Origin of the sequence: Streptomyces sp. NPDC020490, assembly GCF_044335305.1 — a bacterium.
Taxonomy (GTDB): Bacteria; Actinomycetota; Actinomycetes; order Streptomycetales; family Streptomycetaceae; genus Streptomyces.
In genome coordinates this window covers 1-52,325 of the sequence record NZ_JBIRUY010000051.1, presented here as the reverse complement: position 1 = coordinate 52,325, position 52,325 = coordinate 1, and the positions used below count along the sequence as shown (strand labels likewise).

General features: G+C 70.8%; 36 protein-coding genes and 1 pseudogene. 25 read left to right on the top strand and 12 right to left on the bottom strand.

What is annotated here, in order from left to right; genetic code table 11:
* The 9 genes and pseudogenes from ACH4ZX_RS36730 to ACH4ZX_RS36690 all read right to left on the bottom strand — a co-directional run.
* Positions 1-1,380: pseudogene (locus ACH4ZX_RS36730) on the bottom strand (hypothetical protein); the annotation flags it as partial.
* Positions 1,380-1,592 (bottom strand): hypothetical protein, encoded by a 213-nt coding sequence (locus ACH4ZX_RS36725; protein WP_398282658.1) that lies wholly within the window; start codon positions 1,590-1,592, stop codon positions 1,380-1,382. The gene ACH4ZX_RS36725 and the pseudogene ACH4ZX_RS36730, both read right to left, overlap by 1 nt.
* 828 nt (positions 1,593-2,420) lie before the next feature.
* Positions 2,421-3,338 carry a hypothetical protein gene (locus ACH4ZX_RS36720; protein WP_398282656.1) on the bottom strand — a complete coding sequence of 306 codons (918 nt, stop codon included), beginning with the start codon at positions 3,336-3,338 and terminating at the stop codon, positions 2,421-2,423.
* A 191-nt stretch (positions 3,339-3,529) separates the two neighbouring features.
* Entirely contained in the window at positions 3,530-4,033 is a 504-nt protein-coding gene (locus ACH4ZX_RS36715; protein WP_398282654.1) for an N-acetyltransferase, read from the bottom strand.
* Positions 4,034-4,197: 164 nt separating this feature from the next.
* Entirely contained in the window at positions 4,198-5,598 is a 1,401-nt protein-coding gene (gene dnaB / locus ACH4ZX_RS36710) for a replicative DNA helicase (RefSeq protein ID WP_398282652.1), read from the bottom strand.
* 85 nt (positions 5,599-5,683) lie between these two features.
* Positions 5,684-6,769 (bottom strand): hypothetical protein, encoded by a 1,086-nt coding sequence (locus ACH4ZX_RS36705; RefSeq protein ID WP_398282649.1) that lies wholly within the window; start codon positions 6,767-6,769, stop codon positions 5,684-5,686.
* A gap of 875 nt (positions 6,770-7,644) precedes the next feature.
* Positions 7,645-8,202: an AAA family ATPase gene (locus tag ACH4ZX_RS36700; protein ID WP_398282647.1), complete on the bottom strand. Its 558-nt coding sequence runs from the start codon at positions 8,200-8,202 to the stop codon at positions 7,645-7,647.
* Positions 8,199-9,476: a UTRA domain-containing protein gene (locus tag ACH4ZX_RS36695; RefSeq protein ID WP_398282645.1), complete on the bottom strand. Its 1,278-nt coding sequence runs from the start codon at positions 9,474-9,476 to the stop codon at positions 8,199-8,201. Before ACH4ZX_RS36695 ends, ACH4ZX_RS36700 begins: the two co-directional genes overlap by 4 nt.
* Before the next feature lie 61 nt (positions 9,477-9,537).
* Positions 9,538-10,455: a sigma-70 family RNA polymerase sigma factor gene (locus ACH4ZX_RS36690; protein ID WP_398282643.1), complete on the bottom strand. Its 918-nt coding sequence runs from the start codon at positions 10,453-10,455 to the stop codon at positions 9,538-9,540.
* 473 nt (positions 10,456-10,928) lie between these two features.
* Here ACH4ZX_RS36690 and ACH4ZX_RS36685 point away from each other — a divergent pair, with 473 nt between their 5' ends.
* The 14 genes from ACH4ZX_RS36685 to mobF all read left to right on the top strand — a co-directional run bounded on the left by ACH4ZX_RS36685 (position 10,929) and on the right by mobF (position 27,479).
* Positions 10,929-11,348, top strand: a complete 420-nt coding sequence (locus ACH4ZX_RS36685) for a hypothetical protein (RefSeq protein WP_398282641.1) — start codon at positions 10,929-10,931, stop codon at positions 11,346-11,348.
* Entirely contained in the window at positions 11,345-11,476 is a 132-nt protein-coding gene (locus ACH4ZX_RS36680) for a hypothetical protein (RefSeq protein ID WP_398282639.1), read from the top strand. The genes ACH4ZX_RS36685 and ACH4ZX_RS36680 overlap by 4 nt, the downstream gene beginning before the upstream one ends.
* Positions 11,473-11,796 (top strand): hypothetical protein, encoded by a 324-nt coding sequence (locus ACH4ZX_RS36675; protein ID WP_398282637.1) that lies wholly within the window; start codon positions 11,473-11,475, stop codon positions 11,794-11,796. The genes ACH4ZX_RS36680 and ACH4ZX_RS36675 overlap by 4 nt, the downstream gene beginning before the upstream one ends.
* Positions 11,793-12,212 carry a hypothetical protein gene (locus ACH4ZX_RS36670; RefSeq protein WP_398282635.1) on the top strand — a complete coding sequence of 140 codons (420 nt, stop codon included), beginning with the start codon at positions 11,793-11,795 and terminating at the stop codon, positions 12,210-12,212. Before ACH4ZX_RS36675 ends, ACH4ZX_RS36670 begins: the two co-directional genes overlap by 4 nt.
* A gap of 65 nt (positions 12,213-12,277) precedes the next feature.
* The gene (locus ACH4ZX_RS36665; RefSeq protein ID WP_398282633.1) at positions 12,278-14,041 is read left to right on the top strand and encodes a hypothetical protein; all 1,764 of its coding nucleotides are present in this window, start codon (positions 12,278-12,280) and stop codon (positions 14,039-14,041) included.
* Between the two features lie 86 nt (positions 14,042-14,127).
* Positions 14,128-14,673 (top strand): hypothetical protein, encoded by a 546-nt coding sequence (locus ACH4ZX_RS36660; protein ID WP_398282631.1) that lies wholly within the window; start codon positions 14,128-14,130, stop codon positions 14,671-14,673.
* A gap of 5 nt (positions 14,674-14,678) precedes the next feature.
* Positions 14,679-14,909 (top strand): hypothetical protein, encoded by a 231-nt coding sequence (locus tag ACH4ZX_RS36655; protein ID WP_355934530.1) that lies wholly within the window; start codon positions 14,679-14,681, stop codon positions 14,907-14,909.
* Between the two features lie 283 nt (positions 14,910-15,192).
* Positions 15,193-17,244, top strand: a complete 2,052-nt coding sequence (locus ACH4ZX_RS36650; RefSeq protein WP_398282629.1) for a hypothetical protein — start codon at positions 15,193-15,195, stop codon at positions 17,242-17,244.
* 2 nt (positions 17,245-17,246) lie between these two features.
* Complete coding sequence (locus ACH4ZX_RS36645; protein ID WP_398282627.1) at positions 17,247-17,660, top strand: conjugal transfer protein TraB; 414 nt, start codon at positions 17,247-17,249, stop codon at positions 17,658-17,660.
* Positions 17,661-17,799: 139 nt separating this feature from the next.
* Positions 17,800-20,100, top strand: a complete 2,301-nt coding sequence (locus ACH4ZX_RS36640) for a hypothetical protein (RefSeq protein ID WP_398282625.1) — start codon at positions 17,800-17,802, stop codon at positions 20,098-20,100.
* 80 nt (positions 20,101-20,180) lie between these two features.
* Positions 20,181-20,675, top strand: a complete 495-nt coding sequence (locus ACH4ZX_RS36635; protein ID WP_398282623.1) for a hypothetical protein — start codon at positions 20,181-20,183, stop codon at positions 20,673-20,675.
* A 215-nt stretch (positions 20,676-20,890) separates the two neighbouring features.
* Positions 20,891-22,054 carry a ParA family protein gene (locus ACH4ZX_RS36630; protein ID WP_398282621.1) on the top strand — a complete coding sequence of 388 codons (1,164 nt, stop codon included), beginning with the start codon at positions 20,891-20,893 and terminating at the stop codon, positions 22,052-22,054.
* The gene (locus tag ACH4ZX_RS36625) at positions 22,051-23,166 is read left to right on the top strand and encodes a ParB/RepB/Spo0J family partition protein (RefSeq protein WP_398282619.1); all 1,116 of its coding nucleotides are present in this window, start codon (positions 22,051-22,053) and stop codon (positions 23,164-23,166) included. The genes ACH4ZX_RS36630 and ACH4ZX_RS36625 overlap by 4 nt, the downstream gene beginning before the upstream one ends.
* A gap of 377 nt (positions 23,167-23,543) precedes the next feature.
* On the top strand, positions 23,544-27,479 hold the full coding sequence (gene mobF, locus ACH4ZX_RS36620; RefSeq protein ID WP_398282617.1) for a MobF family relaxase: 3,936 nt from the start codon (positions 23,544-23,546) through the stop codon (positions 27,477-27,479).
* 263 nt (positions 27,480-27,742) lie between these two features.
* Here the strand turns inward: mobF and ACH4ZX_RS36615 are convergent, their stop codons facing one another.
* The 3 genes from ACH4ZX_RS36615 to ACH4ZX_RS36605 form a co-directional block, all read right to left on the bottom strand.
* Positions 27,743-30,019, bottom strand: a complete 2,277-nt coding sequence (locus ACH4ZX_RS36615; RefSeq protein ID WP_398282615.1) for an NB-ARC domain-containing protein — start codon at positions 30,017-30,019, stop codon at positions 27,743-27,745.
* A gap of 187 nt (positions 30,020-30,206) precedes the next feature.
* On the bottom strand, positions 30,207-30,764 hold the full coding sequence (locus ACH4ZX_RS36610; protein WP_398282613.1) for a hypothetical protein: 558 nt from the start codon (positions 30,762-30,764) through the stop codon (positions 30,207-30,209).
* 29 nt (positions 30,765-30,793) lie between these two features.
* Positions 30,794-31,885 (bottom strand): NlpC/P60 family protein, encoded by a 1,092-nt coding sequence (locus ACH4ZX_RS36605; RefSeq protein ID WP_398282611.1) that lies wholly within the window; start codon positions 31,883-31,885, stop codon positions 30,794-30,796.
* 320 nt (positions 31,886-32,205) lie between these two features.
* Between ACH4ZX_RS36605 and ACH4ZX_RS36600 the strand changes: the two genes are divergently transcribed.
* The 11 genes from ACH4ZX_RS36600 (at position 32,206) to ACH4ZX_RS36550 (ending at position 52,157) form a co-directional block, all read left to right on the top strand.
* Positions 32,206-33,027: a hypothetical protein gene (locus ACH4ZX_RS36600; protein ID WP_398282609.1), complete on the top strand. Its 822-nt coding sequence runs from the start codon at positions 32,206-32,208 to the stop codon at positions 33,025-33,027.
* 13 nt (positions 33,028-33,040) lie between these two features.
* Positions 33,041-33,367, top strand: a complete 327-nt coding sequence (locus tag ACH4ZX_RS36595) for a hypothetical protein (protein WP_398282607.1) — start codon at positions 33,041-33,043, stop codon at positions 33,365-33,367.
* Positions 33,368-33,377: 10 nt separating this feature from the next.
* On the top strand, positions 33,378-34,142 hold the full coding sequence (locus ACH4ZX_RS36590) for a hypothetical protein (RefSeq protein WP_398282605.1): 765 nt from the start codon (positions 33,378-33,380) through the stop codon (positions 34,140-34,142).
* Positions 34,132-35,997, top strand: a complete 1,866-nt coding sequence (locus ACH4ZX_RS36585) for a hypothetical protein (RefSeq protein ID WP_398282603.1) — start codon at positions 34,132-34,134, stop codon at positions 35,995-35,997. Before ACH4ZX_RS36590 ends, ACH4ZX_RS36585 begins: the two co-directional genes overlap by 11 nt.
* A gap of 3 nt (positions 35,998-36,000) precedes the next feature.
* Positions 36,001-37,530, top strand: coding sequence for an SCO6880 family protein (locus tag ACH4ZX_RS36580; RefSeq protein WP_398282601.1), 1,530 nt, complete (start codon positions 36,001-36,003; stop codon positions 37,528-37,530).
* Positions 37,530-39,089 carry a type VI secretion protein gene (locus ACH4ZX_RS36575; RefSeq protein ID WP_398282599.1) on the top strand — a complete coding sequence of 520 codons (1,560 nt, stop codon included), beginning with the start codon at positions 37,530-37,532 and terminating at the stop codon, positions 39,087-39,089. Before ACH4ZX_RS36580 ends, ACH4ZX_RS36575 begins: the two co-directional genes overlap by 1 nt.
* Before the next feature lie 2 nt (positions 39,090-39,091).
* Positions 39,092-40,822: a type IV secretory system conjugative DNA transfer family protein gene (locus tag ACH4ZX_RS36570; protein WP_398282597.1), complete on the top strand. Its 1,731-nt coding sequence runs from the start codon at positions 39,092-39,094 to the stop codon at positions 40,820-40,822.
* Positions 40,815-41,333: a hypothetical protein gene (locus ACH4ZX_RS36565; RefSeq protein ID WP_398282595.1), complete on the top strand. Its 519-nt coding sequence runs from the start codon at positions 40,815-40,817 to the stop codon at positions 41,331-41,333. Before ACH4ZX_RS36570 ends, ACH4ZX_RS36565 begins: the two co-directional genes overlap by 8 nt.
* Before the next feature lie 105 nt (positions 41,334-41,438).
* Positions 41,439-41,729 carry a hypothetical protein gene (locus ACH4ZX_RS36560; protein WP_398282593.1) on the top strand — a complete coding sequence of 97 codons (291 nt, stop codon included), beginning with the start codon at positions 41,439-41,441 and terminating at the stop codon, positions 41,727-41,729.
* A 92-nt stretch (positions 41,730-41,821) separates the two neighbouring features.
* Positions 41,822-51,592: an SNF2-related protein gene (locus ACH4ZX_RS36555; RefSeq protein ID WP_398282591.1), complete on the top strand. Its 9,771-nt coding sequence runs from the start codon at positions 41,822-41,824 to the stop codon at positions 51,590-51,592.
* A gap of 37 nt (positions 51,593-51,629) precedes the next feature.
* Positions 51,630-52,157 (top strand): hypothetical protein, encoded by a 528-nt coding sequence (locus ACH4ZX_RS36550; protein WP_398282589.1) that lies wholly within the window; start codon positions 51,630-51,632, stop codon positions 52,155-52,157.
* Positions 52,158-52,325: the final 168 nt, after the last annotated feature.

Below are 52,325 nucleotides of genomic sequence, written 5' to 3'. Positions count from 1 at the left end.
CCGAAGACAGTCGCCCACGACCAGCCGGAGCACCACGGAGGGCTCCCACACCACCCCATCTGAACTGCACGTTCGAAGATGGCGGAGGCTCACGGTGTCGATGGTCTTGCCGGTGTTGCAGAAGTTCTGGCTGATGGTGGGCAGGATGGCGCCGGGCCCGCCGCGTGGGTCGAAGGCGAAGTCGGAGTTGGCGTCCAGGTGCTTCTTCAGGTCCGCGATGGTCCTGAAGCCGTGCTGGAGGGACTCGGTGTAGAGGTCGCGGGTGCCGTTGGGGGTCACCTTGGTGCTGATCAGGGCGGCGGTGCGCCGGCCGGAGCCGAGTTCCTTGCTGATCGCGGTGAGCTGGTCGGTGTTGGACAGGGCGACCCGGGCCAGTCCGTTGATCGGTCCCTTGCCGTCGACGGCGCCGGTGGCGTCGAAGCCGTCCGCGGTGATCAGGTCCCCGACCATGGGCAGGTCAGCCCTGCTCAGCTCGCGGGCGGCATCGACCGTTTCCTGCTGGGACAGCCCCAGCCCGGCCACCGCTACCAGGTGCTCCGCATCCTTGCGGGCCTTCAGTTTGTCGACGGCCGCCTTCCATGCCAGCTCGGAGCTGCCCATCGACGCCACCAGCAGCCGGATCTTCGGCCTGCTGTCCTTTTTGTTCTCTTCCTCCACCGCCGTGTAGGCGCCCTCGAGTTCGGCCACGTACTGGCCCACGGTCAGCGCGTTGGCGTCCGTGGAGCTCAGCGGTGTGAGAAAAGCGAACGTCACGTAGTCACCGCCGTCGGTGACGTCGCTGTTTTCCGCGGCGATGGCCTCCATGACGGGCTTGAGGTCGTCGCCGAAGACAGCCGAGCCGTCGCTGCCGTCGGTGACGCCCGTGCACTCCCGGTCCTTCCCGGTCACCAGGTCCGGGTTGGACGTGCCGCAGTGCTGGCTCGTGAAGTTGTCCACGTTCCCCTTGTGCACCTGCCAGGCCACGATGGCGGCGGTGGCGACAAGGAGCGCGGTGCCGGCCGCCAGGCCGGCGCGCAGCCGCCTGCGGCCACCGCCCAGCAGGCCCTCCCAGCGCCTGCTGTGTGCGGTGGGCGGCACGGGCTGTTTGCTCAGCGCCTCCCAGCACCTCAGCCACTCCTCCTGGTCCGCCTCGCCCAGCCCGCAGGCCGGCAGGTACTTGACCACGAAGTCCTGGGTGGGCAGCGCGTCCTTGGTCAGCACGGTGTGGACCGTGGTGGTCGACAGGCCCCCTTTGCTGGCCGTCGCGATGGCCTGGTAGCTCTTGCCCCCGCGCAGCTGGTTCAGCGCGTCCCGGAACTGCTTCTGGTTGCGCACCCGCAGCGGCTCGGGCCCCTTGCCCTGCTTGCCCCGCGCGCCAAGCCAGCCTCCCGGCAGTTTCATCACGCACCCCCGGCAGAACCGACGGCCGGGCGCTGTCCGCTCAGCCAGGGGCCGATCTGCGCGGCGGCGGCTCCGGCCGCCGCGACCAGCCCGATGACGTCGCACGCGGGCTGCCCGCTGCACACGAGGATGATCACCACCAGCAGGATGACCGTGAAGACGGTGATCCGCTGGACCGGCGTGAGGCTCGCGCCGCACTGCGCGTGGTCCACGGGCACCGCCTCTCGGCGGCGCCGGGACCGGTTAATGCGTACTGACACAGTTGTTCCCCTCCCTGGGCACGGCGAAGATCGCCAAACGGCACCGCATCCAGTTACCGGCTGTGATGCGGCCATCACCCAGTCTCTGCCTTGGCCGCAGCCGAGGAAAACCCTTCAGCTCAACCGGAATCACTCCGGACAATCACCGCTCGATTTCGGAATCCTTTTCCACTCGAAAAGCGCGGCGTATGGAACCGTCCGGCGGATCATCCGCCCATCACCCGGACGGATCAGCTGGACACCGGCCACAGCCCATACCTTCGCAGCACCACCACAGCCGCCCATATGCCTCTGACCTGCACATTTTCCGTTCCGAACGGTCCGGAACCCATCCCGAACACGGAAGATCTTGCGTTGCGGCACACGCGATGATGAGCTGAACAGGCGGAACCCCGCCCTCAAAAAACGCCGTCCCCCTCTCCCTTCCTGGGCGCGGCAGTACAACAACGGGCGGAACAGGGGGCTCCTGTTACCGGCAGGAGCCCCCACCACGCATCCTTCCGCAACGGAAAGTCAAATATTCCGACCCCAATCGGACTGCATTCCGCGGGTACGGAAAGGAGGAATCGACGACCAGGGCCTCGTGGACAAGCCACAGGACGAGAACACCGCCGGGGCGCCCGACCCAAACGCACCGGCGAACGGTAGTCGCCCCCCACCGTCGAACGGCGATGCCCCCCAGCGGCGCGCCGGATCACTGAGTGGCAAGGCTCACGCGCTTGTGCGGCACGTGCTCACGCGTCCGGATTCCGCAGCGTGCCATGTCAGTGCCCGGGCACATCATGACCGCGAGCGAAGACGCGGTAGCGCGAGCTGGTCGGCGCGGTCCAGGACCTCGGCGACCTCGCGGGCCCGCTCCAGGCCGGGCGTGACGGTCACAGCCAGGGCCTCACGCTTGGCCTCGGCCTGGCGGGCGAGGTCGGCGGCCAGGCGCTCGGCACGGCGGGCCTGCGCGGTCCGCTCAGCAATCAGCGACGTGAGCCGCTGGGTGCCGACGTGACCGTACGGGCGGTCGCGGCACGCCTCGAACTCCGGCTCGGGCTGCTGCTCGGCGCGCGAGGCGAACCCGGCGGCGAGCAGCTTCTCCAGGCGGGCCTTCTGCTCGTCGGTCAGCTCCGGGGTGCCGTCGCCCTGTAGACGCTCCCGCAGGACACCTAGCTGTGCCTGGCGGACCACCGCGCGACCCTCGGCGCTCGGCTCCACCTCGTGCTCCGCAGTGGCCTGTGCGGCCTCCTGAGCGGCTTCCGGGTGGGTGCGGGCGCCCTCGGTGCCGCCGTCACCCGGGTCCTCACGTACGGCCGCGGAACGCTGCTCGGCGGCGTCGGCCGGCTCGGGGGGCCGGGCGCCGCTCCGCCTCGTCGACGACGCGTTCGTGCTCGGGCTGCACCTGGTGCGGAATCGGCACCGCGGGCTGCGCCTCGGGCGCGGCCGCAAACTCACCGGACACCATGCGGTCGTCGTTGTCGCGCTCCAGGGAGTCGGCGTACGCGGCGACCGCGCGGTCCAGCAGCTCCTGGTCGCTCTGCGCTCGCCGAGGCGGCGGCGGGTCTCGTCGCTCTCGACGACATCGGCGGGCAGCCACAGGTGGGTGGCGATCCGGTCGCGGGAGAGCGCCGGGTAGAGGCTGTTCGCGTCCGCGCCGACGCCGTAGACCAGGGTGCAATCACAGGTGAGCCCCTGGGCTGCCGCGATGGTCATCGCATAGCCGTGCTGCAGCGCGCCGTCGGCGATCTGGTCGACGGTGACCTGGAGCTGGCCACGGCAACGTCATCCGGATCAAGCGCAACGACTACCGCACCCGCCGCGGCGGCGATGTCGACGTCCTCAATGGCTGCCGCGGAACTCCCGTTCGATCGACAACCTTCGAGATCGGTACGGGCAACAACCACTCACGTGTCGGGATGCTCGGGCAGGGCGAGCCAGTCCGACCAGGAGATCTCGCGGCCGAGGAAGCGCGGCTGCTCGAACGGCCAGTCGGCGGCGATCCACTGCGGCACCAGCGCGTCGAGGGCCTGCTCGACCTTGCTGCCCACCAGCTCGTCCACCACCCACCAGGAGATCTCGCCGTCCGCGCCTGCCCTCTCCGGTGGGTCGATGTAGACACAGCCGAGCAGAGCTGTCTCCGCCGTGTCGAACAGCGCGTAGTTGAAGGACTGGTGTGCGGCGATCTCCTTCTCGTGCCGCAACAGGTCGGCTTGGTCGGCCTCGTAGGTCATGGTGGCCGCGGGCCAGCCCCAGGCCGGGCCGAAGGTGGTCCACAGCCGCTCGCGAGAACCCATCACAGCCGGATAGTCGAGCGGGGTGTCCGCCTCCCGGATCGGCCGCAGGTGATGGCCACCGCCCGGCAGCGGTACCAGGACGGGGTGGACGAAGTCATCGGGAAGCCAGCTCATGGCGCCCGACCGTAGCAGTGCGCGGCCGTCCGCTCCCCTGGACTTTTCCCGTATACCGCCAGGCCCTGCTCTCATGCCGGGCAGGGCCCGCGATCACCCGATCGAGACTCCCGTTCGATCGACAGCCTTCGAGATCGGTACGGGCAACGGCTTCTGAGAGCAGGTCAGGCCGCCCCTGAGGCCATGTCGACGAACCGGCTGTAGTGCCCCTGGAAGGCCACGGTCACCGTCGCGGTGGGACCGTTGCGGTGCTTGGCGACGATCAGGTCGGCTTCGCCGGAGCGGGGCGACTCCTTCTCGTACGCGTCCTCGCGGTGCAGCAGGATCACCATGTCCGCGTCCTGCTCGATCGAGCCGGACTCGCGCAGCTCGCTGATCTGCGGGCGCTTGTCGGTGCGCTGCTCGGGGCCGCGGTTGAGCTGGGACAGGGCGATGACCGGGATCTCCAACTCCTTGGCCAGCAGCTTGAGGTTGCGGGAGATCTCGGAGACCTCCTGCTGGCGATTCTCGGCACGGCGGCCGGCACCGGACTGCATGAGCTGAAGGTAGTCCACGATCAGCAGGTCCAGGCCGCCCTTGGCCTGCTTGATGCGCCGGGCCCGGGAGCGGATCTCGGTCAGCGACAGGTTCGGGGAGTCGTCCACGATCAGTGGGGCGCCCTCGATGGCGGGCGTCCGCCTGGCCATGCGGGTGAGGTCGTCCTCGGTGACCGAACCGGCACGGATGTGGTGCAGGGCTACCTGGGACTCGGCGCTGTAGAGCCGCTGGGTGATCTCGGAGCGGCCCATCTCCAGGGAGAAGAACGCCGCGGTCAACCCGTGCTTGATGGAGGCGGAGCGGGCGATGTCCAAGGCGAGGGTCGACTTGCCCATGGCCGGACGGGCGCCGATGACGACGAGCTGGCCGGACTGCAGGCCGTTGGTCATCGCGTCCAGGTCGAGGAAGCCGGTGGGGATGCCGGTCATCTTGCCGGTGCCCTTCATCCGGGCGTCGAGCTGGTCCCAGAAGTCGGGTACGTCCTCGCGGACGTAGGCGTAGCCGGCGGACTGCTCACGCGTCGCCAGGGCGTCGAGGACCTCGGCCTCCACCGCACTGCGGACGTCGTCCAGCTCGCCCTCACCGGAGTAGGCGACCTGGGCGATCCGTGTGCTGGCCTGGATGAGGCGGCGGCGGACGGCCAGGGAGTGGACGATCTCGGCGTAGTACGCCGCGTTCGCCGCCGTCGGCACGGTCTGCACCAGCGTGTGCAGGTAGGAGGCGCCGCCGACCTTGGTGATGTCACCGCGTTTGGTCAGCTCGGCGCTCACGGTGATCGGGTCAACCGGCTCACCCTTGCCGTACAGGTACAGGATCGCGGCCTGGATCGTCTCGTGCGCGGGCTTGTAGTAGTCCCGCTGCTGCAGCGGGGTGTCCAGGACGTCGGCAATGGCGTCCTTGCTCAGCATCTGGCCGCCGAGCGCCGACTGTTCGGCGCTGACGTCGTTCGGCGGGGTGCGCTCGAAGCCGTCCCGGCCGGAGCGGTCGAAGCCGTCGTCAGGAGCGGCGTGAGGTGCGACGATGGTCATGCGGATCTCCTTGGTGAGATCTTCTGTGGCGGCCGGTTCTTGACGGGAGCGGCCGCCACAGGCGTGTTCGGGAGTCGGTACGGGGTCACACGGGCTGCCCGGCACGCAGCCGGGCCAGCAGGCCGGCACCGTCGATCGGCGCAGGCCCGGACCCGCTGCGCTGCTGCCGCTCCCGCTCTGCGAGGCGGCACCGCGGGCAGTCGCCCTCGATGAAGGCCGGGTGCTGCACGCACATCGCGGTCGCGGGGCCCTTCGGGGCGGGCCTCGGAGCAGGCAGCGACAGCTGCGGGGCATCGGGGTAGGTCATTGCGTCCTCGAGGACCTTCCAGGTCGGCTTGACCCGGCCCATCCACTCGGCCACCCGGCACAGGTGGTCAAGGTCATGGCCAGCAGCGAGAAGCTCGGCAGCCTCGGCACCGATGGCGGCCGCGCGCTTCGGCAGGAGCTGGCGCCCACCGGCCTTCATGCCGTTGGTCCACGCTTCCACGACGACGGCGGCGGTCGCGGACTCGGCAGCAGCCGGGACGGGGCTGGTGCCTTCCGGCGAAGCCAAGTTCTCTCTCTCGTCCTGGCTCGGAGAGCCCGACGACGACAGGCCGTTCAGACCACCCGCCGGTACAGAGAGAGGAAGTTTCACTTCCTTATTACTTCTACCGCTCGATTTGAACACCCGTGACGCATCGATTTGAACACCCGTAACACCCGCATCAGGGGTCGGGTGCTCAGATCGGACACCCGCTGACCTGCGCTTTTTCGGCGGGTGTTCAGATCGAGCACCCGTTGCCGGTGCTCCCTTCGGCGGGTGTTCAGATCGAGCACCCGCCGCCATGACGGTCTCGCACAGGACGTCGGAGGGGTGCCCGCCGGGGCAACCGCTCTCGTGGCCGCCGGCGAGGTCGTAGACCGGCGGGCGCTTGTCGGCCCGGATGTGGCTGACGAGTTTCGCGTCGCCCGGCAGCAGCACGCCGGCGGCCTTGAGGGCACGCAGGTGCTTGAGAACCGTGGACTCGCCCATCAGGCACTCCTCGGCGAGCGTGGCGGCCTTGGCGAAGCAGCCACGCATGTCACCGCCGACGTGGTTGCCCACGCGGATCAGGACCAGGAGCTCGCCCGAGTTCTTGCATCCCTTGATGCCGACCTTGTCGACCCAAGCCTGTCCCTGGGTGCTCATCGGGCCACCGCCGACGCGGCAGGAGCAGACAGGCCGGAGAGGGAGTGCGTGGGTGCGGGAGGCTTGGTCACTCGGGCGTTGTACGTGCCAGAGCGGACACCATCGTTTGCCCAGCTCATGCCGCGATTCGGCATCGAAGTCGTCGTCACGGCGCCTTCGTACGAGGCCGCGACGGTTGCTGTCGCGGCCTCCGCGGAGGCCAGCCGGAGGGGGCGGTGCATAAGGTGCGATCTCTCCCAATCGGGGTAGAGAGCCGCACGTCGGTGATCACCAGGTAACCGGACGTGCCTACGAGTGGTGCTGCGTAGAACCAGGTCGGCCGGTTACTCTGGTCAGTGGTGACCGGGCCTCGAGGGGTCGGGAGCCCGGCGTTACCGCCGACGCACGACTCAGGCACTATGGCTAGGGGCTGAGTCGGAAGTTCTGTTCGAGGGCCGCTCCTGTTGGCGCAGGGGCGGCCCTCGGCGTTACGGGGCGCGCGCGTGCATGACGACCATGGTGTAATCCCTCCGCCGATTGGGGAAACCGGCGATGAGCTGGTATGGAGTGTCGGCGTATCCGGTGATCGTGCCGGACGCCGGTGTGGTGCTGTACCGGGTGTCCAGGGCGGATACTCCGAGATCCCGGTTGCCGGGAGAGACCTTGCGAAGCCGTCCTGCCACACGGGAGGCACGGGCCGCAGGCGGCGTGTCGACGTGTCCCGCTGGCTCACTGCCAGTGGGCACGCGTAGCCTGCTGACCATCGCAGGCACCTCCCATTCAGGTGCTTGATCGCGGCGCCGACCACCACAACCGGCGAGCGCGACCGGCAGGCCCCCACGGGGGCCTGTTCGCGTTTTGCGGGTCATCATCCTCCCTTCGGCGGTTTCGTGGGGTCAGCTGGCCGATTCCGGCGAGTCGTCGCAGCACAGCGCGCTGAGCGCCGTCGCAGGGCGCCCGTCGTAGAACAGGTGGGGTTCGTCCGGGCCTGGAGGGGCGAAGCGGCTGGCGTGGCGCCGCAGGTCGTCCTCGCTGAAGTACATGGCGTTCGGGTCGTCGTAGGTCGCCTCGTTGCGCTCCTTGATCCGGTCCCACAAGGTCTCGTGGCCGCCGGGAAGGTACAGGAGCACGACCTCGGCGTCGGCCTGCTCGGCGACTTTGCGCCATGCCTCGCGCTCGTCGACCGTCCAGAAGCCGTGGTCCACGACGACGTCATGGCCGGCGGCGAGGGCAGTGTGCAGCTCGGCGGCGATCTGTTCGGGGATCGGGCGCTCCCGGACGCGGTACTCCCCACGCGGGAAGAGCCGCCCGTAGTGGCCGTGCTCCTGCCAGACCCGCTCGTCCGGGCACAGGCGCAGGAAGCCCCGGCGCTCCGACTCGCGGGAGAGCGTCGTTCTGCCCGAGCCGGGCAAGCCTGCCATCAGGACGCACCGTGGGACGCGGGGAGGCTTCACAGAGCCACGTCCGAGGTCTCGACGCGGGTCCGGCCGGGAGCGCCCAGGTCCACGCCGTACTCGAGGGGCCGATCCTCGCGGTCGCGGAACAGAGCCGTCAGCATGAGGATCGCCTCAGCGCTGCCGGGAGCCAGCTCCAGGAGCTCCCTGTCTTCGGGCGTTGCGATTCGAGCGGAGGTCTCGTCGTCGCGCTTCACGGCCCGGCGGCCAGTCGTGCGGGCGATGACGTCGAGAGACGTCCCGCTCTGCAGGCGCTCCCCGCGCAGGAGTTCCGGGGCGGCCCGCGCGAATTCCTGCGGGATCCAGGACGTCGAGTGGGCGACGATGCCGTGCCTTTCTCGGTAGACGCGGGTCCGGCGGATCACCTCGGCGCCGGTCTTGACGCCCAGCGCGGCCGCGACGTCCGGCGGAGCGGCCGTCAGAGCGGCCGTGTGGCTGTCTGATCGCTCGCCCGCTCCCCACGACGACCCGGTGCCCCGCTCCAGCCGCTGGGCGGCAGAGGAGAGAGGCACGGCCCGTCCGATCTCGACGTATGCGGCGGTGGCGTCGTCAGAGCGCTTGAACCGGGGCCACCTTTCCCCCACGGGGTCAGCGAGTTCGGCCTCACGTGTGTGGGCGATCAGGGCTGCTGGGCCCTCGGTGCGCAGGAGCGTGAGAAGTTCGGCCCAGGTGAGGGCACCGAACGAGTCGACGAGGCGGCTGGCACCGTCGGTGAGCAGTGCGGCCCGCTGCACACGGGCAAGATCGACAGAACCGGTGATGGCCTCGTCGGCGGCCGCCGGATCGGTGGATGCCACCCAGTAGCCGCCGGGCTTGTTGCGAAGACGCCGTTGGACGGTGACGAGCTGCGACACGCGGGCGGCATGCTCAGGAGTGCCGGTCGGCCCCTGCAGAGCTGCCCGCATCTCGTCGGCCGCGACTTCCTCCACACGTTTGTCGACGATGGCCCTGATCCCGTCAGTGCCGAGGTCGAGCACCAGGACGTTGTCGGAGAGCACCAGGTAGTCGAGGAGGCCGCCGCGCTCGCGGATCATCACCACGGTCGAGGCGGGGACGGCCTCCTGGTCCAGGGCGCAGGTGTCGCGGTGCAGGTCGTTGACCTCAGTGATTGCGCTACGGAGGGCCTCGCGGAGAGACACTTCGTCGTCGCCGATCAGGTTGATCAGTCTGGTGCCGAGCTGTCGTACGAACCATGGGGTGCCGTGCACGCACCCCATGGGCAGGTCCTTCGGGGCGGACAGGCCGTCCAGTACGACGACCCCGGTGGGGCTCACGTGGACCGTGTCCTCGTTCGCAGCGCCCACACCTTGGGCCGATGCCACGGATACCTGCACGTCACCCCTCCGGGCGGTAGAACGGCGTGATGCGCCGGCTGGAGGTGATCTCCAGGGTGTCGGGGTCGAAGGTGCTGGAGATGAGAGTCGAGAAGCGCTTCGCCTTCAACTCGCGGTGAACGTTGGCCAGCTCGTGGTTGAGCCAGTGAACGACGCCGCCGGAACCGCGGGCGTGGATGCCGGCGATGTAGAGGAACGTGCCCTGGCCGTCGGGGCGCGGGAGCCGGCCGAAATACGCGACGTCGCTGTTGCCGCCATGGTCCATCGGCGACCGGTAGACCTCGCCGGTCTTCCGGTCGGTCAGGAACCAGCCCTCGTCGTCCTTGTCGAACCGCAGGTGAGGGTCACTTTCGAGGATCTGCTCGATCAGGGGCGACAGCCGGGGGCCGCAGATGACCACCAGGTTGTTGCGGTTGAGCCGCACGTTGCCCCCGAGCGGGATCCGTTCGAAGGTGATCTCCAAGCCGACGTCCTCGGCCAACTCCCGCAGACGTTCGTAGGTCTGGAAGTCCTCCGTGGCGATCACAGGGCCCTGGACCCGCTTGTCCCGGCCGTCGTGCAGCTTGCCGTCCTCCAGCTTCTCGGCGAGCGCCACGATGACCTTCCCCGAGCCGAGAAACAGACGCTCCGGGGGAGCACCCTTCGCGAGCTGGCTCACTCGCCCCTTGCTGATGCCGAGTTCCGCAGCGAGCTGCGTGCTGTTCAGTGCCCCGACCCGCAGGGTCTCGTTCATCGCCTCGTTGCGGACAGCCTGGATCTCGGTGCCGTAGTCCTGCACACGAGCGACGAGCCCATGGGCAGCCTTGGCCCTCACCAGAGGGTCTGCCAGCTCTTTGAGCTGGGACAAAGCGACGTCGAACGCTGCATGGAGTTGCTCCTGCAGCTCGGTCAGCGGAGCAACGTCCCGTCCTCTTTCCATCCGGGCCTCCCTTCGTGCCTCATGTTTACCTCACTAAACCGCAAGCGTTCAAGGTGGTTGACTCGCTGCGGAATGGAGTCCTATGGTTTCGGTGCGCGGTCGGTTTAGGGCGCTAAATTGATGTGTCGCGTTGGCTATACCTGTACTTCAAGCGCCTATCGGCGGCTTCAGAACCGGCCCTCCCGCGAGGGACAGGCTGGATGGCCGCTCGCACCTTGAGAACTCAACAGCGTGCCATCAGATGCGATTTGGGCCGGATCCGCCGGGCGTGGCCTCCCTTGGGGGCGTGGCCCGGCGGCATCCAACACCCGAGGTCAGAAAGGGCGGACCCCAGGCGGGGCTTCGCAGGAGCAGGGGTTCGACTCCCCGTTCGCCCACCGCGCCGGCTCTGTACGGCGCGACCCCCGACACGGCGCTGGAACGCCATATGTGCCGGGGGTCCACGGATCTCCAGAGCAAAGGAATCGATCCGCATGACCATCATCGCAGTAACCAACGCCGCTCCGCTGCGCCCCCAGGCTGTGTCCGAGGGAGTCCACGACGTCGTCGCCGAGGCGTGGTCGGTGTTCGAGGAGGTTCAGGACCTCTCGAAGCTCGGCGTCGAGGTCGCCGTGACGGTCCGCCCGGGCGAGATCGTGGCGGACTTGGCCATCCGCAAGGAGGCCGCGCACCTGCTGCCGACCCTGGTGAAGGAATTGGAGCACAGCGGCATCACCCGGACCGAGGCCGGCTTCCGGATCGCCGGGACGATGTGCCAGGGCAACGTGGGCCTGCGCGTCCTCGTCGACAGCTCGCAGATCACCGTCGAGCAGATCGAGGCCCTGGTCGCCGCGGTCGACGTCGACTTCGACGCGTACGCCGACGGCGACGAGCACACGGACCGGGTCGCGTGAGCGCCCAGGAGCAGGCGGCCAAGGACGCCGCCGAGGCCGCTCGGCGTGCCGAGGCCGCCCGCCTCCAGGCGCAGGCCCAACTGCAGCGTCACGGCCGGGCGATGTCCGGGATCGGGGGACGCAAGTGAAGCTGCGATTCCCCTTCCGCGTCGTCCGGACCAGCGTGCTCGACGAGCTGCGCGAGAAGGCCGACGCCGCCGACACCGCGACCGTGCACTGCGCGGCCGCCCTGTTCGCCCTGCAGACCGTGCACAGCGACCGCGACCAGGTGCTGGAGCGCCTGGACGGGATCGTCGACGACCTCCAGGTTCACATCCTGCGCCGCCACCTCGCGGTCGAGCTGCTGCAGGAGATCGACCCGACCGAGCTGCCGCACGAGGTGGCCGAGCACATCCGCACCGCACGCGAGGCCCTGATCCGGGGCGGAGAAGAGGAGGCCACCGCATGAACACGCTGGTCAGCAAGCCCGCGCTGAACATCGAGCGCTTCCGCCAGGACCACGGGGACGTCACGACCTGGTCGTCGGTGGACTGGGAGGTCCACCAGAACCTGGTCGAGATCGCCCTCGCGCACGGCCCGGTCGGCAGCCTGCGCCACAAGGCCCGGCGCCGCACGGTGGCGGTGGCCCTGTTCGCCTACATCGTCGCCCTGTACACGGTCGCCGAGCTGGCGTCCGCGGTTCGCGGACAGCAGCACACGAGGGTGGACGACCACCTGGAGAGGGTGGGGCGGGGGCCGCTCGTCCGGGCGGAGAACCGCCTGCGCTACGGCGGTGACCTGCTGTTCCGGCAGCAGATCGAGAGGTTCGGGCGTCGCGCCGTCGGCGCGGTCGACCGGCTGGCCGCCCGCCTCGCCCGGGGCTGAAGAACGGACCGCACCGCACAACAGGTGGCCGCCGGGAGGCGGCCACCCGCATGAAAGGAGCTCGCGTGGCGGCCCCCCGCACCCGCAGCACCCGGAAGAAGACGGCGGCGCGCAAGCCGTCGGCCCAGACGACGACACCCCCGCCGCAGCGCCGACCGGCCCCCGTGCCGCCGAGCAAGGAGGTGCGGGACGAGGCGGAGGCCCGGCTCGCGGACATGCGGGACCGGGCAGCCGACCTGATGGACCGGGCCGCCGACACCCTCGACCTCGCCCGTCGGCAGGCCGCCGACGAGGCGGCGCGGCTGCGCCACCGGGCCGAGGAGACGGCCCGCACGATCCGGCAGGCGGCGGCCGCCGACGCCAGGCAGGTCCTGGCCGAGGCCACCGAGGAGGCCGGGAAGCGACTGCGCCGGGCCGCCGAGGAGACGGACAGCATGCGCGCCGCCGCCGGCCAGGAGGCCCGCGACCTGCTCGACGCCGCCCGTGCCGACGCGCAGCGGACGGCCGAGGAGATCACGACGGCCGCCGAGGAGCAGGCCCGGACGCTGCTTGCCGAGGCAGAGCAGCAGGCGGTCGAACTCGCCGCCCTTCGCCGGGCCTCCGCCGAGGCCGCCTACCGCACCGCTCTGGCGGACGCGGCGCGGATCCTCGGGGAGGCCCAGGAACAGGCGAACGAGACGGCGGCCGCACACGCGGCGGTCGCCGCCGAGACCGACCTTGCCCGCCGTACGGCGCTGCTGGAGCTGAACGAGGAGCTCGCCGAACGACGCGCGGCCATCCAGGCCGAGCTGGAGGACCACCGCAAGGAGGTCGAGCAGGCCCGGGCAGAGATCGAGAAGGAGTTCCGGGCGCTCGGCGAGCAGCACGAGCGCCGCCGCCAGGAGCAACGCGAGGCGTTGACCGCCGAGTTGGAGGAGACGCGGAGCAAGGCCGAGGCCGAGGCCCGCAAGCGGGCGCAGGCGATCGTGGCCGGCGCCGAGCGGGAGAAGACCGCGGTGATGAAGGACGCGGTCGAGGCCCAGGCCCGGGCCGAGAAGCTGCAGCGCAGTGCCGAGGCGGAACTGGCCAAGGCCCGCGCGGCGGCGGCCCGGAAGAAGTCGTGGGCCAAGCGCAAGCGCAACTTGGCCCGCAAGTTCTGGGACCTGATGGTCTGGCTGGCGCTGTTCGCCGCGATCGGCCTGGCCGCCACCGGCGAGTACCACCTGGCCAAGATGGTCGGCTTTGGGCCGTTCTCCCCACTGCTGCCGGTGTGCATCGACATCTACTGCGTCGTCGCCTTCAAGCGCGAGAAGGACGTGTACCCGGCGCTGCTGCTGATGCTCGGCGCGAACATCACGTACCACCTCGCCATCCCGGAGGCCGACGGCAAGACCTTCCTCATCATCGCCGTCGTGACCATGTTCGTCGCGGTCGTCTGGCGCGTCCACAAGCTCATGGACGACCACGCGGCGGAGGACGACGGGGCCGACCAGGAGGAGCCGGTCACCGGTGAGGAGACCGGTAGCGGCACCGGTAACCCGGCTTCTGCCGGCAGCGGTAACCGAAGCGGTGACGGCGGGGCTACCGGCAGCGGTAACCCGACCGGTAATCCGGCTCCCACCGGGAGCGGTAATCCGCGCTCTACCGGTGGCGGTAACCGGGGCGGTAGGCGCACCGGTAAGAGCAGCAAGCCCGGTGCCCCCGGCCCCGAGGTACGGGCCGCGGTACGGGCCCGCGCCGCCGAGATCCTCACGGCGGGCGAGACCCCGTCGCCTACCGCTCTCGCCGCCGAGTTCGGCGGCCTGGACCCCGAGTGGGTCCGCAACCAGATCCGTGCCGTCCGCTCCTGATGCGGCGCGGCGAGTACGCCGCGGGCCGGGCCCGTCCTGCCCCCCGACAGTCGGCGGGCCCCTTCCCCCGAGAGGAGAACCATCCCGTGTCCGAGATCGAGCACGTCAGCCCCGAGGTCGTCAACCGCGTCCCGGCGGAGTTCCGGCCGCTGCTGAACCTGCAGCACTTGACCTCCTGGACGGTGGACCGCCAGCGCGAGCACAACGCCGACCTCAGCGCGTACGAGGCGGCCCGGGCTGCCTTCCAGACCGCGCTGAGGTCCCAGACCGTCGAGGGCGACAGCAAGTGGTCTGCCCGGTGGCGCGCCCGGAAGGTGGACAAGCACATGAAGGCCCTGGTCAAGGCGGCCAGGGACTCAGCGCAGGCCGCCGAGTCGCTGCGCCTGGCCTACGCCGACCACGTCCGGGAGATCGCGTCATTGCCCATCCAGCGGGCCGAGAAGGCCGCCAGGAAGGCCGCACGGCGCCAGGGCGCCGGCGAGTTCGCGGCCAAGAGCCTGCACAAGACCCGCACCGCGATGGCCCCCAGCAGCGGAGAGAAGGCCACCGACAGTGAAAGCGCAGGTCAGCCGGGTGCGGCAGCGCCATCGCGGATCCGCGGCGTGAACGACCTGTTCGAGAAGGGAGCCTGAACCACATGCCGACGATCAAGGATGCCCGCGAGGCCAAGAAGCACCAGCACTGGCTGGAGCGTCAGCGCCGCCAGGTCGAGCTGCGCGGCGACGCCGGCCTGGTCGACGCGTGGTGGGACCGGGTCCGTTCGATCTGCAAGGCGAGGGCCGCGCAGGGCGATCCGGAACCGTGGCAGGACCTGGCGCGCACCTTGGAGAACTGGGTGCAGCGCCACAGCGGTGGTGACCGCACGTAATCGTCATCACCATCATCACCACGGCGGGCGGGCCGGATCGGAGTCCCCAAGGCGGGCGCGCGGGCGTACGGGCGCGTGGGCGCGCGAGGATCTCCGATCCGGTCACCCTCTGTCAACCCCTGGAGCAGTCGTGTCAGACGACAACCGGAACGGCGAGAACAACGTCCTCTCCCTCCGGCCGAGGGGCAGCAGCCCCCCGCCGGGCCTCCCTCCGATTCCCGGTGCCGCACCGCCGGCACCCCCTGCGGCCCCGCCGCCTCCGCCCGCCGCTTCCCCGGCACCGGTGGACGACGACGGGGCCGGAACACTTCCGGCCCGCTCGCGCCGGTCGGCCACCGACTCGCTGCTCGCGCTCGGTGCCGGGCCACCGGGCCTGCCGCCCGCCCCGGCCCACCCGCCGACCACGGCCACGGTCGTGCGGTCCGAGGGCCTGGTCGACGGCGACGACGGCGACGGCGACGGCGACGACCCGCAGGAGCCGGGCCTGGCGGCGCTGGGCCTGGCGGCGACGCTGGCCATCGCCCTCGCCGCCCTGCGCGGCACCGCCACGGTGCTGCATGACTGGCGCCAGCGGCGTATGGAACGCGCCGAGGAACTCGCGCCGCTGCGCGAGGCCCGCCTCAAGCACAAGCTCGCAGGTGAGGAGGCGGCCGCCAAGCACGCCTTGGCCATGCAGGGCATCGGAGACAAGGCCGCGCAGAAGCGCAGCAAGATCCCCTCCAGCCAGGAGTACGGCCGCAAGGCCCTCGCCAGTGGCCGCAGCTCACTGGGCTCAGGAGGCGGCAAAAGCTCCGGCTCGAGCGGCGGTCGCGGCACCGGTACCGGACCCGGTCGCGGTACGAAGTCCGGCACGACGGGCACCGGGCCCGGAGCGAAGACCAGCCCGGGCAAGTCCGGCGGCGGTAAGACGTCCACCGGCACCGGCTCGGCCGGCACCGGCAAGGGCGGCAAGAACGGCTCCGGGGCGGGGATCAAGTCTCTCTCCGGCGGCAAGTCGCCCAGCTCGAAAGCCTCCAGCCCGGCGCTGGAGCGGGCCCGCGGTCGCCAGGAGCGAGCCGCCGCACGGCAGGGCGCGAAGAGCCAGCGGCGCGCGGACCGGCAGGCGGCCCGGCTGGAGAACCGGGCGAAGGACCACGATGCGGCTCGCGACCGGAAGCACGCGGAGAAGGAAGCCCGCCAGGCCGCGAAGGGCAAGGTCCGCAACGCCCGTATCGAGGCGAAGGGCGACAGGAAGGAGAAGGCCCGCGACGCCCGGTTCGAAGCCAAGCAGCAGCAGCGCGAGGCACGAGCCGAGGCTAGGCGCAAGAAGACGGAGAAGGCCGCGGCCACCGACGCCGGGCGCACCACGCTGGGCCAGGCCGCGGCGAAGGCAGCCCGGCGGCGGCTGAAGAAGCGCCGCAAGAATCTCGCGCCGCCGATCCTGAGCACGGTCAAGAAACGCAAGAAGAAGCCCGAACCCGGTGCCACGTCGTCCGGCGCCGCAGCGGGGACCGGCACCGGCACCGCGACATCGCCGAAGAAGCCGACCGGGCCCAAGGGCCCGAGGGCGAAGAAGAAACACCGGTTCAAGAAGCCGAATGCCAAAGCCGGCACGAAGCCGACCACGTCGACGTCGTCGACCAGCTCGGCGGGCGCGCCGTCGACCGGACCCACGGGGACGTCGTCGACCGGATCGGCGGGGACGTCGTCGACCGGCCCGGGCGGGACATTCAGCGGACGGCGCAGCGCCTACGACTCCATGCGGGACACCGACCCGAGCCGGCAGACCGTGTACCGGGTCGAGTCGCTGCACGTGCCCGGCGCGCAGGCGCGCCGGTGGGAGCCCGCCGCGGTGACGGCTGGGACACCGCCGCCGCCCGCTGCGCCCGTCGGCACCAGCCCCACCACGAAGGGAGTGCGCGTGAGCGCATCACCGGTTTCCATCCCCACCCCACGGGCCACGGTGTCCGCGGAACACCTGACGGAGGTGACACTCGACGACGTCCTGGACGCCCTGGCGGACTCCAAGGACGAGTGCCTGACCACGTACGACGAGTGCGCGGTCCTCGCCGACAAAGCGGTCAAGATCCGCAACTCGCTGCGGGAACTCGCCGTCGAGCTCGCCGAGCGCAACAACGTGATCGGCCGCCTCACATCCGCCGCGATGAACCGGCTGGCGGAGTCGATGGATCTGCTGAAGAAGAAGGCCGAGGACATGCGCAAGGAGTCTCTGGCCGCCTCCGAAGCGGTCGAGACCGCTCACGACGAGATGCATGACGCCTACCGGCCCGTGCAGCACGCTGCGCTCGACGCGGGCCTGACCATGCCGTCCGCCCGCATCCACAACGAGGACTGACGATGACAGACCTGGTGCCCTACACCCCCAAGCCCCTCGCCAAGGGTGGGCGGCTGTCGTTCATCACCCTGGCGGCGAAGATGACGACCCTCACCGGCCAGGCCCTGGCCCTCAAGGAGGGGCTGTACGTCCTCAAGCGCCGCATGGAGAAGGACGCCAAGGACGCCGACCGGATCGCCGACCTGTGCGCCGAGGCGGAAGTCGAGCCGAAGTTCACCGGCCTGATCAACGAGGCCGCCGGCGCCTTGCGCAAGGTCGCCGAGGCGGCCGGCGGGCTCGCCGCAGCCGCCGACCAGATGGAAAGCAACGCACGCGCCTTCAAGGACGCCCACGAAAGCGAATACCGGGGCGTCTACGAGGCGGTCCAGGCGTCCGGCGTGCGGCAGGCGAAGGCGGGCTTCTACCGCAAGCGCTGAAACGTGCCGCACGAGAAAGAACCAGCGCAACCCCTGTTCGACCTGTCAGACCCGACAGATCCACAGGGAAGAAGGGGCCCGGTGAGTTCCGCCGGGCCCCTTCCTCATCCCCCTTTTCACCCCTGGCGGGAGGAACACTGTGACGACTGACATCGAAATGGCCCAAGAAGCCGATGTCGCCCCCGGCCCGGGGCTGACCACGAAGCAAGCCCGGCGCCTGGTCATCGCCGAACGCGTCCTATACACCGTGGCCGGCACTTGGGCGGCAGCCGGACCGGTCACCGACGTGCCCTGGTGGGCGCACGGCGCCGTCGTGCTCACCGGCTACCTGTCCGGATGGCGGGTGTGGAAGCGCGCCGACGGGGACAGCGACGGCCTGCTGCTGTCGGTCTACCGCTCGCTGCCGGTGCTGGGCTGGTCCGGCACCTACACCGCGGGCCTGCTCTCGCCGGTCTTCCACTACCCCAACGGCTGGCCGATGCTGACCGCCGGCGTCTGGACGCTCGGGATGGCAGCGGCCACTCCGTGGACCCGCTCGCGCGGCCTGCGCCGCGCCATAGAGCGCCAGGCCGCCGAGCACGGCGAGGAGCAGGTGCTCGTGGCTGCTCAGGCCGCGTCGCAGCCGACCACCTTCGACGGGCACGTGAAAGCGATGTGGGCCGCATCCCCGGCCACCGGCGAGACCTGGCTGGAGAGCGTCAAGCAGGACCACTTCGAGCGTGCCGACTTCTCCGCCCTGGTCCTCGCCCCGGCCGGGCAGGCTGTGCCCAGCTCGGTCACCTCCCGCTCGGTCGCCGCGGTGTTCGACGTCCCCGAGCAGTGCGTGAGCATCACCGGCGTCGACGGCTACGGCCCCGGCCGCCTGCAGATGCGCGTCGCCCCCTCCGAGACGGTCGCCAAGGCCACCGAGCAGGGCCTGAAGCTGCTGTGGGAGCAGAAGGTCTCCGGACTCGGCGGTGCGGCCCCCGGCATGGAACTGGTCGACTACCGCCTCGACAAGGAAGCGGGCACCCTGCGGATGCGGGTGGCGGCCGCCGACGGCGAGCTGATCAGCCTGCCCCGCCTGAAGCTGGCCCGGGCCCTGAAGATCGACGACCCCGAGCTGCTGATGATCGAGACGGATGGCCTGGCCCACGCGGTCGTCACCGTCTACCGCGAGCACCCGCTGCTCAACATCCGCGAGGCCACCGTCGAGGACTTGACGATGGGCGAGGACGGCCGGATCGCGGTCGGCCTGCGGCACGACGGACGCCTGTTCAAGATGCCGCTCTACGACCCGGAGATGGGTGCGCTCACCGACCTGGTCGTCGGCGCCATGGGCTCCGGCAAGAGCGTCTTCCTGCTCACCGTGCTCATCGCCGAACGGCTCAGCGGTGTGATCAGCCTCGTCGCCGACGCCCAGTCCGGCATGTCCCTGCCGGAGGCCAACGGCCGGGTACGGCACTTCGGCGCCGGCCTCGCCGCCATGGCCGCCACCCTCGCCGCCGCCTGCGCCGTCGCCGACTACCGCGAGAAGGTCTCCTCCGCCAACGGCTGGGGCTCCTTCGTCCTGGGCGACCCCTGGCGGCTGGTGAACGTCACGCTCGACGAGATCAACCTGGCCATCGGCGAACACGCCATCTGCCCGCCGGAGTTCAGCAAGTGGATCGTGGCGATGATCGCCCGCATCCAGCAGACCGGCCGCAAGTTCGGCTTCGGCATCCGCTTCGCGGGCCAGTCCATCCACGTCGCCGACCTCGGCGACGCCGAGAAACTGCGGGCCAACGCCCGTCAGGGCACCGTCTGGATGGGCCGGGTCAACAGCACGATGACCCAGTCCATGGCCACCGACATGGTCAGCGACGGCACGGACGTCACCCCGATCCGCCGGTTCTTCGGCTCGGTCTCCGAGGAACTGGAGGCCGCGTGGGACGGCAAGGAGGTCCCGCCCGGGCCGATCACCGCGGGCATGGCCTGGGGCCTGCAGGGCGGCCGCGCCACCCTGATGAGGGTCTTCAAGGCCCTCAAGCGGAACAAGACGTACCCGCACCTGATCCGGCTGTTCGAGTCCGCGCCCGAGATCCCCGGCTTCACCCCGGAAGAGGACACGGTCTTCAAGGCCGCCTACGCCGAGGCGCTGATCGCCGCCGACGCTCTCTTGACGCCGAGCGAGGGCGACGAGGAGGAAGGCGGCAAGAGCAAGAAGGCCAAGAAGGGCTTGCCGCAGATCAGCCGCACGGGTTCCTTCCCCGCACCCCCCAAGACGCTCCGGGACAGGGTCCTGGAAGCGCTCGCCGACGGCGAACCCCGCCGCGTCCGCGACATCCGTACGGCCGTCGGCGTCGGCACCGAAGGCGGCCCGAGCTCCGGCTCGGTCGACAACACGCTCAGCAAGCTCGCCGAGGAGGGCCGGGTCGTCCGGGTCGGCCACGGCACCTGGGCTCTCGCCCCGCACGACTGACGCGCCCCGCAAGGGCCGGCCGCTCCCGTCACCGACCGGCCGGCCCCGCCACTCCCCCAGCAGATGAAGGAGCACTTCCAGTGGACCACCGCGCCGAGCAGGAATCAGAGGCCGCCGCCGAGGCCCGCCGCCTCATCGAAGCCGTCGAGGCCGTTTACCGCCAGCCGCCGCCGGCCCCGATCCCCACGCGTTTTCGCGACGAGACGCCCAACCGGTCCAGCGGCGCCGAGCCGGTCCGTCAGCCCGACAAGAGGGTCATTCCGGCCTGGGCCGCCGGAACCGCGGTCGCCGGCATCGGCGTGGGCACCGGGTGCGTCGGTCTCGGCTGCGGCATTTGGCTCGCCTGCCAGGGCTTCGCCGCCGTCTCCCTGATGAGCGTGCTGTTCGTGACGCTGCCCATCGCCGCGGTGGCCGCCGTCGTCGCCGCCGTCGGCACGGCCCTCAAGGGAGCCAAGGCCGCCCACACCGAGCACCACCACCACTACGCGGGCGACGTCCACCAGAACCACAGCCACCACAGCACCCGAACAACCGGACTGATCGCCCACACCAAGAACGACAACCGCCGCCGCTGACCGGCGAGATCAGCACTGTTGGACCCAACAGGTCCAACAGTGCTGCCGGGACGACGCCAGCACTTATCACGCCGTGATAATCCCGGCTCGGGCTGCCACCCACGGGCCGCGATTATCACGCCGTGATAACCCGGACGGCACACGCACCGGGTGAAACGGCGTCAGAGCCGCAAAGAGGGTGCTGCTGCGCCCCCAAAAGTCAGTATGGTGACGTCATGCCCTCTCCATACCCCGAGGGAGACCGGGAAAAGGTAGCGTCCAAGCTGCCCTCGGCGCTCCAACAAGCACTCAAGGTCCGGGCCGCCGAACTCAGCCTGGACATCCAGGACGCCGTCGAGGCGGCCATCAACAGTTGGCGTACTGACGCCGGTACTGGCACCGAAGTAGACACCGCCGGAGCCAAGTCGTTCTCGACCTGGCTCCCGCCGGGCCTGTACGAGCAGTTCAAGGAGACCTGCACCGATCGCGGCGTCTCCTACACCCAGGGTCTTGCCCAGTCGATCCGCGACTGGCTCGACGTCAACCCGTCCCCCCAGCACGGCACCCGCGGAAAAGACCCCGAGCGGAAGATCGTCGGCAACCAGAAGGGTGGGGTCGGCAAGACCGCCATCTCCGCCGGTATCGGCCAGGCCTACGCCGAAGCGGGTAAACGCGTCCTCATCGTCGACTTCGACCCCCAAGGCCACCTCAGCGAACAACTCGGGGTCCCCCAGATCGAACCGAACCACGACAGCCTGGTCTCCCACATGTGCGGCGAAGGCCAAGGAGACCTGCGCGACCTGGTCGTGGTGATAGACGACTCGCGGTACGACAAGCGGCTGCATGTACTGCCCGCCTGCTTCGACGGATTCCTCCTCGACGCGAAGATCGCCGTCGTGGCGACGCAGAAGCGTGGCTTCCAGAAGGAGGCAGCCCTCGAGCTGGCCCTGCGCCCCCTCGAAGCCGACTACGACATCATCATCATCGACTGCCCACCCAGCCTCGGCATCGCCATGGACGCCGCCCTCTACTACGGGCGCCGACGCCGCGGCGAGGCCGCCGGCGTCTCCGGAGTGATCATCCCCGTCCTCGCCGAGGACTCGTCTGCCACCGCCTACGGCATGCTCGCCCAGCAGGTCGAGGACCTCTGCGAAGACCTCTCCCTCGAGGTCGACTACCTCGGGCTGGTCGTCAACCTGTACGACTCCCGCCGCGGCTACGTCGCCACCTCGTCCCTGGACAACTGGAAAGCCCTCGGCGACCCGAAGGTCCTGGCCGTCATCGGCGACCTGAAGGAGCAGCGGGAAGCGGTCCGCAAGCGGATGCCGCTGCTGAGCTACGCCCCGCAGAGTGACCAGGCGGAAGCCATGAGGCAGGTAGCGAGGGGAGCCACCCGTTGAGCAAGGCCGACACCCTTGGATCGGCGCCCGCGTTCGGCGCAGCGCGCGGCGCCCGGTCCTCCCGACGCAACCTCATCGACAAGACCATCGCAGGCGAGGAGACGGCTGCAGCGGCCATCACCGAGCTGCCGGTCACCCTCATCAGCGACAACCCCGACAACCCGCGCAACCACCTCCGCAACCTCGACGAGACGGTGCAGACCGTCCGCGAGGTCGGCATCATCATCCCCATCGCCGTCGCCACGGTCGACGCGTACCTGCGCAACCGGCCGGACCGCGCCGACGACCTCGACGACGGAGCGCAGTACATCGTCGTCGACGGCCACCGCCGCCTGGAGGCCGCCCGCCGCGTCGGCATGGCCACCATCCCGGTGCGGGTCGACAACGGACGCGTCGCCACCGATGAAACGCTCCTCGAGGCCGCGTTCGTCGCGAACTACCACCGCGACGACATGACCGACCTCGAAGAGGCGCACGCCCTCAAGACCCTGGTCGACTACTACGGCTCGCAGACCAAGGCCGCCAAGCGGCTGGGCATTCCGCAGAACACCATCTCCAGCAAGCTGTCCTTGCTGAAGCTCACGCCTGAGCTCCAGAAGGATCTGGTTACCGGGGAGCGGAAGGTGGAGCACGTCCGCAACCTCGGCAAGCTGTCCCCGGAGGAGCAGAAGGCCAAAGCGGACGAACGAGCGGAAGCGGCCCGCAGGAAGGCGGCGGCGGCCTCGCCGCAGGAGGTCGTTCAGCGCTCAGCGGGCCCCGCCGATTATCACGGCGTGATAATCCAGGAGACGCACGCTGGCCCTCCCGCCCCCTCGGCTGCTCCTCCGCAGTCCGGTATGGCCACGTCGGCCGCCGCCCGCGAGCAGGCATCCGAGTCCCTCCCCGAACCGCGCACTGGCACCGAGGAAGTCAGGACTGCGGAGGCAGAGGCGGCGCAACCCGAGGAGCCGCAGCGGCTCCGGTACGACGATGCGCCCTCTTTGGTGCACCACCTCCAGCAGAAGATGAAGCCGGAGGCCTTCGTCCAAGGGGCCCGTGTGTGGTTGACGGTCCTGCGGGAGCAGTACCCGGACCAGTACGAGGCGCTGCTGGCCGATCTCGAAGCCCGATAGCAGCGCCTGTCCCCAGCGGCCCCGCTCGCCTCGCCTATACGGCGTCGAGCGGGGCCGTACTGCTTGCTGCGGAGTGGGTAGCCAGGCCAGCCGGTGCGTGCCCCGGACTTATCACGCCGTGATAAGTCGAGCACTCGAGAGATGAGTCCGAAAGGCCGACCACGCCCGATGCCAGTGCCTCCGGATGCTCTCCTAGCCTCACCGCCTACTGACACAGTCGTCCAACACTCGCCCCGCTGCTCACCGTTGACTCCCCTCCTCCTCCAGAGCTACCCTTCACGATCCATCAAGATCAGAAACGGATGGACAAAGGTACGTCCCCTGCGGGGACGTACGCGGCTTCGGCCGCGGAAGACGGGGGAAGGGGGCGGCGGTCGATGGCCTGGGTCACCGGGATCGTGGATGACGCGCAGGTCGAGTACCGCCTCACCGGCCATTCCGGTTGCTACGTGCAGCAGGACGGTGAAGGCCTCGCCGGGCAGACCGACACCGCCGCCGGTGACCAGGTCGGCTACCGCATGGACGCCGCCGAGGACGGCACGCTCGTGTGGATCGGCGAGGGCCTCGCCGCGGTCGGCCAGAGACCGGGAGCGGTCCTCGACGAGGCCGACAAGCAGGCAGCCCGCGCGCTGACCAATGGCGTGCACCCCCTCACCGGCGAGCAACTGGTCCGCCCCGAGCTGCGCGCGCACCCGCGCGCCAAGCTGGTCGGCGCCCGGCTCGTCGAGGCGGTCGAGGCGGCCGCCGATGCCGCCGGATGCGAGCCGGCCGACCTGTTCGTCGGCAAGCCCAAGCAGGCGAAGAAGTGGGCGACGCTCGCCCGGATGGTGCACCAGAAGGGCGAACGGCATCGGCTGCAGGTCGACTCCCTGCACCGCCTCGCCCGCGCGGCCGGGCTCGCCCTGGAGGACATCTACGACGCCGACGAGCTCGCCGAGGCCCGCGCTCACGAGGGCGAGCGGGTCAGCGTCCGCATCCGCGCCTACGACCTCGTCGCCGACCTGCCCAAGAGCGACTCCACGCTGTGGGCGCTGCTCGCCGAGCGGCACGAAAAGCAGTTCCGCGACTTGGTCCACCAGGCCAAGCGGGAGGCCTTCGCCGAGCTGGAACAGTGGATCGGCTACGGCCTGGCGAGCGAGGACGGCAAGCTCCACCGCATCGCCACCGGCGGATTGCTCGGCTGGAGCGTCGAGCACCAGTCCGCCCGCCCGGTCGACGACACCCCCGGCGACCCCCACCTGCACGTCCACATTGTGATCGTCAACATGGCCCGCTGCGAGGACGGCCAATGGCGGGCCATCGCCAACGGCGGCATGGACCTGCACCGGCACGCCCGCGCGTTCGACGCCCTGTTCAAGGGGCGGGTGCGGGCGCTGGCCCACGAGCGGTTCGGGATGCGCTACGCCCGCTCGCCGCGCACCGGCGCCTGGGAGGTCGAGGACATCCCCGAGCCGCTGCGCGACCACTACTCCCGCCGGGCCGCCCAGGTCGACGCCATCGCAGGCGCCGACGCCAGCCGCGAAGAGAAGCTGCGAGTCTCGGCCGAGACCCGGCACGCCAAGCACGACACCGGCGTCCTGGACCTGCGCGCCGGCTGGCGCCGACGGGCCGAGGACCTCGGCTACGACGTCGACGCGATGGTCTCGGCTGCCGCTCCCGGCCCGCCCGGACCCGACGGGCCGCTCGCCGTGACCGGCCCCGACGGCCCGCGCACCCCCTCCCCCGAGCAGATCGCCTCCGAGGTCTTCCACCCGCAGCACGGGCTGACCGCGTTCGACAAGGAGTTCTCCCAGGCGCAGTTGCTCGCCCGGGTCGCCGACGCCTGCCCGTTCGGCCTGGAAGCCTCCGAGCTGGAAGGACTTGCGCAGCGGGTACTCGCGGTCCGCGGATACGCCAAGGCGCTGCCGCCGCGGGGCTCGCATCTGATGGCGCATGCCGAGCGGTACACCACCCTGGACATCCTGCAGGCCGAGCAGACCATCGTGGACCAGGCCCGGGCCCGCTACGCCGACGGCTCCGCACGCCTGAGCCAGGATCAGGCGGCGGCCGCCATCTCCGTGTTCGAGGTGGCCGCCGGATTCTCACTCGCCGGCGAGCAGCGGCGCGTGGTGGAGCGGCTGCTGACCGGCGGGCACGGCGTGGACGCCGTCATCGGCGTCGCCGGATCGGGCAAGACGAGCCTGATGGAGGCCTGCCGGATCGGCTGGGACGCGACCGGCCTGACCTACGCCGGCGCCTCCCTGTCCGCGGTCGCCGCGCAGAACCTGTACGAGGGCTCCGGCATCCCCTCCCGCACCGTCGCCGCCTGGCTGCAGCGCATCCACGACGGCACCGGCCTGACCGGCATCGACGTCCTGGTCCTGGACGAGGCCGCGATGACGGACGACCGGGCCATGGCGGTGCTGCTGACCGAGGCCGCCCGCACCAACACCAAGGTCATCGCGGTCGGTGACCCGCAGCAACTGCAGGCGATCGGCCCCGGCGGCGGCTTCACCGAAGTCCACCGCCTGGTCGGCGGCGAGATCCTCGCCGTCAACCGGCGGCAGAAGGACGCGGGCGAGCGGGCCGCCCTGGAGATCTGGCGCACCGGCGCCCGCGAGCAGGCCTTGAACCTGCTGGCCGACCGCGGCCGCATCCACGCCACCGACAGCGCCGACGACGCTCGCCGCGGCATCCTCGCCGCCTGGAACGAGGCCCGCGCCCGCTACGGCGACGCGTACGACATGCTCGACAACCTCGTCGTGCTGGCCGCCCGCAACAGTGACGCGGCCCTGCTGAACGCCGGAGCGCAGGCCCTGCGCCGGGCGGCCGGCGAACTCGGTCACACCCACCGCTACGCCCTGCCCGGCGGTGACCACCTCACCCTGGGCGTCGGCGATGTCGTCCGGGTGCGCACCAACGACTACCGCTCGCGCCGCGGCACCGGCCCCGACGTCCTCAACGGCTACCGCGCCGTGGTCACCGACATCGCCGACGACCACCGGGTCCAGATCACCTGGCGGCGCGAGAACCCCGACGGCACGGCCCACACATCCCAGGCCTGGCTGACCCCCGGGCAGATCACCGCCGGCACCCTCTCCCTGGGCTACGCGATGACCATCGCCTCATCCCAGGGCCTGACCACCGACACCGCCCTCGTCTACGGGCTGGGCGCGAACGCGTACGCCCTCTACCCCGGCATCACCCGCGCCAAGGAGGCCAACCACCTGTGGCTGCCCGCCGCGGCCCTCGAGGACCCCGAAACCCGCGCCCGGCTGGGCGAGCCCCGCGACGAGGCCGAACTCCTGGAGCGCGCCCTGCACGCGTACACCGTGCTGCTGCGCCAGGACCGCGCCGACGCCATGGTCAGCGACCATCTTCGCGCCGCTCCCGAGCCTGTGGCCCTGCGCCTGCCCGCCCCCGGTGAACCTGACTTCCCGGCCTGGGACGACCGCGACGTCCGCCCGTACGGGGCGCTGGCGTCGGGACAGTTGGAGTCACGGCTCGCCAGGGCACTGCGCGCGGCTGCCACCACCGAGCACGCCGCCGACGGACAGACCCGCCTAGCCCGCGAACTGGCCGCTGCCGCGGCCGAACAACCCAGCGCCGGGCAGCGCACCGCGCAGGCCGCGGCCGCCGTCCTCGCCGCGGCCGATCGGCTGGCCGCACAGGCTCAGCAGGAGACCGGGACCGCTCGCCGCGCCGCGGCCGTGGCCGAGCAGGCCAAGGGCATCAAGGAGCGCATCGAGGCGGCCTTCGGCCGCAGCCGGATCGCCCTGCGGCTGGCCGGCACCTCCCGCGCCGAACAGCAGGCCCTGCTCGCCCAGTACACGCGGCAGATGACCGACGCCCACGACGAACAGCAGCGCGCCGAACGCGCGGCCGCCACCACCCGGCAACAGGCCTGGCAGACGCTGCGCACCTCCCCCTACGCCGAGGCCTTCCGCGCCCACGGCGCGCTCGGCGATGCCCCCGCCGACCCGACAGCCCTGCGGCAGCGGATCGCCGCGATGCGCGCCCACCTGCCCACCCTGGCCGCACAGATCGACACCGCCCGCGCCGAAGCCGCCCAGCAGGCCCGGCACGAGGCCGTCGAGCTGCGCGCCAAGGCCCGAGACCTACGAGCGACGGCCGAGCAGCTCCAGGCCGAGCGGCAGTTGCGCCAGCAGATCAGCGAGCAGGCCCCCAGGAGGCACGCGATCGAGGAGGCGGCCCGCGACGCCGCGTTGCAGCAGGAGCGGCGGCACAGCGCCGTGCGCGCCCGTCAAGCCCGCGAACAGGCCCAGCGCCAGCTTCCGCAGCAGCGCCCGGGAGGCGGCATTCGCGTCGGCTGACCGCAGGGTGCATGTAGGTTCTCAGCCTTCTTGTCCGACCTACACCAGTGAGCTGGGCGTTGTCGCGGTTCCTCTTCGGTCTGTCCGCGCGTTTTTTCATCGGCGTGTCTGGTTCTCCGCCGAGACCGGGTCATGAGGACGATCTCGGAGGAGTGCCAAGCCCGCTCAGCACTCCCCGGTTCTGGCCTGCGCAGTCGGGTACAGCGCCCCACCGACCGGTGAATGGGGCTGCGGTGGGAGCGGACTTGCGTCAGGGTCGCGCTTCAGGTGAGAAGGGCGAAGAGGAGCAGGCCCCTGTCGCTCCCCACCGCGAGTTCGCCAGCGGCCCCCCAGGAACACGCAGCCAGCACTGCATCGACTCGCGCTATGGCCACGGTGCGCTGACCCGGGACGGCCCAGATCCGTACCGTCTTGTCGCGGCTGGTGGTGGCGAGCCAGGTGCCGTCCGGCGCGATCGCCACCGACCTCACTGCGTTGGTGTGGCCGGTGAGGGTGGTGGTGCAGGTTCCGGTGGCGCGGTCCCAGATCCGTACCGTCTTGTCGCGGCTGGTGGTGGCGAGCCAGGTGCCGTCCGGCGCGATGGCCACCGACCTCACTGCGTTGGTGTGGCCGGTGAGGGTGGTGGTGCAGGTTCCGGTGGCGCGGTCCCAGATCCGTACCGTCTTGTCGATGCTGGCGGTGGCGAGCCAGGTGCCGTCCGGCGCGATCGCCACCGACACCACTGCTTTGGTGTGGCCGGTCAGGGCGCGGTGTAGGGCGGGTGAGGGGGCGTCGGGCAGGGGCCAAAGGTTTGTGAGGCAGGGGCGTTGGGCGGGGTCGTGCTGGCGTGCGGTGATTTGGGGCTGCCAGTGCGGGTGTGTGTTGAGGCGAATGTGCAGGACGCCGACGAGTGCGTGGGGCGGGTCGGTGGGGGTGAGGAGGTGAGCGGTCTGGGCGAGGCTACGGGCCAGGGGGCGGGCGTGGGGGGTGCCGATGCGAGTGAGGTCCGTCCAGGGGGCGAGTGGCCCGCGCTGGGCGAGGCGGGTCTCCACCCATCGCAGGTCGCCTGCCAAGGCCTCGGCGGAGGTGGTGCGTCCGGCTGCGAGCATATGGTCGATGAGGTGGTCGAGAACGTAGCCGTCCTGCAGTTGCCACCAGGCGTGTTCGGGGTCAGGCGTGGTCGGGGCAAGGGTCTGGGCTCGGGGCAGGGTGGCGGCGATTGCGTCGATCAGAGAGCCGTTGAGGAGGGCCAGGCTCGCAGTGCCGAGACTGCTGCGCAGGTAGTCGCGGATGACGTCGTGCAAGCTGATCGTGCCGCCGTTGCGCGGGTTGAGGGTCAGCAACGACAAGCGTTCCAGGTCCCGGCACAAGATGCGGGTCTGGTCCTCGGTCAGATGGCCGCTCGCCTGCCACAGCAGGGCGACGATGGGGATGGGGATGGATTCGTCCTCGGCGAAGATGCCGAGTTCGGCGAAGCGGTCCGGGCCGCCGGGCGGCAGCAGGGTGGTTGCGGCCTCGATGGAGGCTTTGACGGCCTGGTTACGCAGGCGCGGGTCGTCCAAATTCCAGGTCGCGGCGGGATCGTCCACGGCAGCGGGCCCGTTGTCGCGCATCCTGTTAAGGACCCGCTCGGCGGCGGCGGGGGGATCGGCGCCGGCGGCGCATTGTTCGGCGATCAGGCGGTTGGTCAGGCGCAGCAGCAGGGCCCAGCGGCCGGTGGCCTCCAGCAGGGCGTCCACCAAGGGCTCGGGCAGTTCTGGCAGGTTCCAGGTCAGCACGGCCACGGCCTGGTCGTGGGACATCTGGTCGACGGGGATGCGTTGGACGCCGGAGGGCAGCAGTGCAGGATTTCGGGTGGTGACCAGCCGTACGCAGCGGCGGCCCCCCATCAGGAAGGGGTCGAGCTGTTCGGCTTCCCACACGTCGTCCAGGACGAGCAGGGTGCGGGCGCGCTTGTCGAGGAGCCGACCCAGATGGGCGCCGGCCAGAGCGGGGTCGTCGAACTCGGTGGTGTCACCGGTGATGAACCGGGTGACCTCGACGACCTTGGCCGCCACAGCCGCACGTCCGCGGACGTCCCGTCCGATAGTGACGGTATAGATCCGGGGTCGAAGCGGGAACAAGCGAGACCGGTACCGCCACCGCACGCGCCGACGGGCACACACGGCCGTGGCCAGCGTGGTCTTGCCGAATCCTCCCGCTCCCCACAGGGAGGTGGTGATGCTTACGGCGCGGCCGCCGCGGCACACCGCAGCCGCTGCGGCACGGGTCTGGGCCCGATCGACGAACCATTCCGGGACGGCCACAGGTGGGGGTGGTGAGGGATCGTTCAGGGCCGCCGGCGGACGTAACTGCATCCACGCCGCCATACCGCCTGCCACGACCGACAGCGGCCCGAAGATGCCCATCGACCACCACGGGTGCTGCCGGAGCTCATCCAGCAGCCAGGGCCAGCTCGAAGTAGCCGTGGCGGCGTTCCCCGCCAACGCCAGCACGATCGCCAGGGCAATACCTACGCTGGCAAGCGCGACGATCCCCGCCGCCCATACGCGCACCCGCACGCGCTACCCCCTGGGCACCCGATCTTCCTGCGCTGGACCCTAGCGACCGGCCACCCCTACCATCAACGAAACGCCACAAGACCGCATAGACACAGCTCTTTGAGAGTGCTTCTCATCGATCTGTCGCATACGACAAGTTGGTGATAGATCGATGAGCATCCGACAGGGCCAGCGAGGCGACGCGTAATCAGGCGCTGTTCAGATGCGCCGGCGTCGGCGCGGAGGGCAGGGCCAGGGAGTACAGGCGCTCGCGGATGCGGCGCACGACGAGCGAGTCGGCGCCGTGGATGTCGGTGGCGATCGTCAGCAGCTCCGCGCCCAGCCGCTGCCGGTCGGCCTCCGGGGGCATGGCCCGCCACAGGCTGTAGGCGCGGCGGGTGGCCTCCTCGACATCCGGATGCCCAGGGCCCTGGATGGTGACCCGGAGCTGTACGGCGTGCAGGTACCAGGCCAGCCCGGTGGCGTGATCGGCCATCAGTGCGGCGAGGTAGCCGCGGACTTCGCGGACCTGGACGGTGTGCAGGTGGAGCTCGCCGTACTCGGCGGTGACGTCCTGGTCGATCCCGGCGGCGAGCGTGGCCGCGTCCTGCGGCCGGCCCTCCTGGGCGACTTCCGCCACCCTGACGAGCCGGGCGCGCAGCATTTCCGGCGGCAAACCGCGCTCTGTGGGCGTCGTGCCGGAGGCGGGCGTGGCCCAGAACTCCGGCGTCACGGTGCCCCAGGGGCGGTAGAGCGGCTCGGACATGGACAAACTCCCCTGCTGCGGTGCGAGGTTCACCAGTCCACCACACGGCGGACCTCGGTGATGCGGGTGATGTAGCTGGTGGAGTTGCGCCAGCTCTCATAGGTGACGATGCGGGTCTTCACGCCGGTGCGCGGCGCCTCGATGACCATTCCGTTGCCGACGTACATGCCCACGTGGCCGGGCCGTGCGTCGGAGCCGTCCGAGCCGGGGTTGAAGACCAGGTCGCCGGGCTTGGGGTGGTCGATGTCGACCTGGGTGCCGATGTTGACCTGGTCGTAGGTGGTGCGCGGGATGCTCACCCCAGCCGCTTTGTAGGCCTGCTGCATCAGCGAGGAGCAGTCGCACCAGTGGGCGGGATCCTTGCCCAGGGCGTCGGTGCAGTCGCCGCCCAGGTGGTACCAGCCGCCGCGCTGCTTGAGCGCCCACGCCACCGCGACTCGGACCTTCTTCGGCGTGCCGGCGGGCAGCTCGTACCCGGCGGGCAGGGTCCCGTCCTCGCTGGCCGAGGGGGCCGCGAACTGGGCCGACATGGCCATGATGTTCTGCACGTAGTTGTAGGTCTGGCCGCCCGCGAAGGACTTCGGCGGCACGCCCCGGAACTGGTCGACACGTCCCCAGCCGGCGTTGTACCCGGCCAGGGCGAGCTCGATCGGGGCACCGTTGTAGTCGGGATGCTTCTTGGCCTTCTTCAGCAGGGAGCACATGAACTTGCCCTGGGCCGGGATGGCGTCCGCCGGGTCCCAGACGTCTTTCTTGCCGTCGCCGTTGCCGTCCACCCCCCACGTCGCCCAGGTGCCGGGCATGAACTGGGCTATGCCCTGCGCACCGGCCTCGCTTCCGGCCTGCGGGTCGAAACCGGACTCCTGCTTGAGCTGCGCGGCCAGCACTGCCGGGGACAGCCCCTGGTCGCAGTCGGCGGCCGCCTGAAGGATCAGCGACGCGTACTCGGAGGGCACGCCGCCCTCGCCGATGCGCAGCCCGCCGACCGGGTTGCCGACGGTGCTGTCGTCGTCGTTGAACGTCGCGATCAGCAGCACCACGCCCAGGCCGAGCGCGAGGGGCGTCATCACGAAGCCGACGCCCAGGGCGAGCAGCAGGCGTTTGGGCGCCTTGCCCTTCATGTAATCCCCCTCTTGATCGTCACTCAGATTTGCTCCCTCAAATCTGAAATTCGTACTCCGGGATGGGAACCGGTGTCCGAACGCGTGCGTGATCCTGTGTGACAGTACGCCATCACTGCATCTCAACGAGAGAGGAGAAACACCTTGTTGGGCATGCAAGGTGCGCGTGTAAGGTTCCGGTGAGGGGGATGTGGCGGCGCTGGGCCACGGCTGCGATTAGCCTACGCAAACGTCAAACGGGAATGTACGGGGGAATAATGGGCAAACAACCCGTTGCGGCTCCGGCACTGCCCGTAGGGGCACGGCTGTTGGTGCCCGTGATGGCCGCCACCGGCGGCAGTGGCCGCACCACGACCGCGAGCCTGCTGGCCGCGGGACTGGCCGCGAGCGGTCCCGCCGTGGTCTTGGACCTGGCCCCACGCCTCTCCTCGCCCTGGCCCGCCCGGCTCGCCGAACAGGGTGCCGGCGGGCTGGCCGCGCTGCCGCCCGACCAGCCTCTGACCCGCAGCGCGGTCCAGCAGGCCTGCGGCCTCAGCGCCGGTGCGAACGGAGCCAGTTGGCATGTGCTGTCGGACGGGCGGGACTGGCACACCCCGCCGCTCGTCCTGCCGGAGCCCCCGGCCGCCTGGTACCAACTGGCCGCGATCGGCGGCTGGCAGGCCGTCGTCGCCGACACCGTGCACCCGCTCGCCCACGACCTCCTGGCCGCCCGTTGTGCCGGAGAGCTGGGAAAGACCCGCGGCTGGTACGAACTGCCGTACTCGGTACCCGTGTTGTGTGCGGTTGCCACCGCCGACGGCATCCAGGCCCTGCAGCAGGCCGTGATGGCCCTGCACGCCGAGGGCCTGCCCCTCAACCGCACCGTCATCGTCCTGGTCGCCACCGGCGACGGCCGCCCGCCGGCCGCAGTACGCGCCGGGGCCACCATGCTCACCGCCCGCACCGCCGCCGTGGTGCACCTGCCCTACGACCCGCACATGCGCGCGCACGGCCTGCACGCCGCCCGCCTGCGCTCACGCACCCGGCAGGCAGCCGCACAGCTCACCGGGGCCGTCCTCGCCGCGGCGCACACCGCCTGGGGCCAGCCGCTCCCGGACGCACCGCAGCCCGCCCCGATCACCCCTGCCCTCCCCGCCCGTTGACGAGGAATCGGATATGAGCCAGCTCCTGACCACCCTGAACGCCGTCGCCGACCCGCACTGGCACACCCTCGCCGACGCGGTACCCGGGGTCACCCCCGAGATCCCCAAGGACGTCGACCAGCCCGTCCAGAAGATCCTGAACTGGACCGCCGGTCTCGGTCTGGCCGGGGCCGTCCTCGGCGGCCTGCTCGGCTGGGCCGCCGTGGCCGTGGGCCACAACTCGGAGCGCGCCGCCCTGGCCGCCCGCGGCAAGCAGGCCATCCTCTGGAGCCTGTTCGGCGCCGGCGGCATCGGCGTGACCGCGGCCCTGGTGACCACCTTCTACAACATGGCGAAGTGAGGCGGGCGTGGTGAGCGACAACAAGACCCGCAAGGCCCGGCTCACGCTCGCCGCGCTGGGCGTTCTGGTGGTCGGTGCGCTGATCGGCGGCGGCGTGACGGCGGCGACGATGCTCGGAGGCGACGACTCCGGGTCCAGCACGGCCTCGCCCTCGCCGGCCACGGCCAAGCCGTCTGCGTCGTCCGACGGCCGGCAGACGTCGATGACCCCGGACAAGGCCCGCAAACTCGTCCTGGAGAAGCCGACCGGCCAGAAGAACGGACTGTCCACCGGTTTCTCCAAGGGCCCGGTCGGAGCGATTTCCACCGCGGTGTACTTCTGGGAGGAGTACGCCTTCCTCGACGACCAGAAGGCCCGGCAGCAACTGGACGCCATCGTCTCTCCGGACGCCGACGGCTACACCGACGAGATGATCTCCGAGGTACGCAAGCTGCGTGAGCAGGCCGGTCTCCCACCATCAGGTGGCACTCCGGCCGGGATCACTTTCAGCACTGCGGTCAACGCCGTCCGGGCGACCTCCCTGACCGGGACAGAGGGAAAGGTCGTGCAGATCTGGATGAACTACGACCGGTACGCCACGAAGGCCGACGGCAGCCCGGACGACGACCCGCTCAAGGACCAGGACGCCGACCTGCTGCTGAAGTGGCAGGACGGCGCCTGGAAAATCACGAACGAGCCGCAGTACTGGAAGAAGCGCTCTTTCCCCAGCGCCTACTTCCCTGATGAGCATGTCTCCTGGGCAGACGGCTGGCAGCAGGTGAGGCATGCGGACTGAACGCCATGCGCGTCTCTCGGTCCGCCTCGTCGTTCTGCTGACCGCCGTATTGCTCTGCTTCGGCACCAGTCTGAGCACTGCACCGGTGGCCATGGCCAAGGATGACGCGAAATACCACCTCGACTACGGACCGGACAGCGGCAAACAATGCCCGGTCGACTGGAGTGGCGGCGTAACCTGCGGCATCGACAAGCAGGGCCACTACTGCCTCTACGACGAAATCAACGACGACAGCATCTGCCGCATGCCGGAGGTCGGCGAGCTGCCGGGCACCATCGGAGAGTGCGAGAACGCCGGCGGCGAAAAGTCGCCGGAGTGCAGCGACGGCGCCTGGAAGGCGGTCCAGAAGAAGAAGCTGGAGAAGTGGCGCAAGGACAACATCGAGGCGGTCAGGAAGGGTGAACTGAAGCAAGCCGACTACGACAAGTGGAACGGCTTCCTGACGAAGTGCATAGATGACAAGGGATGGTCGTTCAGCGCCTGCAAGGAAGCGGCGTACCAGAAGTACGGGCCGATCGGCGGGCAGACCCTCGGTGACTGGGTCGGCAAGAAGATCTCCGACCTGGCGCGGGACGCGCTGGAGGAGGCCGCCCAGTACATCGGCAACGCCGTGGTCTGGCTGCTGCAGTCCTTCGCCGACATCTTCAACAAGACGTCCGTGATCAACCTGGATTCCACCGGCATCAGCCAGCCGATGGGGATCGCCATGGCCCTGTCCGTGGTCATCGCCGTGTTCCTGCTGCTCCTGCAGTTCGGGAAGGTGGCGATCAGCCACCAGGGCGGACCTGCGGCAACCGCCATTTCAGGGTTGGCGAAGTGGGTGGTCATCCTCTCCGCGTACTGGACGGTCACGACCACCGCGCTGGAGTTCTCCGACCAACTGTCCGACTGGATCGTCAACTACGGATTTCACGGCGCGAGTACTGCGGATCACGGGTCGGCGAGTGATGCGCTGAAGGCCAAGTTCGGTGAAATGTTCGCGGGCCTGATCGGAAGCGGAAGTGCTGCCACGGCCGGCGGCGCGCTGATCACGGGTGCCGGTCTGGACGCGTCTGCGGTTGCCGTGGTCATCGTCATCGGCATCGTGTGCATCCTGGCGATCGGCGCCCTGTGGGTCGAGATGCTGCTGCGCCAGGCCGGAATCATGATCCTGGTCGCCACCATGCCGATCACGCTGGTCGGGCAGATGTCGGACGCCACCAAGGACTGGTGGCCCAAGGCCCGCGACGCGCTGCTCACACTCATCCTGATGAAGCCGATGATCACGTTCTGCTTCGCGATCGGCTTCTTCGCCATCGAGCAGGGCGAGGGCGTGCAGAACATGATCGTCGGCCTGGTCATCTTCCTCATGGCGTGCTTCTGCTGGCCGGCCATCGCCAAGTTCATGACGTTCTCCACCCTGGGTGCCGGCGCCGCCATGGCCAGCGGCCTGATGAGCTCGGTCGGTTCCTCGGCCAGCTCGATGAGCGGGGCCGGAATGGTCGGCGGAGGCTCCGGCTACACCCGGGCCCTGGAACGGGACAACGCCCAGTCGGGCATGGGCTCCGGGGCCAAGAAGGACTTCACGAACACGGCCGGAGGGGAGCTCCAGGGCTCCTTCGGGAAGGGGGCGGGGCGCGGGCGTCTCAGCACCCGGGTCGCAGGCCCTCTCGGGTTGGGCCTGCAGGTCATGGCCGCGGGCAAGGGCGTTCTGGAGTCCGGGATGGCGAACACGGCCGCGCACGCGGGGCTGGACACCGCCTCGCCGGGCGGCGGTCACGTCGTCATCGCCCCGCGCAGGCCGGACAGGGCGGCTCCGGCGCCCGCCGAACAGACCAGCGGGCCCAGCGCCAGCGGTGCGCCGAGGGAGGGATAACCCATGTCCAGCTCCACCCCCGTCACCTACGGCGGCTGGCAGTCCGAACGCAGCGGGTTCATGGGCCGGCTGAGCGGGGTCGGCTTCGCCCTGGTCGTGGGCGGCTGCGTGCTGCTGCTCACGCCGCTCAACCTGGGCAGCTGGGCGGCCGCGCTGGTGTGCGTGCCGCTCGCGGCCGTGCTGTTCGCGCTCGCCCTCGGGCGCGTGTTGGGCCTGAGCGCCGACGAATGGATCCTTCTCGCAGTAAGGCATCAGATCAACGTGGCCACCCGGCGAAACGTGTTCATGTCCGGGGCGTTCGCCCCGCGTTCGGCCAAGACCGGGCAGCAGCCGATGGACCTGCCCGGCGTGCTGGCCCGCCTCCGCTTCCTGGAGGCTCCCGACGGCCTCGGCGGCACCCTCGGCGTCTCCCACGACCCAGTCGCCAACACCTACACCGCCGTCGCCCGCATCACCTTCCCCGGGCTCGCGCTGATCGACAGCGACCGGCAGACCGCCCGCGTCGCCGCCTGGGCGGGCTTCCTGCGCGGCTTCTGCACCGAGGACTCGCCGATCATCCGGCTGGCCGTGCACCAGCGGTGCCTGCCCGACGACGGCGCGGCCCTGCGCTCGTGGACCGACCGGCATCTCGCCCCGGACGCCCCGAAGGAGGCGGTCGCCGCCCTGACGGAGCTGATGGAAGGTGCGGGCCCGGCCGCCACCACCCGCGAGACGTACCTGTCCGTCACCCTGTCCGCGCCCAAGGCGAGGCTGGCCATCAAGGGCGCCGGCGGCGGCCAGGTCGGCGCGGCCGCCGTCCTGGTACGCGAGCTGCACGCCATGCACAGCGCCCTGTCCACCGCCAGCCTGCAGGTCGTGGAGTGGCTCGCGCCGCGTGCCCTGGCCCAGGTGGTGCGCACCGCCTACGACCCCGAGGCGCAATTGATGCTCGCCACCCGCAACGCCGCCACCCAGGAACCCGACTGGCAGGGCCTGCCGCCGGGCCTCGACCCGCAGTTGGCGGGCCCCGCGTACGCCGAGACCGACTGGGGCACCTACCGCCACGACGGCGCCTGGACCGTCTCCTACCAGGTGCGCACCTGGCCGCAGGCCGACGTATACGCGACCTTCCTGCAGCCACTGCTGCGGCCGCGGCAGAACGCCCGCCGCTCCCTGAGCGTCGTCTACGAGCCCATCGGCCCGCGCCGCGCCCGTCAGGACCTGGCCCGTGAGAAGGCGAGGCGGCAGTCCGCACGCCAGCTGCGCGCCAAGACCGGCCAGGACGAGTCAGCCGACGAACTCCTCGAAGCGGAGAAGGCCAAGGCCCAGGACGTCGCCCGCGCCTCCGGACAGGGCGTGGTGCGGCTGACCGCCGTACTCGCCGTCACCGTCACCGACCTGGGCGAGCTGGAGACCGCCTGCGCCGAGTTGCAGGCCGACGCGGCCGCCTCCGGGCTGGAGCTGCGCCGCATGTGGGGCGCCCAGGACGTCGGGTTCGCGGCCGCCGCGCTGCCGCTGGGCCAGGGCCTGCCCGACCGGAGGATCGGTTTCTGATGGCACCGCTGCTGTTCAAGCGCCGCGACAACGGCGACACGATGCTGAAAGAGGCCGGCTTCGGCGAGGCCACCGGCTGGGAGAAGCGGCCTGCCGAGGCGCCGCAACCGGCCCGGAGCGCCCGCGAACAGCGCCGGGCCCGGCTGCTGGAAGACCCCGACACGGTCATGCGGATCGCCCCGAAGAAGGGCTGGGCGCATCCGTACGCCGGGCGCTCCGCATCCCTGCCCCGCGTCGAGGTCGTACGCGCCGACACCGCCAACGCCGCCGGCGCCTACCCGTTCCTGCACGCCGCGAGCCTGCCCCCGGTCGGCGCCTACATCGGGCAGAACACCCTGACCACCGAGGCGTTCAGTGCGCACCCGGCCGTCTGGGTGAAGGAAGGGCTGTGCACGAACCCCAACGTGATGATCACCGGCATCCCCGGCTCCGGTAAGAGCGCGCACATCAAGGCCTTGTGCTTCCGGCTGATGGCGTTCGGCCACCGCACCCTGATCGCCGGGGACGTGAAGGGCGAGTACGCCGCCCTGTGCCGCCACCTGGGGGTGGAGCCGGTCCGGCTCGGCCCCGGCCTGCCCGGACGCGTCAACCCGCTCGACGCCGGACCCCTCGGCTCCGGCCTGGAGCTGATCAAGGACCCGGGCGAGTTGCAGAACCGGCTTCGGGAGATCCACCGGCGCCGGCTGACCCTGCTCAAGGCGCTGCTGGAGCTCCAACTGCGCCGCACCCTGCTCCCGCAGGAGGAAGAGGCCCTCGACGTCGCCGTGCGCGAGGTGACCGGCGAACTGTACGGGCAGACACGGCTGGAGACGCCCACGCTGCCGCTGGTCTACGACAAGCTGCGCGACCCCAGTGACGCGATGGCCGAGGAACTCCGGGTGCGTGACCGCGAGGTGCAGCGGGCCCGCGAGCAGATGGAGTCCATCCGCTCCGCCCTCGGCGCCATGGTCAACGGCCATGTCGCCGGCCTCTTCGACGACCAGACCTCCATCGGTCTGGACTGGGACGCTCCGATCCAGTCCGTCGACATCTCCGCCCTGGAGCAGTACGGCGACGAGACCGTCGCCATGGTGCTGACCTGCGTCTCCTCCTGGGCCCAGGCCGCCATCGACCGCCCCGGCAGCCGGCCCTGGATCGTCGTCCGCGACGAGCTGTGGCGGCAGATGCGCTCCGGCGGCGCCTCCCAGGTCAAGAAGATCGATGCCGACCTGCGGCTGTCCCGGGCGACCGGCACCATCCAGCTCCTGGCCACCCACCGGCTCTCGGACTTCGAAGGCGTCGGCGCCGCCGGCTCCGAGGCCGTCAACATCGCCAAGGACCTCATCAGCTCCTGCGAGACCCGTATCCAGCTCGCTCAGGACACCCGCCCGCTGCGCCTGACCCGCGAGGCGATCGGCCTCACGGACGCCGAGTGTGACCTGATCGGCTCCTGGGGCGCCGGACAGCGAGGCAGGGCCTTGTGGAAGGTCGGCCGCGGCGGCGGCTCGCACGCCGTGCAACTGATGCTCTCCCACACCGAACAGCAGCTCTTCGAGACCGACGAGAAGATGGTGATCTGACCGTGGCCGACAAGAGCGCCGGCAGCGGCCTGGACGACAACACGCTGCTCGCCGCCTACGCCGCAGGCCTCGCCGTGGCGCTGGGCGGGGCGGTGCTGCTGGCCGCCCCGCTCGCCGCCCTGCTGTCCGGCCGAGGCTGGGCCCACCCGACGGCCGGCGTCCCGGAAACCGTGCTGCGCGCCCTGGTCAACGGCCCCGGCACGGTGTTCTCCCCCACTCCGCCCGCCTGGCTGTTCTACCTGCTGACCGTGGCGCTGCTGCTGACGTTCTTCCTGCTGCTGCTCAAGGCCGTCACCAAGCTGAACTCCGGCGGCCACACCGGCGGCGCCCAGTGGGGCGGTGCGAAGGTCGAACGCAAGCTCAAGGCTCCGCAGGACCCGAAGCTGCGGGCCAACCGCATCACCGCCGGCCGCGGCATGAACACCAGGAAGATCGTGGCCGCCCAGCCCAACATCAGCGCCACGGTCTTCGGGGTGCCCGGCTCCTCCAAGACCACCGGCCTGGTGCTGCCCAACGCCGCTGAATGGCAGGGCCCGCTCGTGGTGACCACCACCAAGGCCGCCGACCTCGACATCATCTACGCCCGCCGCCGCGCCCTAGGCCCGGTCTGGGTGATCGCCCCGGCCGGGATCCCGGGACGGGAGACCGACAAGTGGTCCCCGGTGGAGTACTGCACCGACGCCAAGGCCGCCGACCGCATGGCCGCGTGGATGGCCGAGGCCTCCTCCTCCAGCGACGACAAGCGCGCCGCACCCTGGATCGACCAGGCCAAGAGCGTGCTCAAGGGCGTCCTGCTGGCCGCCAACCTCTCCGGCGGCGGCATCAACGCCATGCGCCGCTGGCTCTCCCTCGGCAAGGACGCCGTCGACCACGTCCGCTCCGTGCTGCAGCAGCACGGCTACAACGAGGTCGCCGACGACTACGCCTCCCCCTGGCTGCGCCTGCACGAAGACGGCATCGGCTCCATCCAGTTCAGCCTCAACGTCCTCGCGCGCGTCTACGCCGACGAGGAGGTCCGCGAGACCTGCGCCGGCACCGACTTCACCGTCGAGGACCTGCTGACCAAGAACGGCACTGTGTGCCTGATCGCCTCCGAGGCCGACGCCGAACGGTTCGCCCCGCTGCTGACCTCGATCATCGCCTCGATCATCCACGGCGCCGAGGTCGCCTACAACACCACCGGCAAGCCCCTCGACCCCGGGCTGGGAGTGCTGGTCGACGAGGCGGGCAACATGCTGCGCTACCCCCGCCTGCCCAACATCCTCACCACCGGCCGCGGCATGGGCATCGTGGTGCTCACCGTGTGGCACGACCTCTCCCAGTTGCGCGACCGGCTCGGCACGCAGAAGGCCAACACCGTGCTGTCCGCCAGCGGTCTGCGCATGCTGCTGCCCGGCTGCGGCGACCTGGAGACCCTCCGCTACTTCTCCGGCCTCTACGGCCGCACCGAAGTGGGCAGGACGTCGACCGGCCGCTCACGCGGCGAGGTGTCCACCAACACCACTCCCACCGAGACCGATCTCGCTCCCGTGCACTCCCTGCAGCAACTGGACGACTTCACCGCCATCGCCCAGTACTCCAACAAGGCGCCGATCAAGGTGAAGATGCGGCTCACCTTCCGCGACAAGGACCTCAAACGGCTGCTGGCGGCCCCTCAGCCGAGTGCCGGAGCCGGTCCGGCGAGCCCGGACAAGGCCGCGGCGCCCGCGGTGGAAAGGGCGGGCCGTGGCTGACCCCCTCGACAACCCGGCCGCCCTGTGGCCCGCCGGCCCGTCCGCGCAGAGCGCACCGCCGCAGCCGCGCCGCTGGGTGTGGTCGGCCATGTCCCCGCCCGAGCGCCGCGCGCGCCTGCGCGAGCTGCGCACCTGGGTGGAATGGCTGCGCCGCACCGCCGAGCTGCACAACGAGATCCCGCCCTGCTGGTACCGCCACCGGTGGGTGCGAGAGATGCTCACCGCCCTGTACCTGGGCTGGCTGCGCACCTACGAGGGCGAGAAGACCCCGGGGCGCGAGCTCGCCGAGGCCGAGTGGATCAACACGGTGCACGCGTTCAAGCCGTACATGAAGCTGCCCGCCTGTGTCGGCGGCCACCAGGATCCGCCTCTGCCGCCTCCACCGAACCCGCAGGCCGACGAGGAGTGGGAGCTGTACCTGGCCACCTCCGCCGACACCACGGACAAGGCGAATCACCCGGCCGAGGCCGAGGTGCGGCGCATGGCCGCCGAGCTGGACCCGCCGCTGTAGCGAGGCCTGGCCTGACCAGGGACGAGACGTCGTAGGGACACGGGGAGAACACGTTGAGCACCAGGGAGACTGAGGGAGCGCTTCGTGTCGAGGAGGAACACCGCAGTGACGCAGTTGAGCAGGCACGGGAAGCTGGCACGGGAGTACTGGGAGACGTACCGGCCGCGGGCACTGGCGGAGCTGGGGAACGAGGAACAGCAGGAGGAGTTCTTCCACGCCCTGGATCTGCGAGTGACGGAGAAGATCGGGACGCTGACGCAGAACCTGCTCCAGCAGCTTCCGGCGGGGCAGCGGGCGGCGGCCCGGCGGGCGACGCGTTCGCAGGCGCAGGAGCTGGTGTACGACGAGGAGATCTGGCTGGAGAAGGAGCCGGGGACGGAGCACCGGGAGATGTAGCTCCGCCCCGCTTCCGGCCGGAGGGGCAGCAGGACCTCGCCCCGTCCGGGCAGGGGGAACGGGCCCGCGCCAACCTGGCGGCCCTGGAGGCATTGCGCGTCCTGGAGCGCGAGCGGCGCCCGGCGACCGAGCAGGAACAGCGCATCCTCGCACGCTGGTCCGGCTGGGGTGCCCTGCCCGTCATTTTCAATCCGCGGCCGGCACGGGCCGCGTTCGACGCGGACGATGTCTTCGAGCGGGCCGCCGCGCGCTGGGAAGCGGTCGGTGACCTGCGCGAGCAGATCCGGGCCCTGCTCACCGAGGACGAGTGGGCGGCAGCCCGCCGCAACACCATCAACGCGCACTACACCGACGCCGACCTGGTCCGCTCGATCTGGGACGCGATGCGTCAGCTCGGCTTCCGGGGAGGCCGAGTCCTCGAACCCGGCTCGGGATCGGGCAACTTCATCGGCTTCGCCCCGATTCTGACGCACGAGCCGGTGCGGATGACCGGCGTGGAGGTCGAGCCGACCACCGCGGCGATCGCCCGCCACCTGTACCCGGACGCCCAGATCATCAGCAGCGGCCTCGAGGAGGTCCCGCTCGCCGACGGCGGGTTCGACGGTGTGGTCGGCAACGTGCCCTTCGGCCGGTACAAGCGGTTCGACAAGGTCCACAATCCGGACCTGGCGCTCTCGATCCACGACCACTTCGTGCTGAAGTCGCTGTACGCCACCCGTCCCGGCGGCATCGTCGCCCTGATCACCTCCCGCTACACCTTGGACGCGGAGAATCCTGGAGCGCGCGAGCGCATGTACCAGCTCGGCGACCTGGTCGGCGCGGTCCGTCTGCCGGCGCGGGCACACGCGGCGGCGGCCGGGACGGACGTGGTCACCGACGTGCTGTTCCTGCGGCGCCGCATGGACGGCGAGGAGCCGGGCGACAAGACGTGGCTGACCGCCCGCAAGCGGGTGCTGCCCGGCCACGACGACGAACTCGCGGTGAACACGTACTTCGACGCCCATCCCGAGTACGTACTCGGTGAGCTGCGTGCGGGCTCCCGGGAGTGGGGTCCGGAGGTCACCGTCGTCGGCCGCACCGACCAGGCGCCGGCCGAAGCCCTGGCGGCCGCGGCCGCCGCCATCTCCGTGGAAGCGCGGGCCGCAGGCCTGACCGCCGCCGCCGACCAGCGCACGGAACCGGTGCAGACGATCGTCACCAGCGGCACGGAAGGCGCCCTCGGGCTGGACGCGGAGGGCAACCCCACCATCATCGACGGCGGCCGCCCGGTCCCGCTGGAGATCCACCCCGACCAGCGTGAGCAGATGGTGCAGCTCATCCGCCTCAAGGGCCTGACCCTGGCCCTGTACGCGGCGGAGGCCGACACCCCGGAGCCCGGCGAGACCCCGCAGCTCGCCCGGCTCCGCGCCGAACTCCGGGTTGCCTGGCGGGACTACCGCAAGAGCCATCCGCCGCTGACCAAGCCGCGCCAGCACTACAAGTTCACGCCGCCCGAGGCGAGGGCGCAGGCCACGGCGCAGGGCCTGAAGGACGTCCCGGAGTCCTGGAAGCAGCGCACCGCGTTCGCCTGGATCGACGACGACCCCGACGCCTCGCTGCTGTTCGGCCTGGAGGAGTGGGACGACCGCACCGGCAAGGGCATCGAACAGGACGTGCTCCTGCGCCGGGTCCTGGAGCCGCGGAGCCTGCCGGTCCGGGCCAACAGCCACGAGGACGCCATCGCCCTGGCGATGGAGTACGACGGCGGCCGCCTGGACATGGGGCGCGTGGCCGGCCTCCTCGGCATGGACGAGGAGAGCGCGGCCGCACAGTGCGCGGACGCCGGTCTGGCCTACCGCGACCCGGAACAGGGCGACGCCTGGGAGCCCAGCCACCGCTACCTGTCCGGCAACGTCCGCACCAAGCTCGCGGCCGCCAGGGCGCGGGTCGCCGAGGACCCGACGTTCCAGGGCAATGTCGCCGCCCTGGAACGGGTCCAGCCCGACGACCTGGCACCCTCCGAGATCAAGGCGAAGATCGGCGCCCCGTGGATCCCGGTCGACGTCTACAACGACTTCCTCGCCCACCTCGGGTTCGAGGACGCCGGCGTGCTGCACGCGGGCGGCACCGTGTGGGAGGTCCGTGGCGCCAAGAACGGGGACCTGGCGCGCACCGAGTGGGGCACCGGCCCCCGGCCCGCCCAAGACCTGTTCACCGCGCTGCTGCGACAGACCGAGTCGACCATCCAGGTCACCTACACCGACCACGAGGGCCGCACCTACGTCGACAAGGACGCCACCGACGCGGCCCAGGAGAAGGCCAAGCTCATTGCCGAGGCCTGGGACGACTGGGTGTGGGCCGACGAGACCCGCGCGACCCGGCTCGCGGGCCTCTACAACGAGGCGTTCAACAACCTGGTGATGCCGACGTACTCCGGCGCCCCGCTGACCCTTCCCGGTCTGATCAACGACTGGACGATGAAGGAGCACCAGAACGCCGCGATCCGCCGGATCGTGAACGAACCGACCGCGCTCCTGGCGCACGTGGTCGGCGCGGGCAAGACGGCGACCATGGCCGCCGGCGCGATGGAGCTGCGCCGCACCGGCCTGGCCAGGAAGCCGTGCATCATCGTCCCCAACCACATGCTCAAGCAGTGGAGCAGGGAATTCCGGCAGCTCTACCCGAACGCCAAGATCCTGGCGATCACCGCGAGCGACCTCAGCAAGAAGAACCGCGCGAAGTTCATGGGCCGGATCGCGGGCGGCGACTGGGACGCGGTGATCCTCACCCACAACGCCTTCAACGTGGTGCCGGTGCGCCCGGAGACCCAGCGCGCATACCTCGACCGTGAGATGAAGTCGCTGCGCGAACAGCTCGACATCGCCGCCGAGTCCGGGATGCACCGCAACACGGTCAAGCAGATCGAGCAGTCCCTGGCCAACGCGGAGGCCAAGCTCCAGCAGCAGATCGAGTCCATGGCCGATGACAACGGCGTCTTCCTGGAGGACACCGGCATCGACTACGTCTTCCTGGACGAGGCGCACGAGTACAAGAACCTGCGCACCGTCTCGGCGATCCCCGGCGCCGCCATCCAGGGCTCGGCGAAGGCCACCAAGCTGCACATGGTGCTGTCCTGGCTGCGCGAGACCAACGAGTCCGAGCGCGTGGCGACCCTGGCCACCGGCACACCGATCGCCAACTCGGTGACGGAGGCCTACGTCCTCAAGCGCTACCTCGCTCCGCATCTGCTGGACGAGATGGGGCTCGACGCCTTCGACAACTGGGCCGCGACCTTTGGCGAGGTCGTGAGCCAGCTCGAGCCCGACCCCAAGGGCGACGGTTACAGGTACAAGGCCCGCTTCTCCCGGTTCTTCAACGTGCCGGAGCTGATGGCCGCCTACCGCACGTTCGCCGACGTGCAGATGGCCGAAGACCTCGACCTGCCCACCCCGCCCGTGCGGGAGAGCGACGGGCAGCGCGGTGAGACGGTCCTCATCCCGCCCACGCCGGCGCAGCGGCAGTTCATCAAGGAACTGCCGCACAAGCCGTGGGTGCGCAAGCCTGGCGGTGTCCTCAAGGCCCTCGGCGAAGGCCTGCGCGCTTCCGTCGACCTGGACCTGGTCGACGCCACCGAAGCCCTGCGCAACCTCGGCGTCACGCCGGGGCAGATCACCAGCGTCGACCCCGCGACCGGTGAAGCCGTACTCGACTTCACCAAGATCGGCGACCTCGCCGACGCTGCCGCCACCGACATGCGTTCCGTCGGCGGCAGCAAGGAGATGGGCAGCAAGATCCCCTACGCGGCGGACAAGATCGCGGAGATCTGGCAGGAGACGAAGGACATCGTCTATCCCGTCTCGGCGGACGACCCGACCCCGCAGGACCTGCCCGGCGGCCTCCAGCTCGTCTTCCTGGACGAGGGCACCCCGGGCAGCACCGCCAAGCACGCCGCCGACCTGTACGCGGACCTGCGTGACGAACTGGTCGCCCGGGGCATGCCGCGCGAGTCCATCCGCTTCATCCACGAGGCGGGCACCGACCGCAAGAAGGAGAAGCTGTTCGCCGACTGCCGCGCCGGACGCGTCCGCGTCCTGATCGGCAGTACCCAGAAGATGGGCACCGGCACCAACATCCAGGACCGGGCGGTCGCCCTGCACCACCTGAGCTACCCGTGGCGGCCGGCCGACATGGCCCAACGCGACGGGCGGATCGAGCGCCGCGGCAACCTCAACGCCCCGTGGGTCGACAACACTCCTGACGACGTCCGGATCATCTACTACATCACCGAGCGGACGTTCGATGAGTTCCGGCTGACGACCCTGGCCCGCAAGGCCCGCTTCATCGGCCAGATCCAGCGTCGCGACTTCAGCGCCCGCGAGATCGAGGACATCGGCGCCGACGCCATCAACATCGGCATGCTCGCCGCGTTGGCCTCCGGTGACCCGGCGATCCTGCAACTGGCCGAGGCCACCGCCGAGCGTGCCCGGCTGCAGGGCCTGGCCCGTAGCTGGGACCGCCAGCAGGACACCCGTACCCAGCAGCTCACGGACATCGACGAGTTCCTCGCCCGGGCGGAGACCGCCCTGGAAGGGATGCGGGCGGCGGCCCCGGACCGCTGCCCCACAACCGGCGACCACTTCGCCCTGACCGTGGAGGACGCCACCTACCGCAGCCGCGATGCGGCCGCGGACGCGCTGGGCGCCCGCATGGTCGCCATCGCCGGGGACCAGTCGATCCGGCCAGGCGAGCGCATCCCCGTCGGCACCTTCGGCGGGCAGGACTTCCATGCGGAGATCGCCTACGGGGCCAGCGGCCGCCGCCAACTGCGCCTGCGCTTCGCCTGGGGCCACGTCGTCCCCATGGGCCAGCGCGAGGACCGCGCGCAGTGGCAGGCGTCCTCGGTCACCCGGTCCAACGGGCGCGGCGCCATCCAGAGCCTGGAGCACTTCCTCAACCACCTGGACGACGACCTCGACAAGCTCGACGAGTCGGTTGCGTCCGCGCGCGAGCGCCGCGAGGAGATCGCCGCCAACCTGCGCCAGAAGGACGAGAACCCCTACCGCATCCAAGCCCGCTCCAAGGAGCGCGAGGAACGCGCCCTGGGCAAGCTCGTGGTCGCCAACGAGAAGGAGGCCGCCCTTGCCGAGCGCGTCGAGCGGGCCGCGAGCGTCGACGAGGGCGCCGCCGAGGAAGTCAACGAGGAACTTGCCGCCCTGCGCGAGCACATCGCCGACCTGCGCAAGACCATCGAAGACGAACACCACATCCAGCAGCAGGGGCAAGCGCTCGCCCGCGGTGACATCAACCTGGAGAGCGCGCCAGTCGTGGCACACCCAGACGCCGAGGCGGCTTCAGCCGAGGTTGCATCGGGTGGCGAAGGAGAACGGGCAGCCGGATCCGAACGGGCAGTCGGATCCTCCTCGGCCGCCGCCGAGCGACAGGATGACGCCCCGCCGACTGAACTGCGGGAACGGCCGGTCCTCGACCAGCCCGCCCCGGACACCGCGGCCGCGACCGCGTCCGAGCGGCACCAGCCCGCGCCAGAGCCCGCCGCGCCCGAGGATGCGGCCGAACGGTCCTTGCCGTCCTCCGACGTCGAGCCCGAGGAACGAAAGGCGTCCGAAGCGGACGTGTCCCCCGCGGTGGACACAAACCTCGAACTTCAGCCCCCGCCCGGGCAGGAAGTCCCGGCCCCTGCGCCGGCGGAGACAGAAGGGGAGGCGGAGCCGCGCACCGGGCCCTCCCCGGCGATGGCCCGGTGCGCGGCCGTCCTGCGGTACTACGAGCCGCTGTTGCAGCGCCACAAGCTGTCCGGCAGGGACGTCGTGGCCTACATCGACCGCCCCGGCGTCGGCTATTCCTATGACCCGGACAACCCGTTCCTGGACCTGGTCCACGAGATCGGCAAGGTCGGGGAGCGCCTCGGCGGCAGCTTCCGCCGCAGCTACCACGAGTGGGTCCACTATCAGGTCGGCGAGAGGCGCGCCGCGCAGAGCGAGCAGATGACCAGCCTCAGCATGGACCTGCTCACGCTGTACGGCGACCAGACAGAGCCCCTGCTCACGGTCGATCTGGAGACGATCCTCGCCGCCTCGCCCGGCACCGTCATCGAGCTGGAGTCCGAGGCGGAGCTCGAAGCCGCGGACGCGGCAGCGGCCCGCATCTTGATCATTCATGATGCCGAGGGCACCGAGGTCCGCAACACTCCGCGCGGGGGAGACCAGCGCATCCGCGAGGCGCTGCACGACCTGGGCTTCAGATGGTCGCGCCGCCAGCAGAAGTGGTACCAGCAGCGAAACACCCCCTTCGATCACCGTGACACGGCCGTACGCGGCCTGCGTGCCGCCTTCGAGCAGATGGGTGTCCCCTACACCTACGACGGGCCCGACCCCGGCCCGCAGGACGCCGAAGAGGCAACCGAGACCGGACCGGAGACCACCGCAGCACCGGTCGGACAGGAACCGGCCGGACCTGCCGCGGAGACAGCCGATCCTGCGCCCGGGCCCGAACCGGACGGCTCGGCGGCGGAGGCGGACAGCGAGCCCGAGATACAGCTCGACCTGTTCGGGACAACGGCGGAGGCCTCGCCGGACGGTCCGCCCGACGACGGCACCGATGCCGCGGAGGACACGAAGACCGCACCGCCGGCCGTCGCCGAGCCGGAGCCGCCCGCCATGGAGGTGGAGCCGGTGGCCGACCCGGCCGCCGACATCCGTGCACCGGACAGCGAACCGGAGGGCGCGGTCGCCGACCCCGAGCCCGCCCCGCCGACTGACCCAGCACAGGAGGATCCCGCCGATCCGACGGCTGCGCAGGATCCCGCCGAGACCGGTCCGGCACCAGCCATCGGATCGGAGGAGGGACAGACGGCACCTGCGGTGGACGAGGCTGCCGCCCACGAACCGATCGCCACGGCCTATCAGCCGTTCACCGACCACACCGCGAACCAGCATGCCGCCGGGGAAGGCCAGGAAGCAGGCGGCGAAGTCCACCCCTCGCCCAAGGCACTGCCACCTGCCCGCGACGAGGAGACGGCCATCGCCTCTCAGACCTCCTCCGCCGGGCAACTGGGACTCTTCGGACCGGGCGAAGCGAGCGCCGAGCGCAGTGCCCCACCGGCCGACGCTCCTGGCCCAGAGCCGGCACGAGAACTCGAGGCCGCTGAACCACGCCCAGCCCCCGCGCAGCCCACCGGCGCGGACGCGAGGACACGGTCGGAGGCCTCGCCGGTCGAGCCGGAAGAGGCCGCTGCGTCGGACCGAGACGAAGGCGCCGGCACAACGCCGCAAGCGCCGACTGCGGCTCCGTCCGGCGACGAAGACGCCACAGACTCACCTGACGCCACAGACGTACCTGCGGACGTCGAGCCACCGGACGCCACCGATTCCCCGCCGGCGCTGACAGCGACCGAGAGCGGCGAGACGCTGCCGATCGAGGACCCGCCCGTGCCCGATTGGTACACCGAAGGACTCGTCGGCACGCCCGCGGTGACGGACGGCACGGACGAGGTCCCTTCCCCGCTGGAGGCCCTGGCGGCCCAGGCACAGACCGCTGCACCCGACCGAACGGAGGAGACCCCGATGGCCGCACCCACCGAGCCGGCCGAGGCAGACCTGGCCCGCGTCGTCACTCCCGCCCAGGTACAGGATTGGGACGGGCGCTATTTCCTGCATCTGTCAGGACTGCCGGACCAGGAACCGGACGCCGGTGAAGTCAGCTTCGGCGTCCCCGAGGGGTACAGCGTCCTGGTGGCGACCCTGCACCGGTCGGCCACCAACCGATGGTTCGCCCGCGTAGCCGCAGGCGCGGCAGGCGTCCCCGACGACGTGACGCCGCTGGCTTCCACCCCGCAGGAGGCCGCCCGGCAGGGTGCAAAGCTGTGGTCGTACACGACCGGGCAGCCGCTGGGAAACGAGCCCGCCGCTTTCCGACGACAGGGCCCCGTGTCCCGTTCCGACGCGCTGCGCACCGAGCTGGGCCGGTTCCTGGACGAAGCCCAACAGGCCGTCCAGGCCGCCGCCGCCCGGGCCTGGCCTTCCACCTACGGTCAGCTCGCCGAACTCCAGCGTCTCGGCGAGCTGTTCGACGGCCTGCAGCCCTGGCAGCGCCCGGACTCCCCGGCCGGGACCGCGAACGGCGCCATCCAGATCGTCGAGCGGTTGAAGACACTGCAGCAGGCCGCCGGCGCCTGGCGCGACAGCCTCCGGCCGGGGACGGATGCCCGGCAGCACATGGCGTATCCGCTCACCCTGGTGGTCGGCGAATCCGCCCGTCTGCAGCAGCAGATCACCGCGACCGTGGAGGAAGTCAGCGCAGAGCGGGCCGCTACCCGGGCGGAAGAAGACGCGCAACATCTTGCCGCCTCCGCCGACGACGTGGCACCGGAGGAGTCACAGAAGACGGCATCCGAATCTGCGGCCGCCGCAAGCGCCATGCCCTGGGAGGGCCAGCCCGATACTCGGCCCGAGCCGCCGGCGGAAGAACTCGGCGACGCGCTGCAGGCCCGCGCCTTGGCCCGGGCCGCGGCAGCGCCCTCCCGAGACCAGCAGGAAGTTCCACTGTGGACCGGCACCGACCTGCCGACCGGTGCATGGCGTGAAGAGGGCGGCGTCCTCTACGACGCCTACGGAGTCCCGCAGTGGCGCCTCAAGACGGCCCCCGGCGCGCAGCCGTCGGCCACGGAGACACCCGGCGACGACACCCCGGCCCCGGATGGTGACCCGTACGAACCGGTCGGCATCAAGGAGGCCTTCGCGTCCACCGTCGCGGAGGCCTGGGCGGACATCGTCCCGCCCGAGCACGGCACGGTCGAGGACCTGCTCGAAGCCGTCGACGCGCCGCTGCGGGAGCTGGAAGAGCAGTGGCAGCGAGCCGTGCCCGCCGAGCGTGCGGACCGCGCACAGCAAGCCGCGCCCGCCTCGGACGACCAGGACGACGCCGCACCCCCGCGGCGGCGAGACCCGGAGCCGGTCAACGAGGCCCTGCGGCAGGCCGACGAGCACTCGGCCGCGTTGCAGAACTTCCCGGAGTGGCAGCGGCTGCAGACCGTCCGGGGCGCCACCGCCCACCTGTGGAACGTCCTCCGGGAGAAGGCGGGCGCGTACTTCGAGCAGTTGCGCAACGACATCCGTGTGCAGGGCTTCTGGCGCACGATTTCCATCCGGACCACAGCGGTGCTCGCGACCGGCGCGCAGGCCCTGGCCGACTTGGCGGCCCGCGGCCGCCGAGGCGGCGACCTGCCCACCGCCCAGGCCCTGCTGGGGCTCGGCGACGCCGCCCTCACCTATAGCACCCCCGGCATCCCTCGCCCCGACCGCCAGGCCCCGGACAGCGCTGCCGACGACGTTGCTGCCGAGGTGCAGCAGTTGCGCACCACCCTGCGGACCGGCGCCCCGGTCCCGTACGGGACGCGTGAGGAAGCCGCGCAGGCCTCCCGGGAGGTCGCCGAGGCCTTCCAGGCGTGGCGCGACACCCCCATGGGCCAGGAGCTGACCACCGCATCCGAGCACCCGCGGGTGGCCGCGTTCCGGCAGGCATGGCAGCGGCTGCCTGCGGCTGACCTGCCCGACGGCCCCGGCACGGCCGCTGGCCCGTACGGGGACGTCGGCCGGACCGCCCAGCAACTGGTGGAGCGCGCCGCGGCCGCGAACGTCCGACATGCCCAGGCAGGACAACCACCCCGGTTCGCCGAAGGCGACGTCGAGGCCCTGCGGGCCCTGGCCACCCTGGCCGAGCACCACGGCGGGCGGCTCGCGGTCACCCTGCCGCCCGGCCTCACCGCCGCCGCGCCCGCCCCCCGGGCCGCCGCACCGCAGGTTGACGCGCCGCGCCCCCGGGTCGCGGCTCCCGCCGCCCCGGCGGGTTCCCGGGGGATGTCGGCGTAGCGGCCATGCCCAGACCGAGTGAAGGAAGAGGTCCCAGGTGAGCACCCCGGAACAGCCCGTGCCCGCCACGTCCGCCTGGCGGGGTGCGGCGGCGGAGGCGCTGAAACTCGACTCGCCCACGCCGCTGCAGATGCTGACGGACTGGGAGATCCAAGAACGCCAGACCCGGCTGACCCGTGCCGAGGAGGCCGCCCGGCGCCTGGCGGAGGCCGAGGCCCCCGACGGCGCCTTTCGCATGGCTCAGCGCCTCGCCGACCAGGGTGCCGACCGGGAGCTGATCGAGCGGGCCCGCACTGCCGCTCGCGAGGACGAGTTGTACGCCCGCGAGCAGAGCACCAGGGCCCACGCCTGGGCCGAGCAGCTGCACGAACAGACCGAACAGGTCGACGCCGAAGTCCACCGGCGCCGGCAGCTCACCCCGGCCCAGCAGCAGGCCGAGGCGCCGGAACGGAAGCAGCAGCGGGCGGCTGCACCGGCCCGGACCACGCGCCCGGAGGCCGGGCCATCGGCATTCGTTCCGCGACCGACGACCGACCAGACTCGGCAGCAGGGCCAGTCACGCTGACGGTGTTGCCCCCATTGGACCCGATGGGGGCAACACGGGCTGACCTGCGGCTAGAGCGATTGGCCCCGTTGACGGGCGAATTCAAGGGGTCGTCGCAACACGCGGTGAGTTGATCAAGCCGCGAGCAGTTTAGACAGACGCTCGGCTGGGGTTTCCCAGCCGAGCGTT

Excerpts from the sequence above, each read along its gene's own strand:
- ACH4ZX_RS36720 (WP_398282656.1), bottom strand. The coding sequence starts at position 3,338 with ATGACCATCGCGGCAGCCCAGGGGCTCACCTGTGATTGCACCCTGGTC.
- ACH4ZX_RS36715 (WP_398282654.1), bottom strand. The coding sequence starts at position 4,033 with ATGAGCTGGCTTCCCGATGACTTCGTCCACCCCGTCCTGGTACCGCTG.
- dnaB (WP_398282652.1), bottom strand. The coding sequence starts at position 5,598 with ATGACCATCGTCGCACCTCACGCCGCTCCTGACGACGGCTTCGACCGC.
- ACH4ZX_RS36705 (WP_398282649.1), bottom strand. The coding sequence starts at position 6,769 with ATGAGCACCCAGGGACAGGCTTGGGTCGACAAGGTCGGCATCAAGGGA.
- ACH4ZX_RS36690 (WP_398282643.1), bottom strand. The coding sequence starts at position 10,455 with ATGGAAAGAGGACGGGACGTTGCTCCGCTGACCGAGCTGCAGGAGCAA.
- ACH4ZX_RS36685 (WP_398282641.1), top strand. The coding sequence starts at position 10,929 with ATGACCATCATCGCAGTAACCAACGCCGCTCCGCTGCGCCCCCAGGCT.
- ACH4ZX_RS36670 (WP_398282635.1), top strand. The coding sequence starts at position 11,793 with ATGAACACGCTGGTCAGCAAGCCCGCGCTGAACATCGAGCGCTTCCGC.
- ACH4ZX_RS36655 (WP_355934530.1), top strand. The coding sequence starts at position 14,679 with ATGCCGACGATCAAGGATGCCCGCGAGGCCAAGAAGCACCAGCACTGG.
- ACH4ZX_RS36645 (WP_398282627.1), top strand. The coding sequence starts at position 17,247 with ATGACAGACCTGGTGCCCTACACCCCCAAGCCCCTCGCCAAGGGTGGG.
- ACH4ZX_RS36630 (WP_398282621.1), top strand. The coding sequence starts at position 20,891 with ATGCCCTCTCCATACCCCGAGGGAGACCGGGAAAAGGTAGCGTCCAAG.
- mobF (WP_398282617.1), top strand. The coding sequence starts at position 23,544 with ATGGCCTGGGTCACCGGGATCGTGGATGACGCGCAGGTCGAGTACCGC.
- ACH4ZX_RS36610 (WP_398282613.1), bottom strand. The coding sequence starts at position 30,764 with ATGTCCGAGCCGCTCTACCGCCCCTGGGGCACCGTGACGCCGGAGTTC.
- ACH4ZX_RS36605 (WP_398282611.1), bottom strand. The coding sequence starts at position 31,885 with ATGAAGGGCAAGGCGCCCAAACGCCTGCTGCTCGCCCTGGGCGTCGGC.
- ACH4ZX_RS36600 (WP_398282609.1), top strand. The coding sequence starts at position 32,206 with ATGGCCGCCACCGGCGGCAGTGGCCGCACCACGACCGCGAGCCTGCTG.
- ACH4ZX_RS36595 (WP_398282607.1), top strand. The coding sequence starts at position 33,041 with ATGAGCCAGCTCCTGACCACCCTGAACGCCGTCGCCGACCCGCACTGG.
- ACH4ZX_RS36585 (WP_398282603.1), top strand. The coding sequence starts at position 34,132 with ATGCGGACTGAACGCCATGCGCGTCTCTCGGTCCGCCTCGTCGTTCTG.
- ACH4ZX_RS36580 (WP_398282601.1), top strand. The coding sequence starts at position 36,001 with ATGTCCAGCTCCACCCCCGTCACCTACGGCGGCTGGCAGTCCGAACGC.
- ACH4ZX_RS36575 (WP_398282599.1), top strand. The coding sequence starts at position 37,530 with ATGGCACCGCTGCTGTTCAAGCGCCGCGACAACGGCGACACGATGCTG.